This window comes from Actinomadura rugatobispora, from assembly GCF_042656285.1.
In the GTDB taxonomy this organism is placed as follows: domain Bacteria; phylum Actinomycetota; class Actinomycetes; order Streptosporangiales; family Streptosporangiaceae; genus Spirillospora; species Spirillospora rugatobispora.
In genome coordinates this window covers 54,391-111,212 of sequence record NZ_JBHSON010000043.1, presented here as the reverse complement: position 1 = coordinate 111,212, position 56,822 = coordinate 54,391, and the positions used below count along the sequence as shown (strand labels likewise).

Genomic DNA, 56,822 nt, shown 5'->3' with positions numbered 1-56,822 from the left:
GGGTCAGTTCCCGCGACCGCCTGCCACGGCTTTTGCGACATCGCCCAACGCCCGCGCTTGAGCCGGTAACGGCCCGCCAACTCGTCCCCTGCCCTCATGCTGATCAACGTAGTCGGGCGCCCCGGTGTGCGGTATCGCTGTGGGGTGCTCACAGGGGTACGACGGCGTCCGCGGCTAGGCGGGGCGCACCGAGAGGGTGTGGCGGAAGACGTCGCGCGGGTCCCACCTGGCCTTGACCTGCTGGAGCCGGGGGTAGTTGTCCCGGTAGTAGAGGGTGTGCCAGGGCGCGCCCCTGTTCCAGGCGGGGTCGGCCAGGTCGGCGTCGGGGTAGTTGATGAACGCGCCGTCGCCGGGCGCCGGGACGCCGCCGGTGTCGGCGTACAGGTCGCGGTAGAGCTCCCGCAGCCAGGCGATGTGCCGGTGGTCGTCGGCGGGGTCCTCCCAGCCGTTGACCAGGAAGACCTTCATGATCGTGTCGCGGTGCGGCGTCGCCGTCGCGTCCGGGGCGACGGTGTTGACCCGGCCGCCGAAGGTGTAGAGGTTGAGCATGCCGCCCAGGTAGTCGTAGTCGGTCCGGGTGAGATGGTGGTGCAGGACGTCGATCTGCCGGTCGCTCAGGCGGCGGCGCAGGTACGACGACTTGGCCTTCAGCCGGTAGTGGGGGCCGGGTTCGCCCGGCGATCCGGCCAGGGCGGCGGCCAGCCAGGGCTGGTTCCTCACCTGGCGGACCGGGGTGACCGGGACGCCGCGGTTGATCGCGGCCAGATGGTCGTCCAGCAGCCGTTCGGCGCCGGACGCGGCGGCCACCTGGCCGATCATGCCGAGCGTCCCGGCCGGCCGGCGGTTGAGCTGGAGCTCGCTGTAGAGCCGGGTGGACGGGGAGTCCGGCGCGCTGTTGCGCTCGGCCCATGCGCCGTAGTTGCGGACCATCCGGGCGAAGGACGCCTTGTCGAACCCGTTCCAGTCCCAGGTGATGGTGAAGGTCAGCACGGTCGGCGGCGGCGCGGGGAGCAGCCGGGCGGGGTCGTCGCCGCGCGCGCCGGGCGTGCGGAACCAGTAGCGGGTGACGATGCCGAAGTTGCCGCCCCCGCCGCCGGTGTGCGCCCACCACAGGTCCCGGTTCGGGTCCGTGGCCTCGCGGGTGGCGACGACGCTGCGGGCCCTGCCCGCTCGGTCCACCACGACGACCTCGACCGCGTGGAGGTGGTCGACGGCCAGGCCCATCGACCGTGACAGCGGGCCGAAGCCGCCGCCCAGGACGTGCCCGCCGGCGCCCACGGTGGGGCACCATCCGGCGGGGATCGTCACGCCCCAGCCCAGGTAGAGCCTGCGGTACACCTCGCCCAGCAGGGCGCCCGCCTCCACGGCGAACGCGCGGCGGCCCGGGTCGTAGTAGACGGCGGTCATGGCGGAGGTGTCGATGACGACCTGCACGGCGGGGTCGGCGGCGAAGTCCTCGAAGCCGTGGCCGCCGCTGCGGACCGTGACCCTCTTGCCGCCGTCGACCGCCTCCTGCACGGCCCGGACGACGTGTTCGGTCGTGCCGACCACCCACACGTGCTCGGGCCGGCCCACGAACCGCCGGTTGTAGCCGCGGGTGGCCAGGGATCGGTGGCGCGGGTCGTCGCGTCCGACCTTGGCGGGGCCGGGCGGGAGCGGGCAGCCGGGTTCCGCTCCGGCGGGGCCGGCTCCAAGGGTGGGGACGGCGATGCCCGCCGCCGTCGCAGCCAGGCCGCCGCGCAGGACGTTCCTTCTGGTTCGCTCGGTCATCAGGGCTCCTCGGTCAGGTTGCCCTCAACCTAGGAACGCGGCCGCGAAGAATCAGTGGGCCTGGCTCCACCGGAGCGGTAGGCGCAACTCCCCAGTCGCGTGACAGATGACAGGTCCCCCGCCGCCTGCTTAGCGTCGGCCTTATCACCGACATACGTAGGGTTCGGACCTGTTGGCGGGAGAGTGTTCAGGAGTGTCCATGAATACCCATGCGTGCCTATGGCGATGTGCCGCCACGGCGTCCGAGCAGCAGAAGTCGATTGCATGTTCGAGTTATGTCACTTAAAGTGTTCGTCATGTCGCGCACCGCTTCCGGTGGTGCTGCCGCTCCCGGCCGCGCAGCCCGCCCCCCAGGCGGCGGGGTGCGTCCGATCGCGCCGCCGTTCGTGGCGGCGGGCCCGCCGGGGGTGGCGGTGCGTGACCGTCTCAAGGGCCTGACCGCTGCCGACGAGCGGGTGTTGCGGCTGGTGGGGGCGCATCTGGGGTCGCTGGCCGCCCGGGATCTGAAGGCCCGGTGTGGCGATGGCCTGGCGCATGATGCGGATCGGTGGGCGGCGCGCAAGCGGGAGTTGACCGGGGTGTCGTCGGCGCGGTGGGCCGGTTCGATCACCAAGGCCACCCATGACCAGTGGGCCCTGGCCCGCCGCGCCCAGCACGCGCACATCCAGGGCCTGGAGGCGGGAGTGCGGACGCTGGAGCACCGGCTGTCCCTGCCCATGGGAGCCAGGGGTGCCGGGCGGGCGCCGGGCGGGTACGGGTCCCGGCGCGAGTGGTTCGCCAAGTCCCGCCGCCTGGCCGTTCTGAAAGACCGGCTCACCGGTGAGCGGGCCGACCGGGACGCCGGGATCGTGCACGTGGTACGCGGCGGCAAGAGACTCGCCCGCACCCGCCACCATCTCGGCGATGCCGGGCTCACCGAGCGGCGGTGGCGGGAGCGCTGGGAGGCCCGGCGATCGTTCCTGGCCGCCGATGGCGAGAGCGGGAAGCGGTGCGGTAACGAGACCATCCGCCTCACCCCCGGCGGCCAGGTGTCGATCCGCCTCCCCGCCCCCTTGGCGTCCCTGGCGAACGCTCCGCACGGCCGCTACGTCCTGGCCGCCCGCGTCGCGTTCCGGCACCGGGGCGCCGAGTGGGCCGACCGCGTCCAGGCGGACCGGGCGGTGGCCTACCGCATCCACCACGACCCCGAACGCGACCGCTGGTATCTGACCGCGTCCTGGCAGCGCAGCCCCGTCCAGGCGATCCCCCTCCGGACGGCGTGCGCGCGGGGTGTGGTCGGGGTGGACGCCAACGCCGACCACCTGGCCGCATGGCGGCTCGACCCCTGCGGCAACCCCATCGGCGACCCGCACCGCTTCGGCTACACCCTGACCGGCACCTCCACCCACCGTGACGCGCAGATCCGGCACGCCCTCACCCGCCTGCTGCACTGGGCCGTATCCTGCGGCGTGGTCGCCATCGCCATCGAAGACCTCGACTTCACCGACGGCAAGACCCGGGAGAAGCACGGGCGGCGCAGGCGGTTCCGGCAGCTGATCTCCGGCTTCCCCACCGAGAAACTGAAGGCACGGCTGGTGTCGATGGCGGCCGAAGCGGGCTTGGCGGTCGTGGCCGTCGACCCGGCCTACACATCCCAGTGGGGTGCCCAGCATTGGCAGAAGCCGCTGCGTACCCCACGCCGTGAAGTGTCCCGGCACGATGCCGCGAGCATCGCGATCGGGCGACGCGCCCTCGGGCACCCGATCCGGCGACGGACGGCACCGCCCCCTGCTCACCGGAGCGATGAGCAGGGGCATCGGACCGCCCAGGCCCGACCGGGTAGCCGAAGGCGTGAGGGAACCCGCCCACCCGTCACGGAACCTGCACACGATGCACCCAGCCGGACGGGCAGACGAACGCGGGTGACCAGCGCATCCAACACCGTTCGGGATACGCGCAGTTCCGGGAGTCGGCATCAGATGCCAATCCTGCACACTGAAACTGAATAGGAACGGTTGTGGACATGCGGTTGCACGGGAGGGCCGGGGAAGCGGCCGCGATCGACCGGCTGCTGGACGGGGCCGCCGGTGGCCGGAGCGGGGCGTTGGTGCTGCGGGGCGAGGCCGGGATCGGGAAGACGGCGTTGCTGGAGCTCGCCGCGGCCCGTGCCGCCGGGAAGGGCATGCGGGTGCTGCGCGGGACCGGCATCGAGAACGAGACCGGGATGCCGTACGCGGGCCTGCACCTGCTGCTCGGCGGGGAGCTGGACAGGATCGACGCGCTGCCGGGTCCGCAGGCGGGTGCCCTGCGTGAGGTGCTCGGCATGGGCGGCGGCGGTGATGGGGATCGGTTCCTGGCCGGGCTGGCTTTGCTCACTCTGCTGGCCGATCTCGCCGAGGAACGCCCGCTGCTGTGCCTGGTCGACGACGTGCAGTGGCTCGATTCCGCGTCGGCTGAGGTGCTGTTGTTCGCGGTCCGGCGCTTGGAGGCCGAGCCGATCGCGGTGCTGCTGGCCGCGCGCGACCCCGACGAGACGGAGTTCGTCGCGCCCGGCCTGCCCGAACTGCGGCTGCGCGGCCTTGACCCGGCGGCCGCCGCCGACCTGCTGGCCGAGCGTGCCGCCGAGCTGCCCCGGCACGAGCGGCACGAGATCCTGGCCGAGGCGATGGGCAACCCGCTGGCGCTGCTGGAACTGCCCGCCGTGTCCGCGAGGACTGACTCCCCGTCGTCCAGGTTCCAGCGGATCCAGGGGGCGTTCGCCGCTCGTGTCGCGGCGCTGCCGGAGCCCTCGCGGACCGCGCTGCTGGTCGCGGCGGCCGACGGCACCGGCGATCTCGCGCTGATCGTCCCGGCGGCCGGACGGCTCGGCGCGTCGGTCGCCGATCTCGACCCGGCCGAGCGCCGGGGCCTGGTGACCTCCGCCGACGGGCTCCTGAAGTTCCGGCACCCGCTGATCCGGACCGCGGCGTACACGGCCGCGCCGCTGAGCCGCAGGCTGGCCGCGCACCGCGCGCTCGCCGAGGCGCACCGGGAGCTGGGCGACGGGTGCCGGTACGCCTGGCACCTGGCCCGGTCCGCCACCGGGCCGGACGAGACCGTGGCCGCCGTCCTGGAGCGCGCCGCCGGGCTCGACCTCGGCGTGGGCGGGAACGCGGTGGTGTCGGCGATGTACGAGCGCGCCGCCGTGCTCAGCCCCGACCCCGCCGACCGGGGGCGGCGGCTGGCGGTCGCGGCCCGCGCCGCCGCCGACGGCGGCCTGTCCGAGCACGCCATCGCGCTCGCCGAACGGGCCGAGGCCGACACGCCCGACCCGGTGCGGCGGGCCGACCTGGTGCTGATCCGGGCCCTGCTCGCCGAGGAGGGCGACCGCGGCAGGGAGGCGTACCGGCTGCTGAGCGGGATCGCCGGCGAGGTCGCGGACCAGGAGCCGCACCTGGCCGGTCACCTGCTCTTCAAGGCCGCCTCCGCCGCGTCCAAGGCCGGGGACGTGGACGCGTTGCGCCGGGCGGCCGAGCGGGCCGAGGAGCTGAAGCTGCCGAACGGGCACCTGCCGCGCGCCCTGGCCACGATGTTCCTCGGCCAGGACCCGCCGGCCGCGGGCGGGGACACGGCCGCGCTGAACGAGCTGATCACCGACATGGCCGGCTGCCTGGGCACTCGTGAGGTCGTGGAGACCGGGTGGTGGCGGCTGCTCGCCGGGGACCTCGAGGGCGCCGAGCGGGTGGCCGCCGACGTGGCGCAGCGCTGCCGCGACCAGGGCTCGGCCGGGCTGCTGTCCCTGGCGCTGCCGCTGCTCGCCCGGGCCCGGCTCATGCTGGGACGGCACGCCGAGGCCCTCACCGCGGCGACCGAGGGCATGCGGATCGCCGGGGACATCGGGCAGCACCGCCTCCGCGTCTACAACGCGACCGTGCTGGCGCTGCTGGCGGCGATCGCGGGTGAGGAGGAGCGCTGCGCGGAGTTGGCGGGGGAGGCGCTGCGGCGCGGCGTCCCGCCGGGCACGGCGCACGCCGCCGGGGCGCTGGGCCTGCTCGATCTGGGCCTCGGCCGGTACGAGGCCGCGCTGTCCCGGCTGTCGGACGTGGTGGCGGGGTCCCGGCGGCAGGGTTCCCTCGGCAGCCTGCCCGACCTGGTCGAGGCCGCCGTGCGGGCGGGGACTCCCGAGCGCGGGCGGGAGGCCGCCGCCTGGTACCGGGACTGGGCCGCGCGGATCCGCCGCCCGTGGGCCGAGGCGATCGCGCTGCGCTGCGCCGCCCTGCTCGCCACCGGCGCAGGGGAGGCGGACCAGGCGTTCGCGCGGGCGGTCGAGCTGCACCGCCGGGACGCGGCGTCCTCGCCGTTCGAGCGGGCCCGCACCGAGCTGCTGTACGGGGAGTGGCTGCGCCGGTCCCGCCGCCGCAACGACGCCCGCCCTCTCCTCCACTCGGCCCTGGACGCCTTCGAGCGGCTCGGCGCCGAGCCCTGGGCCGAGCGCGCCCGGACCGAGCTGCGCGCCGCCGGGGAGAGCGTCGCCGAGCCGGACGGGACGGCCGGGGCGCTGGCCTCGCTCACCCCGCAGGAGCTGCAGGTCGTGCGGCTGGCCGCGTCCGGGTTGAGCAACCGGGAGATCGGCGCCCAGCTGTTCCTCAGCCCCCGGACCGTCGGCTACCACCTCTACAAGGTCTATCCCAAGCTGGGCGTCGCGTCGCGCGGTGAGCTGGCCCGGCTCGACCTGGCCTCAGCCTGAGGGACGAAGCGCGCGGGCGTCACCTCGCGGGTGTGGACGACGGCGTCGACCCAGCGGCGGATCGTGCCCCCGGCCATGTGGTGGTCGGCGTCGTCCTCGGCCCGGTACCCGGGGCCGATCACGCGGAGCTTGGCCGGGGCGTCCAGCCACGCGCGGGCGGCGTCGTTCTCGGGAGCGCGGAGGTCGGCCAGGTAGAGCCCGGACGGGGCGGCCTCGTCGAACACCGCGTCGGCGAAGTCGCCGGGCGGGTGCGGGACGGGGACGCCGCCGTGCACCGCCCCGCGCCCGAAGGTCAGGGCCATGGAGAGGTAGCCGGTGCCGAGCCGCTCGCGCAGCAGCCCGCCCGTGTTGCCGGCGGAGTGCCCGATGCCGCCCCAGTAGACGATCTTCGAGCCGGTGTGCCCGCGCCACCCGAGGATGTTCTCGGCCATGCGGCGCTCCACGTACGGGAGGGCCTCCATGACCGGGCGGGAGTGGAAGCGGTGGAAGTCCACGATCGCGCGGGCGTGGTGGAGCGCCAGGTCCCGTCCTTCGGCGGCGGGCAGCCCGGCGACCAGGTCGTGCGCCTGCTCGGCGCGGCGGATGTGCGGTCGCTTGTCGGGGAGGCGCCGGTAGCGTCCGACGTGCTCGTCGATCGCGGCGGCGGGGTCGGGGCGGAGCGGCCCGTAGTGCTCCTCCAGTTCGGGCAGCCGGCCGGGGGCGGCGCGGCGCGCGTACGCGGCGACGGCGTCGTAGGCGACCGCGCGCGTCGTGGACATGTCCACCCCGACGAACCGCACGGGATCGCCGGGGTTCCGCTGGTTGTACGCCCGCATCCAGGCGAGGACGTCGAGCATCTCGCGGGTCTGCCAGGGCAGCCACATCCGCCTCAGTAGCGCGCGCGGCTCGCCCTCGCCGGTCAGCACGTGGGCGTCCAGGAGCAGGCCGGTCGTCCAGTCCTCCTCCAGGGCGAGGGCGCGGAACCCCTCCTCCTCCACCAGGAACCGCAGGATGCGGTGCTGGAGCGCGGACACCTCGTGCGCGCCGCGGGTCGAGGCGCCCAGCCCCACGACCGCGGCGCCGTCCGCGAGCGCCCGCAGCGGCTCCAGATCGTCCGGTGCCGCGGTGCCCAGCGGGCGGGCGCGTCCGGCGATCCACCGGACGGCCGCCGGCCGCTCGTCGTCTGCCCTGGCCATCGGCTCTCCTTCCGTCCACTCCGACGCTAGGACGAGCCGATGACCGGGGCATCTGTCACGTGACCGGTCAGGCGGCGGCGCGGCGCAGGGCGCCGGCGGGCCGGCGGATGGTGACGTTGATCCGGTTCCAGGCGTTGATCGCCGCGATGGCCATGACCAGGGCGGCCAGCTCCTCCTCGCCGTAGTGGTCGGCGGCCTCGTCCCAGACGTCGTCCGGGACGCCGTCCGGGTTGTCGGCCAGGCGGGTGGCGGCCTCGGTCAGGGCCAGCGCGGCCCGCTCCTCGGCGGTGTAGTACGGCGCCTCGCGCCAGGTCGCCACCGACCAGAGGCGCTCGTCGCTCTCGCCGTCCTTCTTGGCGTCGTGGGCGTGCATGTCGACGCAGAAGCCGCAGCCGTTGATCTGGCTGGCCCGCAGTTTGATCAGGTGGCGGGTGGCGGCGGGGAGGCCGCTCTGCCCCAGGAACGCCTCCAGGGCGAACAGGGCCTTGTACGCGCCGGGCGCCAGCTCGGTGACGTCGGGCATCCGTTCCTGCATGATCGATACTCCCTCACTTAATTGGATACTTGATGTCCAGATTCACGGCCTGCGGCGGTGCGCAGGGTGGACGTTGCGGTTCTCAGGTGCGCTCGTGCCAGGCGCGGAGCTGCTCGCCCAGGCGCGGGGCGTGCGCCTCGGCCTCCGCCTGGACGTCGGCGAGCGTCTGCTCGGCCAGCGCCTGCCGCCAGGCCAGCTCGGCCCGGCGCATCGCGGCGTTCACCGCGCAGGGGGAGTCGTAGACGCGTTCCGGGGCGTCCCGGCCGGGCCCGTGCCGCCGGATCTCGGTGCAGCGGAACGCCTCGTCCGGCCCCTCGATCGCGGTGACCACGTCCATCAGGGTGATCTTGTCGAGCGGGCGGGCCAGCCGGAACCCGCCCCGCGCCCCCGGCGTCGAGGTCAGGAGGCCCGCCCTGACCAGCGCCTGGAGCTGCTTGTTGAGGTACGGCGGCGGCAGCTCGTAGCCCGCCGCCAGCCGGGTGGTGGACATCGGGCGGTCCGAGTCCACCCAGTCGAGCAGCAGCAGGACGTGCGCCGCCCACTCGACCCCCTCGTTCATCCGCACGGTGCTACCCCCGCGCCCGCGACAGCTCGCCGACCAGCCGGGACGCGTCGGCGGCGGCCAGCTCGACGCCGAAGGTCTCGGCGAGGACCTTGGGGACCTCGCCCGGCTCCAGCTCCCGGACCTCGACCGCGTCGGCGCGCCCGTCGGCGTGCGTGGCCGTCAGCCGCGTGCCGTCCAGCTGGTACTGGACGTCCGGCGCGTACCGCTGGCTGTAGGCGCGGCCGGTGAACGGCGAGTTCGGGTGGGTGGAGACGAAGTGGTTCCCGACCTCGTAGTCGATCCGGTACGAGGGCGCGAGCATGAACGTGTGGCGGCGCAGCCAGCCCTCCGGGCCCCGCTGGTGCAGCGCCCACTCCTGCGCGCCGGGCAGCCCGCCCGCGTCGCCGGTGAGCCGTTCGAGCCGGTATGCCCAGCCGCCCTGCTCCGCCTCGGCGCCGTCCTCGAACGGGAGGGGCGCGAGCGGGCCGGCGCCGAAGCCGACGTCGCAGATCCACAGCCCGCCGTCGACCTCGACGCGGACGAGCGCGTGCGTGGCGGGCAGCAGCTTGTCGAAGCCCAGCGAGACGCGGGCGCTGAGGGCGGTGAAGGTGAAGCCGAGCCGTTCCAGCGCGGCCGCGAACAGCTCGGTGTGCTCGAAGCAGTAGCCGCCGCGCCGGTGCCGGACGAGCTTGTCCTGGACGGCCTCCACGCCCAGCAGCACGGGCCGGCCGAGGAAGATCTCCAGGTTCTCGAACGGGATGGAGGTGACGTGCCCGCCCTGCAGGCGGCGCAGCGTCTCCAGGGTCGGGGAGCGGTCGCCCTCGTAGCCGATGCGGGCCAGATAGGCGTCGAGGTCCAGCAGCTCGCCCTGCCAGGCGAGATCACCGGGTGGGTGCGTCATCGGCCCGCCTCTCAATCTGGATAGCTGACATCTAGATTAAACCACGCCTCCGCGCCCCGCCCCAAGGCCCCCTCGAACGTCTCGTCGAAGACCCGGTCGCCCAGCGCGGCACGGGCCGCCGCCTCGATCCGCTCCACGTCGGCGCGCTCGCCCGGCGGGAGCGGGGCGCCGATCGAGGCGCGCAGGCCGCCGGCCGTCCCGAGCAGCCGCGCCGCCTCGGCGGGGTGCCCGGCCGCCGCCCGCGCCCCGGCGATCCCCTCCAGCGCCAGCGCCACCGCACGCGGGTCGCCCGTCGCCCGCGCCGCGTCCAGCGCCTCGCGGTGCAGCTCCAGCGCGCGTCCCGCCGCACCGCGCTGCTCCGCCACGAACCCCAGCTGGGCCAGCACGAACGCGACCCCGGACCGGCCGCCGATGTCGCGCAGCCAGCCCAGCCGGGCCCGCAGGTGCCGCTCCGCCGCGTCCAGGTCGCCGCGACGCCGCGCCACCAGCGCCAGCCCGATCTCCGAGAACTCCAGCGCGGACCGGCTCGGCAGCGCGGCCGCCAGCCGGAACGCCCGCTCGTGCAGCTCCCCTGCCCGTTCCAGGTCGCCGGTCAGCAGCGCCAGCCGGCCCAGCTCCGCCAGCTTGAACGCGGCCTCCGCCCCCAGACCCAGCTCCTCCGCCAGGGCCAGGGCCTCCCGCCGCAGCGCGGCCGACCGCCCGTAGTCGCCGGTGATCTCCGCATGGCGGCCGAGCGCGTCGGTCGCCTCCAGCCGCCCCCACGGATCCCCGAGCTCGCGGAACAGCCGCAGGCTGCGCTCGCCGTCGCGGGCCAGCCCGTCCAGGTCGCCGCGCACCATCGCCTGCTTGGCCCGCAGGCTCAGCGCCGCCGCCGTCCCCCAGCGGTCGCCGCGGGCCCGGAACGTCGCCAGCGCGCCCGCGACCCGCTCGGCGTTGGCGTCCAGGTCGCCGTACGGCCAGTGGACGTGCCCGAGGAACCACACCACCCGCGCACGGGCCAGCGAATCCGGAGCGTCGAGGCCGTCGTACGCGCGCAGCGCCTCCAGCCTCAGCCGCTCCGAGTCGTCCCCGTCGCCGGAGGCCATGACCATGCCCGCGCGCCAGGCCACCGCCTCCGCCCGCGCCACCGGATCGGCCGGACCCGGCACGGCGAGCGCGGCGTCCAGCGAACGGGTCGCCTCACCGAAACGGCCCCGCAGGTACCAGTACCAGGCGAGCCCGTTGACCAGCGCCAGCGCGAGGTCCGCGTCCCCGGCGCCGGCGGCCCGGTCCAGCGCGGCGCGCAGGTTGGCGCCCTCCCGGTCGAGGCGCCCGAGCCACTGCCGCTGATCCGGCCCGCGCAGCCCGGCCGTCCCGCGCCCGGCCAGCCCGGCGTAGTGGCGCGCGTGGCGGCGCCGGACGGCGTCACCCTCGCCCGCCTCCTCCAACCGCTCCAGGCCGTAGGCGGCGACCGACTCCAGCAGCCGGTACCGCGTGCCGCCCGATCCGTCCCGCACGACCGTGACCAGCGACCGGTCCACAAGGCGGGCCAGCACGTCCAGCACGTCGACGCCCGGCTCGGCGCAGATCCGCTCGGCGGCCTCCAGCGCGCAGCCGTCGGCGTGCACGGCCAGGCGTCGCAGGACGAGGCGCTCCGGGCCGTCCAGCAGCTCCCAGCTCCAGTCGATCACCGCCCGCAGGGTGCGCTGCCGGGCGGGGGCGTCCCGCCGTCCCGAGGACAGCACCCGGAAGCGATCGTCCAGCCGCCCGGCCAGCTCCCGCACACCCAGCGCCCGCACGCGGGTGGCGGCCAGCTCCAGCGCCAGCGGAATCCCGTCCAGCCGCCGGCAGATCATCGCGACCGCCGCGGGATCGTCCACGGTGAAGCCCGGCGCGGCCGCCGCGGCCCGCGCCGTGAACAGCTCCACCGCGCCCGCGTGCTCCAGCGGCGGGACGGCCAGCAGCCGCTCGCCCTCGATCCCCAGCGGCTCCCGGCCGGTCGCCAGGACCCGCAGGCCGGGCGCCGACGCCAGCAGCCGCACGGCCAGCTCCGCCGCCGGGCCGATCACGTGTTCGCAGTTGTCGAGGACGAGCAGCATCCGGCGCCCGCGCAGCGCCTCCGCGAGCCGTTCCACCGGATCCCCGGGGAGCGAGTCGTCCCGCAGGCCGAGCACGCCCGCCACGGCGTCGCCGAGCACCCCGGCGCTCCCGGCGGCCGGAACCGCGGCCAGCTCCGCCAGCCACACGCCGTCAGGGAAGGGCGGCCCGCCCGGATCGGCGGCGACCGCCAGCGCCAGCCGGGTCTTGCCCACCCCGCCCGGCCCGGTGAGCGTGACCAGCCGGGAGGTCGCCAGCGCGTCCCGGGCCTCCTTGATCGCCTCGTCGCGGCCGACGAGGTCGCTGAGCGGCTCGGGCAGGTTCGTCCGCGAAGGCGCCGCAGCCTCCGGGACGGTGGCCGGACGCGGCGCCAGCGCGGGGTCCCGGAGCAGGATCGCCTGGTGCAACGCGGCGGCCTCCGGCCCCGGATCGACGCCCAGCTCCTCCGCCAGGCGTTCGCGCAGGTCCTGGTAGGCGGCCAGGGCCTCACCCTGGCGGCCGGCGAGGTAGAGCGCCTTCATGTACGCGGCGCGCAGCCGCTCGCGCAGCGGATGGTGCGCCACCGGCCCCGCCAGTTCGCTCGCGGCCAGGGCATGCTCGCCCAGTTCCAGGCGCGTCCAGGCGAGGTCCTCCAGGGCGGCCAGGCGCCGCTCCTCCAGGTCGGTGATCGCGGCGCGGGCGAAAGCGGCGTCGGCGACGTCGGCGAACGCCTCGCCCCGCCACAGGTCCAGCGCCTCCACCAGCAGAGACGCCCTGAGCCCGGGGTCGGCCGCCTTCCCCGCCCGGACGGTCAACTCCTCGAAACGCGCCGCGTCCACATCCGACGCCTCCAGGGCGTACCCGGGCGGACGGAACGCGACCAGCGCGCGGGCGCCGGGCTCCGCACCGTCCAGGACGGCGCGCAGCTGCGAGATCCGCGCCTGGAGCGTGCCGGTGGGGTTGCGCGGGGGCCGCTCGCCCCACAGATCGTCCACCAGCCGGTCGGACGGCACCGGCCGCCCCCTGGCCACCAGCAGATCGGCCAGCAGCGCCCTGACCTTGGGCTCGGGCACGTGGACGGGACGGCCGTCGTCCGTCCACACCGCCAGCGGACCGAGCACCCCGAAGCGCACACCGCCAGGCTAACCGCCCTCGGACGGGCGTTCGCGCGCACGTCCGTAGCGGATCCGAAGGGGATCCGTAGCCGCGCCCAGCACTGTGGATCCCGTTGAAAGGAGCGCATATGTCTACGCACGAACTCGCACCCGTCACCGTCATCGGCCTCGGCCCCATGGGGGCGGGCATGGCCGAGACCTTCCTCGCCAAGGGGCACCCGACCACGGTGTGGAACCGCACGGCGAGCAAGGCCGACCCCCTGGTCTCCAAGGGCGCGACCAAGGCGGTCACGCCCGCCGACGCCCTCGCCGCGTCCGAGGTGATCGTCATCAGCCAGATCGACTACGGGGCCATGTACGACTCGCTCGGCCCGGCCACCGGGGCACTGGACGAAAAGGTCCTGGTCAACCTCAGCTCGGGCACCCCGGAGGAGCTGCGGAAGGCGTCCGCGTGGGCGGCCGGGCACGGCGCCGTCCTGCTCACCGGCGGGATCATGACGCCGCCGCCCGGGATCGGCCGGCCGGGCGCGTACGTCTTCTACAGCGGCCCCGAGCAGGCCATCGACCGCCACAGCGACACCCTGAAGGCGATCGCCGACGTGTCCTACGTGGGCGAGGACCCCGGCCTGGCCATGCTCTACTACCAGGCGCAGCTGTTCCTGTTCTGGTCCACGCTCAGCAGCTACATGCACTCGGTGGCGCTGCTGGAGACGGCCGGGGTGAGCGCGCGCGAGTTCCTCCCGTACGCCGCCCGGACGGTGCGCGAGCTGGCCGAGGACGGCCCGATGGCCTTCCTGAAAATCATCACCGACGAAATCGAGGCCGGTCACTCTCCGGGAGACCTCAACAGCCTCACCATGCAGGCCGTGGGCGCCGGGCACGTCGTCGAGGCCAGCCGCGACGCCGGCATCGACACCGCCTACCCGGCCGCGCTCCGCGACCTGTTCGAGCGGGCCGTCAAGGCAGGTCACGCTGCCGACGGGCTGGGCAGCGTCATCGAGGCCCTCAGGAAGCCGAACGGGGCGCCGATCAGGAACGACTGACCTATCCCGTCCGCGACGCTGACCGATCTCACGGGAGACCGGCGGCGCGGTGAACATATGCTCCGTGACGGTGAGCGAGTGAAAAGTGTCGTCCCAGAAGGAGCGCACATGCCCTTGTCCCCCCACCGATCGGCGTCCGGCGCCGCGGTGTCCGCGCTGGAGGAGACCTACGAGCGGATCCTCCGCCGGAACCCGGGCGAGCCCGAGTTCCACCAGGCGGTACGCGAGGTGCTGGACGCCCTCGTCCCCGTCCTGGACGCCCGTCCCGAGCTGGCCGACGCCAAGGTCGTCGAGCGGATCACCGAGCCCGAACGGCAGATCATCTTCCGCGTCCCCTGGACGGACGACTCCGGCGAGATCCACGTGAACCGCGGGTTCCGCGTGGAGTTCAACGGGGTGCTGGGGCCCTACAAGGGCGGGCTGCGCTTCCACCCCTCGGTCAACCTGGGGATCATGAAGTTCCTCAGCTTCGAGCAGGTGTTCAAGAACGCGCTGACCGGGCTGTCGCTCGGCGGCGGCAAGGGCGGCAGCGACTTCGACCCGCACGGCCGCTCGGACGCCGAGGTGATGCGGTTCTGCCAGTCGTTCATGACCGAGCTGCACCGCCACCTCGGCGAGCACACCGACGTCCCGGCCGGCGACATCGGGGTCGGCACGCGGGAGATCGGCTACCTGTTCGGGCAGTACCGGCGGCTCACCAACCGCTGGGAGGCCGGGGTCCTCACCGGGAAGGGCCCCGGCTGGGGCGGCTCGGCGGGCCGGCCGGAGGCCACCGGGTACGGGAACGTGCTGTTCACCGCCGAGATGCTGCGGCTGATCGGGGAGGACTACGAGGGGCGGCAGGTCCTCGTCTCCGGATCCGGGAACGTCGCGATCCACACGGTCGAGAAGGCGCAGTCGCTGGGCGCCAACGTCATCACCGTGTCCGACTCGGGCGGCTACGTGGTCGACGAGAAGGGCATCGACGTCGCCCTCCTCCGCCAGGTGAAGGAGGTGGAGCGGGGCCGGGTGTCCGACTACGCGGAGGCGCGCGGCTCCTCCGCCCGGTACGTGCCCGGCGGCAGCGTCTGGGACGTGCCCGCCGACATCGCCTTCCCGTCCGCGACGCAGAACGAGCTGGACGCCGACGCCGCCGCGACGCTGGTCCGCAACGGGGTCAAGGCCGTCTCCGAGGGCGCGAACATGCCGGCCACCCCGGAGGCCGTCCGGCTGTTCCGGGAGGCGGGCGTCGCGTTCGGGCCGGGCAAGGCCGCCAACGCGGGCGGCGTCGCGACCAGCGGCCTGGAGATGCGGCAGAACGCCGGCCGCGAGTCGTGGACGTTCGAGCAGGTGGAGAACGAGCTGGCGCGGATCATGCGGTCCGTCCACGAGGAGGTGTACGCGACCGCCGAGCGCTACGGGGCTCCGGGAGACTACGTGCTGGGCGCCAACATCGCCGGGTTCGAGCGGGTGACCGAGGCCGTCCTGGCGCAGGGCCTCATCTGAGCCCTTCTCATGGCCGCGGCGGGCGCAGGCCGTCGAGCAGGAGGCCCAGGAGCCGCTCGGTGCGGCCGCCGCGGGCCTGCTCGTCGGCCCACGCGATGCCGTAGACCATGGTGAGGAACTCCGGCGCGTCCACGTCGGGCCTGATCTCGCCCGCCCGCTGCGCGCGGGCCAGCAGGTCCGAGCCGGCCGCGTTCAGCGCCTTGCACGAGGCGTACAGCTCGGTCGACTCGTCCCGCAGGGTGGTGATGAACGCCGTGGTCAGCCCGCGGTAGGCGGTGCTGGACTCCATCAGCGCGAGCGCCCAGGCGGCGAGGGCGTCGCGCGTGCCGGGGGCGTCGCGCGCCCGCGCGGCCAGCGCGTCGAACCCGTCCCGCAGCAGCGCCTCCAGCAGCGCGTCCCGGGTGGGGAAGTGCCGGTAGAGGGTGCCGATGCCCACGCCCGCACGCCGCGCGATGTCCTCCAGGGACGCCTCGACGCCGCTTTCGGCGAAGGCGGCGCGCGCCTCGCGCAGGAGCCGTTCGTAGTTGCGCCGTGCGTCGGCCCGCATGCCCGCCCTCCCTTGCTCCGCTTGCCAAAGCGGAGGCTGCCTCCTTATTGTAGTGGAGATTAACCGGAGGCTGGCTCCGATTATTTGGGAGGGATCATGGACGTGTTCCGCGGCCGGTTCGGGGTCTGGGTGGCGCCGGCCACCCTGCTGGAGGCGTCCGCCGCCGTCCAGCGCGAGCAGTTCGCCCGCGTCGAGCGCCTCGGCTACACCTCGCTGTGGAGCGGCGAACCGCCCGCCGCCTCGGGGGCCGGCGGGCGCGAGGTCTTCGCCCAGCACGCGCTGATGCTGGCCGCCACCGAACGCCTCACCGTCGGCACCGGCATCGCCAACGTGTCCATGCGCGACCCGGTCGCCATGCACGGCGGCGCGGCCACCCTCGCCGAGGCGTACCCGGACCGGTTCGTCCTGGGCCTGGGCGGGGCTTCCGGCGACCGCCCCCTGACCGCGCTCCGGGACTACCTCGACGCGATGGACGCCGCGTCCCGGCGCATCCTCCCCGGCGTCCCCTACCCCCGCGTCCTGGCGGCGCTCGGCCCGAAGGCCCACCGGCTCGCCCGCGAACGCGCCCACGGCGTCCACCCGTTCCTCCAGCCCGTCGAGCACACGGCGACCGCCCGCGCCGCCCTCGGCCCGGACGCCCTGCTGATCCCGCACCAGGCCGTCGTCCTGGAGACCGAGCCCGACGCCGCACGCGCCCGCCTCCGCGCCCTCTTCGGCGCCGGCTGGGCCCACGACAACCCCTACACCCGCAACTTCCGGCGCCTCGGCTACACCGACGACGACCTGAAGGGCGGCCCCAGCGACCGCCTCGTCGATGACGTCCTGGCCTGGGGCGACGAAACCGCCGTCGCCGGACGGCTCCGCGCCCACCTGGACGCGGGCGCCGACCACGTGCTCGTCCACCCCTTCGCCCCCGACCTGGTCTCCGCGGTCGACCAACTGGAACGCCTCGCCCCGGCCATACTGGAAGCCGTGACAGCGACCGGTTAGGGGACTCATGGTCGGGGCTTCGGTGGTCGAACGGCTGTACTTCGGACGCGACGACGCCGAACGCGACCTTGCCGACGGGCTCCTGCGCAGCGGCTTCCAGGAGACGGCCGCCTACGGCGTCGCGATGTCGGGACGCAAGATGCTCGTCATCGGCCGCAAGGGCGTCGGCAAGAGCGCCATCTGCGTCCTGCTCGCCGCGGACGGGGCGCACCCCGGCGGCACCGTGCTGATCACGCCGGACGACACCGCGGGCGAGGAGATCCGCCGGTTCGAGCTCCAGGGCCTGCCCGGCGACACCGCCAAGTCGCTGATCTGGCGGTACGTGTTCGCCGTCCACGCCGCCCGCCACGTCGTCAGGCACGCGGGCACGCACGGCCGCCGGACCCCCAAGTCCGTCAGGACGCTGCGGCGGTTCCTCAAGGCCAACCAGGAATGGCTTGACGAGAGCCTCTCCGACCGCATCGTCAAGGGCGTCCGCGGGCTGCAGGGCGCACTGTCGCTGGAGGCGTTCGGCTTCGGCGCCGGGGTGGAGCTGACCCGCGTGAAGTCCGAGGGGGCCCGCGCCTCGCACCAGCTCGCCGTCATCGAGAAGGGCGTGGCCGCCGCCTTCGACGACCTCGGCTGCGCGGAGGCGCATCCGCCGCTGCTGCTGCTCGTCGACCAGCTGGAGCAGGTGTGGTCGGCCGAACGGGAGAGCAACTCCATGGTGATCGGCCTGCTGCTGGCGGCCCGGCACGTCTCGGGCCTCTACGGCAGGGCGCTGAACTGCCTGCTGTTCCTGCGCTCCGACATCTACGACTCGCTCTCGTTCGGCGAAGGCGACAAGTTCCGCAGCGACGAGCTGCGGATCACCTGGACGGAGACGGAGCTGGAGGCGCTGGCACTGCGGCGGGCAGGGGTCTCCCTCGGCGAGGACCTGACCGCGCAACGGCTGTGGGGCGAGATCTTCCCCCGGACGGTGAACGGCGAGCCCACCGTCTCCTACCTGTTCACCCGGGCGCTGCCCCGGCCGCGCGACATCATCCAGTACCTCAACGGGTGCCAGTCGACCGCGATGGCCAACGGGCACCGCGACCGCATCCTGGAGAGCGACGTCCTGGAGGCGACCCGCCAGTTCTCCGAATGGAAGATGATCGACCTCGTCCAGGAGTACCTCGTCGCCCATCCGTTCCTGGAACGCCTCTTCCCGCTCTTCCAGAACAGCGGCTACGTGGTGACGCGGACGGCGCTGGAGACGCGGTTCCTCCCGGTGGCCCGCGCGCTGCACCGGGAGTTCCCCGCGTACGCGCACGGGCTGACGCTGCCGGGGATCCTGACCGTGCTGTACGAGGTCGGTTTCCTGGGCGTGCGCCGCGGCAACGACGTCGTCTACTCCGGAGGCCCGTGGCCGTCCGTCCAGCCGCACGAGGAGGAGTTCCACATCCACCCGTGCTTCCGCGCGGCGCTGGGCGCCACGACGGCGGCGGGGCTGGGCGTCTACAACCGCAGGCTGGCCGAGAGCATCCAGGGGCAGATCGTCACGGGGGACGTGACGATCCTGCGGTCGACGCGCACCAGCCGGCCCAGCCGCGAGTTCGGACTGCTCCAGCGGGTCAGGCGGGCGTGCCGTACGATCCTCGACCTGACCGGGCGCGCCGACGGCCTGCCCGCGGAGGTCCGTTCCGAGATCTCCCACCAGTTGGCCCGCATCCTGCACGACGCGGAGTGCGCCGAGGAGTGGGAGGAGTACACGGTGCTGCAGTCCGCGGCGGAGTTCTTCCGGGAACTCTCCGCCCGGCTCCATGAGCAGGCGTTGAGCGACGGCACCCTGATCCTCGCCAGGCGCCTGGACGAGGAGGCCCGGCGGCTCACCCGGGCGGAGGGCGGCTACATGGGCGGCGGCAGCGGCGACAGCTACTGACGCCCGGCCCCGACCCGTTCGCTCGGCGGTTCGGCTCGCAACGGGTCGGGGCGGGCGGTCAGTTCGGCTCAGCTCGGGTCAGGCCGGGATGCCGGGGTCAGCGGCCCCGCTGGAGCTGCCGATTGGGCATCTGGCGGGCGTTGCGGCGCTGCGCGCCGCGCGCGAAGCCCGCCGTCCGGGCGTCGGTGTTCCGGCCCTTGCCCTTCTTCTTCATCGCCTTCTGGAAGGGCTTTTCCTCGTTCGCGTTCAGGTTGATGGCACGCATGAACTGACACCTCCGGGCACGTTGGAATCGGGCCGTGAAAAGGCCGCGATAAATGGTTCCTGGGAAAGGCGCCGGACGGGGGCGTGCCACATCGCGACCGGTCGTGCCGCTGTCAGGGCATGCGTGAGCACGGTCCGGACAGCGGACGATCGGTGGATGACGCGATGGGTGAGCGCCCTGGGCGCCGAGTGCGGGAGCGGGCCGCGAAAGTGTCGCGGCGGCTCAACCGGTGGGGATCACAGCTCCATGCCGTTGATATTAGCGGCCTGATCGGGTGGTGTGTCAACCGTGATTTCCGGGTTTTCCGGTTTTCCTATAATCGCGGGATGGAGCCGCTCGACCGATTCCGGGATCCGCGGACGTCGGCGTACGACCTGGCGCAGGAGCAGATCCTGGTCCGCTGCCCGCGCTGCGACGGGCTCGCGCACGTCACCGGAGGCCGCCGGTTCGGCTGCCCCGGCTGCGGCCTGGCCCGGACGGCGGAGGGACGCGGCGGCGCCTACGCCCGGAGCACCGCCGAGCCCGCCGCCGACCCCTTCTTCCGGCTCCCCCTCTGGCTCCAGACCCGCACCAGGCACGGCTGGCTGTGGGCCTACAACGCCGAGCACCTCGACCTGATCGCCGGCCTCGTCCGGGCGCGGCTGCGCGAACGCGAACGGGACGCGGCGGACGGCGGCCGGAGGAACAGCACCCTGGTCTCCCGCCTCCCCCTGTGGATCAAGAAGGCCGAGCACCGGGACGAGGTCCTCCGCGCCGTCGACCGCATCCGCGCGACCCTGCCCTCCTAGGGGGTCACGGCGTAGACCATTCGGCGCCCCTCGCCGGTGCCGTTCGCGTCCGATCCCGGGTGCTCGGAGACCGACCAGACGGCGCCCAGGGTCGGGGAGGTCTCGCTGCCGCCCGGCCAGTGCGACAGGTCCTCCGGGCCGATGGGCAGCGCCTTCTTGCCGGTGGTCTGCAACGGGCCGGTGACGGCCGGCGGCTGGACGTTCGGGACCGCGGTGTGCAGCCATCCGGCCCTGGTCGCGCCGTCGCTCTGGCTGAGGTACCAGCGGTTGTTGAAGCGCGTCGCGCCCTGGACGTTGCTGACCGGCAGGGTGTAGGCGGCGTCGGCGTTCCACCGGTAGTCGGGGTCCATCACCAGCTCGCCGCCGCTGAACGCCCCGGCCATCGGCCACGTCGCCACCCGGCCGTTGGTGTCCTCGTCGCCGGCGCAGTACTCGCCCGCGATGAGGTGGTCGGTGCCGCTGCGGTCCAGGGAGGTGTAGGAGAAGTTCGGCGAACCGTCCTCGGCGCCCACGTTGTCGGAGCACTTCGTGCCGGTGGCGGCCGTGTGCGTCCAGGAGCCGATCTGCGGCATGACGTAGCGGTAGCCGTACCCGTAGTAGGTGCCCTGCTGGTAGCCGATCAGGTGGTCGCCGCTGGTGGTCCCGTTCTCCGAGGCGCCCAGGTCGAAGACGCGGCGCATGTCGAACACCCGGAAGCCGCGCGCGGTGTCGGCGACGAACAGGTAGTTCCCGTACCAGACGATCCCGCCGGCGTGCAGCGAGGTGGTGTAGCCGTCGGCGGTGCTGTCCTGCGAGACGCGGACGGCGTCGTAGCTGGTGATGCCGGCGCTCTGCTTGGGGTACACCAGCAGGACGTGCCGGTACGAGCCGGTGGTGCGGTTCATGAAGCTGACCCGGACGCCCTTGACCATGCCGTCGGCGTTGTCGTTGGCGTCGTACCAGCTCACCAGGACCGGCTGGTGGCCGTCGCCCCACTCCTGGTCGGCCTGCATGTCGGCGACCGTGGTCACGCCCTGCGGGTACCACTGCGTCGTCTCGTTGTCGTCGTCGGTGAAGCAGAGGCTGCGCTGGATGGCCGGCGACGACCCGGACGCCACCGCCTCGGGCTTGCACGCGCCGCCGACCGTCACCGGGGGACCGTCGTCACGGGTCCGGTTGAGGTCGCCCATGATGGTCGTGACGGTGGCCTTGACCAGCGGGAGCGCGTCCGCGCGGTCCTGCAGGTCGGTGCCGTAGGCGTTGGGGCGCAGCTGGAAGTTGGACAGGGACAGCACGTTCGCCGACGCGGGGCTCTGCAGGGCGACCAGCGTGCCGGCGGTGAGGACGACGGTGATCGCGGGGGACAGCGCTCTGCGGCGCCACTTCATAGTGCTCCTCGGGCTCGGCCCTCGGCCGGACGGAGGCACGGTGGCGGGGGGCCGACCGGGCGGGGACGCCTGGGAGCGCCCGACCAAGATCATGAGTGGAACGCGGTCAATATCCCATATGTGGGATACCCCGACCAGACTTCAATTTCGGGGTGATTCGCACTACCCTCCGGCCGCGATCGCCGCCTCGATGCGGTCCACATCGCCGCGCTCGGCGGGCGGGAGCGGCGCCCCGGCCCCCTCCCGCGCGGCCGCGGCGTCCGCCAGCAGCCGCGCCGCGCGCTCACGGTCACCGGCCAGCGCGTGCGCGCCCGCCATCCCCTCCCAGGCCAGCGCCACCGCGCGCGGATCGCCCGTCGCGTTCGCCGCGTCCAGGCCGTCCCGGTGCAGCGCCAGCGCCCGCTCCGCGTCGCCGCGCAACTCCGCGATGAACCCGAGCTCCGCCAGGATCAGCGCCGTGCCGTGATGCGGCGCGGCCTCCCGGTTCCAGTCCAGCCAGCGCCGCAGGTACGACTCCGCCTCGTCCAGCCGCCCGCGGCGCCGCGCCACCAGCCCCAGCCCCGTGTCGGCGAACTCCTCCGCCAGGTGGTTGCGCTGCTCGGTCGCCAGCCGCGCCGCCCGCCGGTGCAGGTCCTCGGCCGCCGCGTGGTCACCCTCCAGCAGCGCGATCCGGCCCAGCGCCGCCCACTGGAACGACGCGTCCGTCCACAGCCCCAGTTCCTCGGCCATGCGCAACGCGTCGCGGAGCAGCCGCCGCGCCCCCGCGTAGTCGCCCACGATCTCCGCCTGCCCGGCCAGGACGCTCGACGCCTGCATCAGGCCCCAGCGGTCGCCCAGCTCGGCGAACGCGTCCGACGCCTCCCGGCCCAGGCGCCGCACCCCCGCCAGATCGCTCCGCGCCAGCGCCTGCTTCGCCAGCGTCAGCCGCGCCGCCGCCACACCCCACCGGTCGCCCGCGGCGACGAACCGGTCCAGCACCCGGCGCGTCCTGGCCTCGCTGACCGCCAGCACCCCGAAATCGATCTCCGTGAACGCCAGGAACCACTCGGCACGCGGATCCGGCGCCTCCTCCGGCGGCAGCTCCCGCACCGGATCGCCCGCACAGCCCGACAGGTTCTCCAGCGCCGCCCGCCAGGCCCGCGCCGTACGCAGCGCGCCCGCGTCCCCGGGCCCGTCCAGGACGGAGTCCAGCGCGCACATCGCCTCGCTCAACCGGCCGCGCAGCACCCAGTACCAGGCCAGCGACCCCGCCAGCCCCAGCGCCTCCGCCCCGAAGTCGAACGCGGCGTTGAGGTTGGCCGCCTCCGCGTCCAGCCGGGCCAGCCAGCCGAGCTGGTCACGGCCGTCCAACCGGGCCCGCCCCGCCAGCTCCGCGTAGTGGCGGGCATGCCGGCGCCGGACCGCGTCGTACTCCCCGGCCACCTCCCGCATCCGCTCCGCGCAGTACGCCGCCACCGACTCCAGCAGCCGGTACCGCGGACCGTCCGGGCCCTCCGCCACCACCACCAGCGACCGGTCGACCAGCCGGCCGAGCAGATCGAGGACCTCGTCCCCGCGCACCCCGTCACCCGCGCAGACCGCCTCCGCCGCCTCCAGCGCGCAGCCGCCCACCTGGACCGCCAGCCGCCGCAGCACGATCCGCTCCGCCTCGGTGAGCGGCTCCCAGCTCCAGTCGATCACCGCGCGCAGCGTCCGCTGCCGGTCCGGCGCGTCCCGGCGGCCCGAGGCCAGCACCCGGAAACGGTCGTCCAGCCGCGCCGCCAGCTCCCGCGCGCCCAGCACCCGGACCCGCGTCGCCGCCAGCTCCAGCGCCAGCGGGATCCCGTCCAGCCGCCGGCAGATCGCCGCGACCGCCGCCGCGTTCCCCGCGTCCAGCGCGAAACCCGGCGCCGCCGCTGCCGCCCGCGCCACGAACAACCGCACCGCGCCGAAGGCCGGCAGCGCCTCGGGATCCGGCTCCACCGACGGGCCCGGCGCCTCCAGCGGCGGGACGTTCACCAGCACCTCGCCCGCCACGCCCAGCGGCTCCTGGCTCGTCGCCAGCACCCGCAGCCCCGGCGCGTCCCGCAGCAGCCGCGCCACCACCCCCGCCAGCGGAACCACCAGGTGCTCGCAGTTGTCCAGCACCAGCAGCAGCCGCTTGGGGCGCAGCGCCGCCGCCAGCCGCTCCAGCGGATCGCGCGCCGTCCGCGTCCCCGCCTCCTCGCGCAGCTCCAGCGCGACCGCCACCAGATCGCAGATCCGCGTCTCCGCCGACGGCGCGTCCCGCGCCAGCGCCGCCAGATCGACGATCCGCACCCCGTCCGGCAGGTCCCCGACCGGGCCGCCCGCCGCCTCCACCGCCAGCCGCGTCTTCCCGACCCCGCCCGGCCCCGTCAGCGTCACCAGCCGCGACCCGCCCAGCAGCGCCCGCACCCGCGCCACCGCTCCGTCCCGCCCGATCAGCTCGTTCACCGGCGCGGGCAGGTTCCCGGACGGCGCCGGCGCCAGCCCCGGATCCTGCTTCAGGATCGCCTCCTGCAACGCCGAGAGCTCCGGCCCGGGGTCCAGCCCCAGCTCCTCGGCCAGATGGACGCGCAGCGCCTCGTAGCTCTCCAGCGCCTCGCCCTGCCGCCCCGACCGGTACAGGGCCCGCATGTGCGCGGCGCGCAGCCGCTCCCGCAGCGGATGCCGTCCCACCAGCTCACCGAGCTCAGGCACCAGCGCCGCGTGCTCGCCCAGCTCCAGCCGCGCCTCCGCCAGCGCCTCCAGAGCCTCCAGCCGCCGCTCCTCCAGCCGCATGATCGCCGGACGGGCGAACTCCTCGTCCCCGAACTCCGCGAACGCCGCGCCCCGCCACAGCCCCAGCGCCTCCGCCAGCAGCCCGGCCCGCTCCCGCGCGCTCCCGCCGCCCCGCGCCCGCTCGACCAGCGCCGAGAACTCCTCCGCGTCGACCGCCGCGCCGTCCAGCCGGTAGCCGTGCCCCGGTGGATCCGACACCACCAGCGCCCGGCCCCCCGGCTCCGCGTCCTCCAGGACCCGCCTCAGCTGCGAGACCTTCGTCTGCAGCACCGCCGAGGGATTGGCCGGGAGCCGCTCGTCCCACAGGTCCGCGATCAGCCGGTCGGCCGGCACCGGCCGCCCCGCGTGCGCCAGCAGATGCGCCAGCAACGCACGCACCTTGGCCTCGGGAACCCGGACCGGTTCCTCCCCGTCGCCCGCCCAGACGACAACCGTCCCGAGCACCCCGAACCGCACGTGTTTACTTTATGGGAGGGAAGCCCCCCATACCCCCCGCGGGCCGCGCAGCCCTGCGCTCGCCTGGGGGCTCGCTCCGGGCACCCGGCCCTTGGCGGGGGCCAGCCCCCGCACCCCCGGCAGGGGCTCCGCCCCCACACCCCCGACCAACCTCGTAACCAGGCTCTTCGACCGGAAGCCGTTCGGAAGTCGGCCGGAAGTCGTTCGCCGCAGGGTGGGGGCATGGGTTCTTTCGAGGGGAAGAAGGCCGTCGTCACGGGCGGGACGCACGGGATGGGGCTGGCAGTGGCGCGGGCGCTCGTGGCCGGGGGCGGGGAGGTGGTCCTCACCGGGCGGAACGAGCGGACGATCGAGGAGGCCCGTTCCGTGCTCACGCCGCTGGGGACGGCGCACGTGGTCCGGTCGGACGCGGCGAGCATGGCCGACGTCCGGGCGCTCGGCGATCTGGCCGGGGAACGGCTCGGGACCATCGACGCCGTGTTCGTCAATCACGGCATCGCCGAGCCGGAGCCGCTGGAGGAGGTCACCGAGGAGTCCTACGACCGGCACTTCGCGATCAACGCCAAGGGGGCGTTCTTCACCGTCCAGCGGCTGGCGCCCCTCGTGCGGGACGGCGGGGCGTTCGTGTTCACGACCGTGGCGAACGACCGGATCTTCCCGGGGATGAGCGCCTACTCGGGGTCGAAGGAGGCGGTGCGGGCGTTCGCGCAGGTGTTCGCGGCGGAGTTCCTGCCGCGGCGGATCCGGGTGAACGCGGTCGCGCCGGGCTTCATCGAGACGCCGACGATGGGCGTGGCGACGATGAGCGACGAGGAACGGGCCGCGTTCCAGAAGCAGGGGGACGAGATGACCCCGCTCGGCCGCAACGGAACAGTAGAGGAAGTGGCCGCGGCGGCGCTGTTCCTGGCGTTCGACGCCACGTTCACCACGGGGGTGGAGCCGCGCGAGCGCGTTACCTGGGCGGTGGTGCGATGCCGGAGGCGAGCGTCACCGGCCAGATCGCGAAGCGATGCCGCGCTCGCCAAGGCCCGGTCAGGGGCGAGCCGCCAGGCGAGCGCCGTAGGCCGGGACTTTGAGACACAGCCTGATGACCGATCGGGTGCCGCAGTACCTCACCTATCAGGCGAGGGCGACGCGGGAGTTTCCGATCGTGGTTCTGGAGCGGGTGAGGCCGTAACCGCCTCGACCTCGGCGCGGAACGCCTCGGACTCCTTGAGGACCTTCTTGCGGGTACGGGTCGGCAGCCGGTCGATGTAGAGGCGGCCCTCCAGGTGGTCGGTCTCGTGTTGAAGGCACCGTGCCAGCAGGCCGGTGCCTTCGACCGTGACCGGGTCGCCCTTGACGTCGAACCCGTGGCAGGTCGCGTGGTCGGGGCGGGCCAGTTTCGCCTGGGCGCCCGGGACCGACAGGCAGCCCTCGTCGCCGTCGTCGAGCCGCCGCTCGTCGACCCCGGGGAGCTCCAGGGTCGGGTTGACGACCACGCCCCTGCGCATCACGTCGTCCTCGTCCGGGCAGTCGTAGACGAAGACGCGCAGGTCGACGCCGATCTGGTTGGCGGCCAGGCCCACGCCCTCGGCGGCGTACATGCTGGCGAACATGTCGTCGACCAGCGCGGAAAGCTCGTCGTCGAACCGTTCGACCGGACGGCACGGGCTGTGCAGGACGGGCGTCCCCACCAGCGTGATCGGTCGTACCTCTCCGGCCATGCACCCCTCCTCGGCGTCACCCAGCATGCTATGCCGGATCAGAGCAGGAGCTTCTCCGGAATGATCGGCAGGTCGCGGATCCGGCGGCCGGTGGCGTTGTACACGGCGTTGGCGATCGCGGCGGCGGAGCCGACGGTGCCGAGCTCGCCGAGGCCGCGGACGCCGGAGGGGCTGAGTTCGGTGTCGGGGTGCTCGAGGAAGTGCACGTCCAGGCGGGGGACGTCGGCGTTCACGGGGATGAGGTAGTCGGCGAGGTTGGCGCCGGCGACGCGGCCGGTGCGGGTCTCGACGTGGGCGCGTTCGAGGAGGGCCTGGCCGATACCGAAGGTGACGCCGCCGGTGATCTGGTTGCGGGCGGCCTTCTCGTTGACGATCGTGCCCGCGTCCACGACGGTGAGCATGCGGGCGACGCGGGCCTCGCCGGTGAGGCGGTGGACGTGGACCTCGCAGAAGTGGGCGGCGAACGAGGCGACCGCGAAGCGTTCGGAGCCGTCCCAGCGCGCGGTGGACGTGGCGCCCACGCCGGGCGAGCCGGTGAGTGCGAGGAGGCTGGTGAAGGTGAGGCTCCGGGTGCCGTCGGTGAGCCGGCCCTTGTCGTAGCGGACGCCGGGCGTGCCATGGAAGGGGGACTTCTCGTGGCCGGTGGCGTGGGCGACCAGCTCTTGGACGGCGTCCTCGGCGGCCTGCCGGACGGCGGGCGCGACCGTCACGGTGGAGCCGGACCCGACCGCGCCGTAGACGGAGGTGGAGGCGTCGTCGACCGGGAGGGTGGAGTCGCCGAGCTCGGGCCGGATCCGTGACCGGGGCAGGTCCAGGCTCTCGGCGCCGACGATGGCGAGCACGGTGAGCATGCCGGTGCCGAGGTCGGCGGCGGCGGTGGCGACCCGGACCGTGCCGTCGGGACGGAACCGGACTTCGGCGGCGGTGGAGTCGCGGCCGGTGTGCATGACGGCGGTGGCCACGCCCGCTCCGACGAGCCGGTCGCCTCGGGTGACGGAGCGGGGCGGGCGGTGCCGCCAGCCGAAGCGTTCCGCGCCGAGGCGGTAGCACTCGGCCAGGTGCTTGCCGGTGAACGGGCGGCCGTGCTCGGGGCTGTGCGTCAGGTCGTTGCGCAGGCGCAGTTCGACGGGGTCGACGCGGAGTTCGGCGGCGAGTTCGTCCATGGCCGATTCCAGGGCGAACGAGCCGGCTTCGGCCCCGGGCGCCCGCATGATCGTGCTGGGGGGACGGTCGAGCGCGGCGACCCTGAGGCCGATGTGCAGGTTGGCGGTCTTGTAGAAGTCCATCGTCCCGAAGCGGGCGGGGTCCTCGAACGGGTGCGTGGTGACCGCGTCGTTGCTGACGGCGTTGAGGCTCCCGTCGCGGTGGGCGCCGAGGGCGATGACCTGGCGGCTGGGCGGGCGGTGGCCGGTGACCGTATAGAGCTGCTCGCGGGTGCTGACGACCTTGACCGGCCTGCCGAGGCGGTGCGCGGCCGCGGCGGCGAGGAGGGCCGGCGCCCAGGTGGTGGCCTTCCCGCCGAAGCCGCCGCCGACATGCGGGCTGATCACGTGAACCTGCCGGGCCTCCAGGCCGAGCGCTTCGGCGATCTCGGCGGCGTGGGCGCGCGGGCCCTGCGTGCCGCTGTGGACGGTCAGCGTGCCGTCCTTCCACTCGGCGACGGCGGCGTGCGGTTCCATCGCGTTGTGGTGCTTGGGCGGCTGCGTGTAGGTGGCGGAGACGGTGACCTGGCTGGCGCGCAGGGCGTGGCCGATGTCGCGCACGCCGTCGGCGAGGCGGTCGAGCGGCCGGCCGAACGGCGGGGCGGGCACCTCGCCCTCGGCGCCCTCGAACGACACGTCGGGGCGGCGGGCGCGGTAGGAGACCTTGACGAGGGTGGCGGCGTCGCGGGCCTCCTCGAAGGTGCGGGCGACGACCATGCCGATGATCTGCCCGTGGTAGCGCACTTCCCGGTCCTGGAGCGGCGGTCGCGAGTCGCCGAGAAAGGTGGGGAGCATCGCCGTCTGGGGGCGCAGCCGGAGCGGGTTGTCTGGGGTGAAGACGCCGATGACGCCGGGGGAGCGGCCGGCGGCGCGCACGTCCATCGATCGGATCGTGCCGCGACCGATCGTGGCGAGGACGAGGTGGCCGTGCAGCATCCCGGCGGGGCGGTGGTCGGCGGCGTACGCGGCCGCGCCGGTGACCTTGAGGCGTCCTTCGACGCGGTCGGCGGAACGGGTCATGACGACGCCTCCAGCAGGGCGCGGACGATGGTGCGGCGGAGTAGCGCGGGCTTGAACGCGTTGTGCCGCAGGGGCCGGGCGCCGTCGGCGGCGCGGGTCGCGGCGGCTTCGAAGGACGTCTCGTCGGGCCGGGCGCCGCGCAGGGCGCGTTCGACGACGGGGAGCCGCCAGGGGCGGGTGCCGACGCCGCCGGCGGCGACCCGCGCGTCCCTGATCCGCCCGCCGCGGACGTCCAGGGCGACGGCGGCGGAGGTGAGCGCGAACTCGTAGGACGCGCGGTCGCGGACCTTCACGTACGCCGATCGCCGGGCGGCCCGGTCCAGGTCGGGCACCGTCACCGCGACGATCAGTTCGCCGGGGCGCAGGCGGTTCTCGCGGTGCGGGGCGTTCTCGGGGAGGAGGTAGAAGTCGGTGAGCCTCATCCGGCGCTCGCCGGTGCGGTCGCGCAGGACGAGCGAGGCGTCCAGGGCGGCCAGGGCGACGGCGAGGTCGCTGGGGTGGGCGGCGACGCAGGAGTCGCTGGTGCCGAGGACGGCGTGCGAGCGGTTCTCGCCGTTCAGGGCGGGGCAGCCGGTGCCGGGCTCGCGCTTGTTGCACGGTACGGCGGTGTCGCGGAAGTAGCCGCAGCGGGTGCGCTGCAGCAGGTTGCCGCCGATGCTGGCCATCTGCCTGATCTGCGGGGACGCGCTCTGGAGCAGCGTCGCGGAGATCATCGGCTGGTGGCGGGCGACCAGGTCGTGGGCGGCGACGTCGGCCATCCGTTCCAGGGCGCCGATGCGCAGGCCGTCGCCGTCCCGCTCGATCCCGGTCAGCGGCAGGCCGCCGATGTCGACGACCCGGCCGGGTGCCGTGACGTCCAGCTTCATGAGGTCGACGAGGGTGGTGCCGCCGGCGAGGTAGGCGCCGCCGCCGGCCGCCTGGTCCAGCGCCTCCGGGACGCTGCGGGGCGCGGTGAGGGTGAACGGCCGCATCAGCGCCGCCCCCCGGTCCCTGCGGCGGCCGTCCTGACCGCGTCGACGATGCCGTTGTAGGCGGCGCAGCGGCACAGGTTGCCGGACATGAACTCGCGGATCTCCTCGTCGGAGCCCGCGTGCCCTTCCCGGATCAGCGCGGCGGCCGACATGACCTGTCCCGGCGTGCAGAAGCCGCACTGGAGTCCGTCGCGTTCGACGAACGCCTGCTGGACGGGGTGCAGCGTGCCGTCGCGGTCCGCCAGCCCTTCGATCGTGGTGACGGGTCCGCCGCGCGAAGCCGCCGTGGCGGCGAGGGTCAGGCACGACAGGACGCGCCGGCCGTCGATGTGGACGGTGCAGGCGCCGCACTGCCCGCGGTCGCAGCCCTTCTTCGTGCCGGTGAGCCCGAGGCGTTCGCGGAGGGCGTCCAGGAGGGTGACGCGGGTGTCGAGGCGGAGCCGTTCGGTGCGGCCGTTCACCCGCAGCACGACCTCGGCCGTCTGGGGGCCGGGCGGGGGCGCCGGGGCGGGGGGTGGTGGCGCGGTGCCCGCGACGGCGTCGGCGGAGGAGTGGGCGGCCTGCGCGGCGGTCGCGGCGGCGGCGGTCGCGGCGGTGGTCCGGGCGAGGAACCCGCGGCGGGAGAGGCCGCGCCGGGTGGGATCCATGGATGAACCCTTTCGTGAGACAGTAAGACTCTTAGATGAGACAGAATGTCTCACTATGAAGACATGATTGTCAACGGGCTGGGAGCCGTGGGAGGGGCAGGGGGCGGTGGTTGTGGCGCTCACAGAGATGCTTGCGCCGCCGCGCGGCTTATATGGACATTGATAATCCGCGGGGCCGAACAGCTTCCGCCGTTGACTATTTCTGTGAGGATCTTCGCGTGACTGTGTAAGAAGTGGTGTTCAGGACGCGTTCGGGGGACCTGGCCAGGGAGGTCCAACGTGAGCGAAGAACCCGGATCGGTGACGGCGACGCCGCGGCTCGCGGAGGTGCCGGCCGGGCTGGCGCAGCCGCTGCGGCCCCACCTCGACGAGGCCGCGGCCGAGATGATCCGCGAGATCCAGGGCCTGGTGCCCGAGTACGCGCGCCCGCCCGACAGCAAGTACGGGCGCCGGATGAGGTGGACGGTCGAGCAGACCGTCGGCCACTTCGTCGACGCCATGGGCCGGGACGACACCGACTGGGACGCGCTGACCGAGATCTACGTCGGCATCGGCGCCTACGAGGCGCGCGGCGGCCGCAGCCTGGACGGCCTGCAGACCGCGATCAGGGTGTGCGGCCAGGTCGCCTGCCGCCGCTTCATCAAGGACGCCCGGCGGCTCGGCTGGTCGCTGACCACGCTCGGGCAGATCATCGAGTCGCTGTTCGTCTTCCTGGAGAAGCTGGCCGGCGCCGCCGCCCGGGGCTACGCCGACGCCCAGCGGCGGCTGGCCACCGAGCGGGAGCGGCACCGCTGGCGGCTGCGCGACCTGCTCGTCGTCGAGCCGCCCGCCAGCGTGGAGGCGGTGCGCGAGCTGGCCCGCCCGGCCGGCTGGGAGCCGCCCCGCACCATCGCGCTGGTCGCCCTCGGCCCCGCCATGGAGGACAGGGCGCCGGTCGCGCCGCCGTCCGTGCTGGCCGACTGGCACGGCCCGGCGCCGTACCTGATCGTCCCGGACCCGGACGGACCGGGGCGGGAGCGGATGATCGCCGGGCTGGTGCGGGGACGGCCCGCCGCCGTCGGCCCGACCGTGCCGCTGAACAAGGGCGCGGTGTCGCTGCGCTGGGCCAGGCGCACGCTGGACCTGGTCGTCCGGGGCGTCATCCCGGAGAAGGCGCCGGTCCGGTGGCTGGACCATGTGGCCACGCTGGTCGCGTCAATGAGCGAGGAACTGATCGACCTCGCGCTGAACGTGCGGCTCGGCCCGCTCAAGGAGCTGCCGCGGCACCGCAGGGAACCGCTGGTGCGGACCCTGCTGGCCTACATGGAGAGCCGCGACAACGCGGTCGCGGCGTCCGAGCGGCTGGTCGTCCACGAGCAGACGGTGCGCTACCGGATCCGCCGGCTGGAGCAGCTGCTCGGCGACGCCCTCTACGATCCCGACCGCAGGATCGAGATGCTGCTCCTGCTGCACGCCTGGGTCCGCTTCCCGGACGTGCCGAGGGACTTCCGGCCGGTGCCCGGGGACGAGGCCGCGGTGGACGCGGCGGGCCCCGGGTAGTTCAGCGGGTCCGCGCGTGCTCGCTGAAGAACCGCCAGATCAGCGGGCTGGCCCGGACGTCGGGGTCCACCTGGCCGCTGGGCCACTCGTGCCCGCCGCCGGTGATCGTGCAGGACTCGACCTCGCTGCCGGTGCGGCCCCGGCCGGTGGTCCGGCACGTGGTCCTGGCCGTGCCGAGGGTGATCCGGTCGAACGGCAGCAGCCGCCCGGCCGTCCGCCAGAAGTCCATGACGGCGGTGAACGCCGGGAACGGCGTCTCGTTGTTCCAGTCCTGGTTGCCGCCGCCGAGGAAGGGGACGGAGAAGTCCGCGGTGCCGTGGAAGGCGATCACCGACACCGGGCGGCGGGGCGCGCACTCCACGGCCAGCGACCCCGACACCACCCCGACCGCCGCAACCCGCGAGGACCGTTCGCAGGCGTACCGGTAGGCCATGCCGCCGCCGTTGGAGAACCCGGTCAGGTAGATCCGGCGCGGGTCGGCCAGGCCCTCCCGCACCAGTGTCGAGATCAGCCTGTCGAGGAAGCCGACGTCGTCGATGCCGGCCATGCGCGCGAACCAGCAGCAGCCGCCGGCGTTCCACGTCCTGACGAACCCGTTGGGGTAGGCGACGAGGAAGCCGTTGCCGTCGGCGACCGTGTCCAGCCCGGACTGCCGGCGGATGTAGTGCATGTCGTCGAGGCCGCCGTGCAGCGCGATGACCAGGGGCTTCGGAGTTCTCGTCCGGCCCGGCGGCACGTGCAGGAGGTATTCGCGCTCCCAGCCGCCGTCCATGGTCAGGGTGCGCTCGTGCGTGCCGGGACCCGGCGGCGGGGTATCGGCCGCGGCCGGGTGGACGGGCGCCAGCCAGTACGCGGCCAGGGCGAGTGTGAGGATGACGCGGGTCACAGTCCTCATGACCAGTGATCATCCGCCGGGGGCGCCGGGCGTACTACTCGCCAGACCAACGAACGGCCGGCGGAATTCGCGCGTACGGCACAGGACAGCGTCAGGCGGGGCCGCCGGGTGCCCGGACGGAGTGCCAGATGCGCTCGGGGAGGATGCGGGCCGCGACCGCCAGATCGACGCCCGGATCCCCGGCGAGCCAGCGGCGGGAGGTCTCCGCGACGGGGGCGATGACCAGCATCTCGGTGAGCGGGTCGGGAAGGGGCAGGACCGTCCCGGCCTCGACGTGCGGGCGCAGCCAGCCGACGATCCGCTGCATCCGGGGGTTCTTCGCCTCGGCGATCCGGTCCGCGTTGGGCGGGAGGAAGTCGGCGTAGGACGAGGCGTGGATGAAGTGGGCCGCGGGGCGGTCCTCCTGGGTGAAGCGCAGGTACGCCTCGACGAGCGCGCGCACCCCGGACCGGGCCGTGCGGGAGCGTTCGAGCGCGGCGGCGACCGAGTCGAGCAGTTCGCCCATGGAGCGCGCGTACAGCGCGGCGCGCAGGCCGTCGAAACTGCCGAAGTGGTGGTAGAGGCTGCCGCTGCTGGTCCCGGTCTCGGCGATCAGCGCGCTCATCGTCAGGCCGCCCGGCCCCTTCGCCGCGTACAGGGCGAGCGCCGCGTCCAGGACCTTCCCTACGGTCGCCTCGCCCCGCTGCTGCTTAGGCGACATGGCCGTTCAGGAGACGTCGCAGGTGCGGGCGGTGCGGTCCCAGAGGCGCTGGGCGAGGTCGCGGTCGGCGGCGACGGGGGCCAGGGGCTGCTCCTTCTCCAGGTGGAAGTAGCGTCCGGTCCCGCCGTCCGTGGCCAGCGCGAGCGCGACCACGGGACGGGCCCCCTTGGCGGGCTTCTTCCACAGCACCTTCGACGCCTTGAGGACCGCGCCCAGGGGACCGGTGCGATCGCCCAGGCCGGTCCGGATCACCCCGGGGTGGACGGCGTCGATGGTCACCCCGGTGCCCTTCCAACGCTCGGCGAACAGCGGAACCATCATCAGGTTGCACAGCTTGGTGTCGGCGTAGGTCCGCAGAGGGTGGAAGTGCAGGCCCTCAGGGGTCCGGTCGGGATGGGCCACCCCCTTGACGTAGAGCCCTGCGCTGACCTGGACGACCCGCGCGTTGGACGCGAGCAGCAGCGGCTCCAGTTCGAGGTTGAGCAGGAACGGCGCGAGGTGGTTGGTGACGTACGACTGCTCTAGGCCGTCCTCGTTGAGGACGCGCTCGTACGGCCACATTCCGGCGTTGTGCACGAGGACGTCGATGCGCGGGCACGCGGCGGTGAGCGCGACGGCGGTCTCCCGGATCGCCCGTATCGAGGACAGGTCGCCCACGACCAGCCGTACCCGGCCCTCGCCCTGTCCGGACGCGTCCAGAGAAGCACGCGCGGTCTCACCGCGGTCCCGGTCGCGCGAGACCAGCACGACCTCGTGCCCTTCCCGGACCAGCCGCTCCGCGACCGCGTAGCCGATCCCCCGGTTGGCTCCCGTCACCACGGCCACCGGCCGCTCTCCCGTGCCCATGCCGGCGAGTGTAGGGACGAAACCCCCGGAAAACCAGAGAGGCTCTCTAGTTTTTCCTTTCGTACGTCTTTATGCGGGTCCCGGTACGAATAGGCTCTCCCAAGCTGAGAGGCAGGACAGGCATGCGACTCGGGCCGCTCATGCTCCACGGCATGCTCGCCCACCACGGGGGCGGCGGCAGCTACGACGCCAGTAGGCCGCTCTACCTGCGGGGCCGGGTCATCCAGGCGCGGTACGGGTTCCCCCACGCGCAGCTGCGGATCGAGGTCCCCGCCGACCTCACCGTCCCGCGGAGCCTTCCCGGGGTCGACGGTCTTCGCGGCCACGACGACTGGACGGGGCCGCCCGTGGCGGAAGGCGCCGGGCAGGCCCGCGACCTGCTCCTCCCGCCCGACCTGACCGGCACGCTCGGCGGCATGCGCGGCCGTCCACAGGTCGGGGACGAAGTGGCAGCCGTCGTCTACCGCCGCTGCGACGCCGAGGGCGACGACTACTCCGGCGAACTGCGCGTGCAGATGCTCTACGCGGCGGGCGGCGTCCACCCCTACCGCGGCACCCTCACCCGTTTCGTCGACCGCTGCCTCCAGGCCGCGCGACCCCGCTCGGCCGCGCCGACCGCCACGGGTTCTGCGGCACCGGTCGCCACGGGCTCGGACGACCCGCCCTACCTTCTCCTCGGCGGGGGCGCCGCGCTCGCCGCCGGGTTCGTCGCGGCCCTCATCCGCCTGCGCACCCGCCGCCAGCGTTGAACGGCGTCCTGTCCTGGCTGGAGGCGACCGGCCCCGCCACCTTCATCCGGGACGGGCGATGGGCCTACCCCCTCACGGAATCGGCCCACCTCATCGGCCTCGCCCTCATGTTCGGCGCCATCGCCGTCTTCGACCTGCGCCTGCTGGGCTTCTCCCGCCGCGTCCCGGTCAGCGGTCTGGCCGCCCAGGCCCTCCCCTGGGCGCGCCGGGGGTTCGTGCTGGTCGCGCTGAGCGGCGCGCTGCTCTTCTCGGCGAACGCCACGCAGGTCTTCGACAACACCGCCTTCCAGGTGAAGCTCCTGCTGATCGGGGCCGCGGGCCTGAACATCTTCGTCTTCCACACGGGGGTGTTCCGCGACGTCAAGGACTGGGACACCGCCGACCGCGCGCCCGCCGCGGCCCGCGCCGCCGCCGCCCTGTCCCTCGCCATCTGGCCCGCCGTCATCGTCTGCGGCCGCCTCATCGCCTACGCCTGACCGGCGCCCCGGGAAAGCGACCGATTTCGTTCGCCGAGGGAAATGGTCCGATGACTCCCCTTATGATCGGCCACTTGATCAACACCAAAGGGGGAGTGCGTTGAGAAGATCACGGATGCGCGGGTCCGCCGCTCTCGTCACGGTCCTCGCGCTGGCGGGCTGCGGCGCGCAGGCGGGCCCGGTCGACACCTCCCGGGTGGCCGGCACCGAGAACGCCGAGGCGAGCGCGGTCGCGCACCGGCTCCAGAAGACCCTGGACGCGCTGCGCTTCCAGGAGGTCCTGGACACCGCGCCGCCCGGCTCCGCCCAGGCCCGGACGCTGATGAACGCCGTTGACAAGGAGGCCCGCAACACGCCCCGGCAGCGGCAGAGCCTCCTCGCGGCCGCGCCCGACGCGAAGCCGATCGTCCAGCAGCCGCAGATCGACGCCACCGTCATCGAACTCGACCGGCGCGGGCGGCCCGTCTCGTCCGGCACCGTCCTGATGAGCCCGCAGTACAAGAACGGCGTCGTCGTCCCCGTCGACCGCAACCTGTCCACCACCGACGTGCGGTGGCGGCAGTGGGACGACGCGGGCTGGTACGCCAACAAGGGCCAGGGCAGCATCGACGTCGTCCCCGGGCGCGAGGGCGCGAGCCTCGACTTCATGAGCCCCTACCCCGCCTCCGTCCTCAAGCTCATGGTCAACTTCGGCGTGCTGCGGCTGGTCGACCAGGGCACGATCACGCTGGACGGCACCTACGACTACCGGCCCACCGAGACCAGCTCCCTGTGCGGCGGGCCCACGAGCAAGACCGTCGCCCAGTACGTCGACGAGTCCATCACCTGGTCGTCCAACGCCGCGTCCTGCGCCCTGGTCAAGCTCCTGCACGACAACGGCGCCGTCGACGGGCTCAACCGGACCTTCCAGGACCTCGGGCTCCAGACCCTCCAGCTCAAGAACACCAACCCGGCCTCCGGCGGCCGCTGGGGCAACCCCGTCACGATGAGCTCCCTGGACACCGCCAAGCTCCTCACCCTCGTCAACGGCGCCCCCGGCACGGTCTGGACCGCGCCCGGCGGCAAGCCCGTGACCAGCGCCGTCCTGAGCGCCTCGTCCCGGAAGTTCTTCCAGGACAAGCTGAGGTCGCAGGGCTGGAACGACATGCTGTCCACCCCCAACTGGTGCGGCGGCGCCTACCCGGCCGCCGGCATCCCGCACGGCGTCCCGTCCCGCTGGGTCGGCGCCGACGGCACGGTGAACGTCAACGGCTCGAAGTTCGGCCGGGACGTGCGGCCGTGCACCAAGAAGGCGGAGGTGTCGTTCGCCCACAAGACCGGCTGGGTGAACAACAGCGGCGCCGACGCGGGCATCGTGAAGGCCCTGCCGGGCAAGGGCGGGCGCAGCTACGTCGTCGTGGTGTTCTCCAACCTCGGCACGCAGTACGTCGACGCCGGCCGGCCGGACACCCCGGAGGGCATCTACCCCTACGCCTTCACCGAGAAGTTCGCCAAGCTCGGCCGGATCATCGACACCTACGAGAAGAACCGCGCCGCCCGCGGCTGACCCGTCATCGTCGCCGGCCTGTTGCCGGCCGCCCACCGCTCCACACGGTTACCGCTGCTGGAAGACCGCGCCTCCCGAGTCCTCCGAACCTGGCCCCGGGAAGGGAAAGCGGCGCTTCGGGTGAGTACAGGTAAACGGTGATCTGGAGGAGGCTCCGGGTGGGACGAACGTACAGGGTGGCGCTCTGCGCGGCGCTGGCGGCCGGCGGGATGGCGATGCTGCCCGCGACGGCCGCCGGCGCCGCGCCCGGCTCGCCGCCGGGTTCGCTGCCGGGTTCGCTGCCGGCGGGCGGGTCGTGGACGGTCACGCTGCTGACGGGCGACGTGGTGAAGGTCCGGACGGTGAAGGGACGGCCGCCGCTGGTGTCCGTCCGGCCGGGCGAGGGGCGGGACAACACGCTCTTCCACCGGTCGATCCGGCCGGACGGGAGCGTGACCGTGACCCCGGCGGACGTGGCGTCGCAGGTCGGACGGGCGCTCGATCCGAAGCTGTTCGACGTGACGACGCTGATCCGGCAGCGGTACGACGACGCGCGGAGCCGCGAGCTGCCGCTGATCGTCGCCGGGAACCCGGACGTGCGGGCCCTGGGCGCCCGCCAGGACCGGCGCCTGTCCAGCATCGGCGCGGTCGCGGTGCGGCAGCCCAAGGGGCAGGGGGCGCGGATGGTGTCGGCCCTGTCCGCGCGTTCCGGCGGCCTCCGGTACGTATGGCTGGACCAGAGGGTGAAGGCCGCGGCGGCGCCCGGCACCCGCAAGCTCGACCGGAACCTGAGCCAGGTCGGGGCGCCGAAGGCGTGGAAGGCGGGCTTCACCGGGAGCGGCGTCAAGGTGGCCGTGCTGGACACCGGCGTCGACGCCGCCCACCCCGACCTGGCCGGACGCGTCGCGGAGACGATGAACTTCAGCGCGGCCCCGGACGCCGTGGACCGCCACGGGCACGGCACGCACGTGGCCGCCACCGTCGCGGGCACCGGCGCGGCCTCCCGCGGCGAACGCAAGGGCGTGGCGCCCGGGGCCTCGCTGCTGGTCGGCAAGGTGCTGGACGACGAGGGCTACGGCGAGATGTCCGACCTCATCGCCGGGGCGGAATGGGCCGCGCGGCGCGCCAGGGTCGTCAACATGAGCCTCGGCGGATGGGAGCCGTCGGACGGCACCGACCCGGTCTCGCAGGCGGTGGACAGGCTGACGGCGGCGCACGGCTCGCTGTTCGTCGCGGCCGCGGGCAACAGCGGCGGGCTGGGCGACATCAGCTCGCCCGCCGCGGCCGGCTCCGCGCTCACCGTGGGCGCCGTCGACGGGAAGGACGCGCTGGCCGGCTTCTCCTCACGAGGCCCGCGCCCCGGCCGGACCGCGATGAAGCCGGAGATCGTCGCGCCCGGCGTGGACGTCGTCGCCGCCCGCGCCGCGGGGACCACGATGGGCGAGCCGGTGGACGCCCGCTACACCGCCGCCTCCGGAACCTCCATGGCCGCGCCGCACGTCGCGGGCGCGGCGGCGCTGCTGGCCCAGCGGCATCCGGGATGGCAGGCCGCGCAGCTCAAGGCGGCCCTGACGGGCTCGGCCGACCCGGCCACCGGCGGCGACGCGTTCGAGCGCGGGACGGGCCGCCTGGACGCCGGCGCCGCCGTCACCGCCCCGGCCGTCTCCTCGACCGGAGTGGTCCACCTGGGCGCCGCCAAGGGGGACCTCGCGACGGAGCTGAACTGGACCGGCCGCGAGGGCGCCAGGCTCGCCCTGTCGGTGAAGCTGACCCGGCGCCGGGGCGGTGACGTCGACGGCGCGGCCGAGTTGTCCGCCACGAACGTGACCGTGCCCGCGAACGGCACGGCCTCCGCGACCCTGCGGATCGACGCCGCCGCGCTCAAGGACGAGCCCGGCCTGTACGTGGCGGAGGTGACCGCCGAGGGCGGGCCCAAGACGTTCGTCACGTTCGAGGTGGAGCCGCCGAGCCACACCCTCACCGTCAAGGCGACCCGGCTGCCCGGCACGCCCGACGCCGCGTTCGCCGCGTTCGCCTTCGTCACCGACCTGACGGATGTGACGCGCACCGCCGCGACCGTGGAGGCCGGCGCCGACGGCACCGCGACGGTGCGGCTCCCGCGCGGGCGGTACAGCGTGATGGGCCAGGTCGTCGACGGCACCGAGGGCGGCAGGCGCTCCGCGCTCGCCGGTGACCCCGACGTCCTGCTGGACCGCGACCTGACGGTCACGCTGGACGGCGCCGCGGCCAAGGAGGTCAAGGCGGGCGTCCAGGGGAGGACCACCCAGACCACCTGGGCGGCGGCCGCGTACACGCAGGGCAACGGGCAGGCGGTCTGGGGCGACGCCGTCTTCTCGTTCGAGCCGGGCAAGGACTCGATCTACGCGCAGCCGACCAGCCCCGTGTCCTCGGGCACTTTCGCGACCTACGCCTCGTTCCGGCTGACGGCACCGGGCCACGTGTGGGATCTGCTGGAGCCGCTGGGCGACCGCCTGCCCGCCGACCCGTCGTTCGTGGTGACCCCCGCCGTCCAGGCGCGGCTCGCGCGGCTCGACCAGCGGTTCGCCGCGATCGACGGGGACACCGCGAAGCCGGTGCGCGAGAAGCGGTACGGCATCAGCCCCGAGGGCTTCATTCTCGGCGAATCGGCTAGCGAGGTGCCCGCCGGGACGACCCGGACCGACTACCTGTCGGCCGGGCGCGGCATCCTGTGGAACGACGAGGCGTTCCCTGCCGCGGTCGAGGGCTGGGTGGACCAGGAGCCGTTCACCGAGCGCACGCCCGGCAGCCGGACGGTCAAGACCTGGGGCCGTCAGCCGATGCGCCCCGGCCCGTACCCGGCGACCGCCGCGTCGCTCAGCTTCTGCGCGCCGCCCGCGTCGATCCGGTCGCGCGAGGTCATGAGCGTCTACCTCGTCGACCTCCAGACCCGCCCTGACGGCTTCGACTGCGGCCTGGACGACCCGAGCGTGATCAAGCGGAAGATGACCCTGTACGCGGGGGACCGCGTGATCGGGCAGTCCGCCGATCCGGGCGCCCGCTTCACGGTGCCGAGGGAGGCCGCGACCTACCGCCTCCACTACGACACCGACGCCTCGGCCGTGCTGCCGGTCTCCACGCGCACGGCCACGACCTGGACGTTCGAGTCCACCGGCCCCGCGGGCACGGGAACCGCCCGGCTCCCCCTCCTCACCGTCGACTACGACCTCGGCCTCGACCTGCGCAACCAGCCGGCGGGCAGGCCGGCCGTCTTCACGGTCGGGCGCGTCGGGGGCGGCGGCGCCGAAGTCACCGGGCTGAGGGCGTGGACGTCGGTCGACGACGGCACGACCTGGACGCCGGTCGCGGTCAGGACGCTCGGCGGCGGCCGGTTCTCGGCGCCGCTGCCCGCCCCGGCGCAGGGCCAGGCGGTCTCGCTGCGCGTCGACGCGCGCGACGCGGGTGGCAGCGCCGTCGACCAGCGGATCATCAGGGCCTACCGGGTCCGCTGACCCAAGGCCCCGGCTTGCCACGGCCTCAACGGGCCGGTGGATACACCGTCCAGGCGCCCCCGTCGAGCACGTCGAGCCCGCCGTACCCGCTCACCGCGAGCGGTGCGGCACCCGGCTCGACCTCGCGGTCCTTGCCTGAGCGGGCGTCCAGCACCACCGGCCCGTTGGAGGTCTCGCCGTACACGGCGCCGTGCCAGAACGCGGTGACCTTCGGCGCGATCCGCCCCTCGGACGGCAACCGCCACAGCGTCTCCAGGCTCGTCGCGTCCAGGCCGACGACACCGCCGTCGTACTCGCCCCGGTAGCACAGGACGGTCTGCGCCTCGTCGAAGCGGCAGTGCCAGCTGTTCTCCATCTTCACGTGCTTCCGGGGCTTCCCGGTCCTGACCTCGTGAAGGTCCGTGGTGCCCCAGTCGCCGGCGGAACCCGTCTTGACGTTCAGCGAGAACAGGCCCGGGCCCGCCGCGGCGATGTCGACGAACACCCCTCCGATCTCGTCGGAGGCCCAGACCTGTCGCTGGTCGGCGGCGCGCAGCCCGACCATCCGGTACTCGGGGCCGTCCCCCGTCCTCTCCGCGACCACGCCGCCGTCCAGCCCGACCGGGTCGAACCCGTACCGCGTCCAGCGCACCTTGTGGGTGGCCAGGTCGGCCACCATGGTGGTGTTCTGCGCCCAGGTCATCACCGCGGTCGTGGCGTCGACCCCGACGATGCCGACCGGCCCGCCCCCGCCGTACTCGTAGCCGCTGTCACGGGGCACCGGCAGCACGTCGTCGAGGACGCGGCCGCCGCTCGACACGTCCACCCCGATCAGTTCGATCGCCACGCCCGCGGGCGTGGTGCCCTGGCCCGGGACCTCGGTCAGGAACGCGGCGAGGACGGTCCGGCGGCCCTGGAGCGTGGTGACCACGGGCTGGGTGGAGCCGGTCCCGCCGAGCAGCTTCCTGCTCGGAGCCACCTTCCACGCCTGCCTGCCGGTGGTGATGTCCGTTCCGGCCAGCTCGCCGCGCCGGGTGGTCGTCACGGCGACGCGATCGCTGATCGCCACGGGGACCGAACCGTACAGGGTTTGGTACTGGTACGGCCTGAGCTCGGCCGGGATCGTGACCGGCCTCCCGGTGTCGAACCGCGTCGGCGGGTCGGCGAAGGCGGCGGACGGGGCCGCGCTCGCCTGCCCGGAGGGGGACTTCCCGGAGGGCGGTCCGCCCTCCGGGTCACCGCCGCCGCCGCATCCCGCGAGGACGACGGCCGCCGTGAATGTCGCGATCATCCGTATTCTGTTGTCCACATTCCGGACTATAAACCGGCGCGTCCTACCGCCCCATCACCCCGTGACGGGGCCGAACGCCTGGCGGGTGTCGATCACTTCGCCGAACAACTCCCAGCGCTCGCCCCTGAAGCGCATCATCTGCATCGACTCGATCGGGAAACCGTCGTCCTTGCCGGTCTGCATCCGGATCCCCGGCAGCAGCATCGGGACCTCGACGTTGTTCAGGTTGCGCATCGAGTCCCGCAGGCCCTCGCGGGTCGGGCACTTGGCGGCCTCCAACGTCTTGTGGAAACTGCTCGCCGCCGCCCAGCCGAACGCGTGGTACGGCACCGACGTGTCCGCGCCCGGCGCGTACTGCTTCATCTTCGCCGTGTACAGCGTCATCTCCGCGTCGTCCTTCCACTGCGGATCGCTCGGATCCTTGTAGTAGTTGGCGGACACGACGTTCTGCACGTTCGGGAAACCGACCGGTCGCAGCACGGTGATCGACGCGGCGACGTTGTTGACGATGTGCAGCGGGTTCCAGTTCGTCAGCTTGGCGTCGGCGGCCAGCGCCTGCGACCCGAACTTCGGCGTGGTGACGTTCAGGAACACGTCGGCCTTGGAACCGGCCAGGTTGCGCATCTGCGGCTCGACGCTCGGGTCGGACACCTCGTAGCTCTGCTCCCCCACGATCGTGATCTTGGTGCCGGCGAGCGCCTTCTTGAACCCGCCCAGCAGGTCCTTGCCGAAGTCGTCGTTCTGGTAGAGCACCGCCACCTTCGCCTCGGGGCGCTCGGACTTGAGGAACTGCGCGTACACCCGCGCCTCGGACACGTAGTTCGGCTGCCACCCGATCGTCCACGGATGCCCGGTGTCGCTGCCCCACTTCGACGCGCCCGTCGCCACGAACACCTGCGGCACCTTGCGCTGCCCGGCGTAGTCCCACGTCGCCGTCGTCGACGGCGTGCCCAGCGTCTGGAACAGCGCGAACACCTGCTCCTGCTCGACCAGCCGGCGCGCCTCCTCCACCGCCTTCGGCGGCTGGTAGCCGTCGTCGCGGACGACGAACTCCACCTTCCGCCCGCCGATGCCGTTCTTCTCGGCGTTCACGTAGTCGAAGTACGCCTTGATGCCCTTGGGGATGTCGCCGTACGCCGACGCCGGGCCCGACAGCGGGTAGATCCCGCCGAGCTTGAGCGTCTTGTCGGTGATGCCGGTCGTCTGCTGGCCCTTGCACGCACCGGAGGCGGTGGTGGAACCGTCGTCCTCCCCGCGCCCGCCGCACGAGGCCGCCGCCGTCGCCGCGAGCAGCACGGCCGCCGTCGCCGCCGTCCCGCGTGCCGCCGTTCCGCCGCCGAACCCTGAAGAACGCATGCGCCTACCCCTTCCGAAGGGTCTTGTCGAACGAGTGCACCGCGCGTCCCGCCAGCCCGGCCAGCCCGGTCGGGGCCACGTACATCACCGCGATGATCAGCAGGCCGAAGATCACCCCCGGCGCCGCCTTGTTCACGTCCTGCGACAGGCTCGGCACGAACATCACGAACAGCCCGCCGAGCAGCGGGCCCCACATCGAGCCCAGACCGCCCACCACCAGCCCCGCCAGCAGCGTGATCGAAAGGTTCACCGTGAACGAGTCCGGCGACACGAACCCGATCACCCACGTGTAGAGGCAGCCGGCCGCCCCGGCGAACAGCGCGCTCCACGCGAACGCCATCCGCTTGTAGAACGCCGGCCGCACGCCCATGACCTCGGCCGCCGTCTCGTTGTCCCGCACCGAGTGCAGCGCCCGCCCCACCCGCGACCGCAGCAGGCTGTAGGTCACGGCGAACGCGGCCAGCGCCACCGCCAGCGTCAGGAAGTACAGCCACTGGTCCTCGGCCAGCCCCGTCCACGCGGGCGGCTGCGGCTTCCCCAGGGTCAGGCCCATCGACCCGCCCGTCACCGACTCGAACCGCTTGAGCAGCGGCACCAGGAAGATCGCGATCGCCAGCGTCACCAGCGCCAGGTACAACCCGCGCAACCGCGTCGCCGGCACCCCCAGCGCCAGCCCGATCACGAACGCGGCCGCCGCCGCCAGCGGAAGCGTCAGGAGGTACGGCAGCTCCCAGTGGAACATCATGATCGCCGTGCCGTACGCGCCGACCGCGAAGAACGCCCCGTGCCCCAGCGAGATCTGCCCGCCATGCCCGACCAGCAGGTTCAGCCCGAGCAGCGCCACCGCGTACACCAGCACCATCGTGAACTGGAACACCCGGAACGGCACCAGCTGGAACGGCGCGTAACACGCCCCCAGCAGCAGAGCCCCGACCGCGATCCACTGCCACCGCGCCCGCGCCGCCCGCACGAGCCCGCCCCGCCCGGGGGCCGCGTCCGCCGCCTCGTCCGGCACCGCGGGCTCGTCCTTCTGCACCGTGTCCATCTCGGTCCGCTCGCTCATGCGCGCTCCACCGCCGCCCGTCCGAACAGGCCCTGGGGACGCAGCAGCAGGACGCCGAGGATGACGGCCAGCGGAACACCGATCTTGAGGTCGGAGCCGATGAAGCCGACATAGGCGCCCGCGAGCGTCTCCGCCACACCGACGATCAGACCGCCGGCGACCGCGCCCATCGGGCTGTCGAACCCGCCGAGGGTCGCCGCCGCGAACGCGTAGATCAGGACGCCGCCCATCATGTTGGGCTCCAGGAACAGCAGCGGCGCCACCAGCACGCCCGACACCGCGCCGACCGTCGCCGCCAGGCCCCAGCCCAGCGCCAGCGTCCAGCCCACCCGGATGCCCACCAGCCGCGCCGACTCGGGGTTCGTCGCCACCGCCCGCATCCCCAGCCCGATCTTGGTGTGCCGGAACAGCAGGTAGAGCAGCCCCATCACCGCGGAGACCACGGCCATCACGCCGAGCGTCGAATAGGCCACGCTGACCCCGCCCGCCTCGAACGCGCCGCGCGGGAACGGGTTCGGGAAGTCCTTGATGAGGAACGACCAGATCCACCCGGCCGCCGCGTTCACGAAGATGAACAGCCCCACGGTGACGATCACCACGGTCAGCTCCGGCCCGCCCTCCACCGGACGGATGATCACCCGTTCGATCAGCATCCCGCCCGCGAACGACACCGCCAGCGTCAGCACCAGCGCCAGCCAGAACGGCACCCCGGCGTGCACGAACTGCCAGGCGACGTAGGTCGCGAACATGGCCAGCTCGCCCTGCGCGAAATTGACGATGCCGGTGAACCGGTAGATCAGCACCAGGGCCAGGGCCAGGCTGGCGTAGATGGAGCCCGCGCCCAGCCCCTCGATGATCTGCTGCAGGAACTCGACCATGCCTAGATCCGGTAACCGAGGTAGGACTGGGCGACCTGCTCGTCCGCCCGGATGTCGGCCGCCGACCCCGACAGCACGATCCGGCCGGTCTCCAGCACGTGCGCCTGCCCGGCGATGTCCAGCGCCAGATGGGCGTTCTGCTCCACGACGACCACGGTGGTCCGCTCCTCCCGGTTGATCGAATGGACGATGCCGAACAGCTCCCGGGTGACCAGCGGGGCCAGTCCCAGGGACGGCTCGTCCAGCAGCAGCAGCCGCGGCCGCAGCATCAGCGCCCGCCCGATCGCGAGCATCTGCTGCTCGCCGCCCGACAGGCTGCCCGCCGCCTGCCCGAGCCGCTCCTTCAGCACGGGGAAGTAGCCGTACACGCGCTCCAGGTCGGCCTGCACGGCCGCCCGGTCCCGCCGCGCGTAGGCGCCGAGCCGCAGGTTCTCCTCGACGGTCAGCGGCATGAACGTGCCGCGGCCCTCGGGCACGTGCGCCACGCCGAGCCGCGCCACGGCGTCGGGTGAGCGCCCGGACAGGGACGCGCCGTCCAGCCGCACGCCGCCGCGCCCGCGGACCATCCCGCACAGCGCCCGCAGCAGCGTGGTCTTGCCCGCCCCGTTGGGACCGAGGATCGCGCAGATCTCGCCGCGCCCGACCGACAACCCGACCCCGTGCAGCACCCGCACGTCCCCGTAACCGGCGTGCAGATCCTCGACCTCCAGAAACCCGAGCTCGGTCATGCCGCCTCCTCGTGGGGGGACGACCCCCCACACCCCCCGGCAAAAGCCGCGCTCATGCCCTCGCTTCGCTCGGTCATGCGTTCTGCTTGTGGGGGGCGACCCCCCACACCCCCCGGCAAAGCCCGCAGCACTCCCTCGCTTCGCTCGGTCATGCGTTCTGCTTGTGGGGGGCGACCCCCCACACCCCCCGGCAAAGCCCGCAGCACTCCCTCGCTTCGCTCGGTCATGCCGCGGTCCCCAGATACGCCTCTATGACGGCGGGGTCGCGTTGGACGTGGTCGGGCGGGCCTTCGGCGATCTTGCGGCCGAAGTCGAGGCAGACGACGCGGTCGCAGACGCCCATCACGAAGCCCATGTGGTGCTCCACGACGATCACGGTGACCTCCAGGTCGTCGCGGATGGCGCGGAGGGTGGCGGAGAACTCCTCGACCTCGCCGTGGCTGAGGCCGTTCACGGGTTCGTCCAGCAGCAGGAGCTCGGGACGGGCGGCCAGCGCGCGGGCCAGCTCGACGCGTTTGAGGGTGCCGAACGGGAGCCCCGCCGCCGGGTGGTCGGCGAGGGCGGCGAGGTCCAGGCGTTCCAGGACCTCGTCCGCCTCGGCGCGCAGCCGGGCCTCCTCGCGGCGGACGCCCGGCAGTCGCAGCCCGGCGGTGAAGAATCCGGTGCGGCCGTGGTGGTGCGCGCCGACCATGATGTTCTCGCGCACCGACATGCGCGGGAACAGGCCCAGGTTCTGGAACGTGCGGGCGATGCCCAGGGCGGCGATCGCGTGCGGCGGTACGGCCAGCAGGTCGCGGCCCTGGTAGAGGACGCGGCCGGCGTTCGCCGCGTACCGGCGGGTCAGGCAGTTGAACAGGGTGGTCTTCCCGGCGCCGTTGGGGCCGATCAGTCCCACCATCTCGCCGCGTTCCACGGTGAAACCGACGCCGTCCAGTGCGGTGATGCCTCCGAAACGGACGGTGAGCTCGTGAACCTCCAGCATCCGGCCTCCTGGTGCGCGGGGTGGGGCGGTGGTCGGTCGTCGCTGTGGAACGGTGTTCTGGAGTAGGGCGTCAGCGTAGGATCCGCCGATCAGGCCGCACATTGGGCACGGTCACCCAAGATGCGACCTGGGAGTTGTCCGCCGAGCACAGGGCTTGTCTCGGACGTGTCACGGGGCGTTGACGCTGCCGTCACCGGCATGGATTATCCGGGCATGTCCGGTGGATTCAGCACGGGAAGTGTCACCAGCGCGGACATGGTCCGTACCGAACGCTCACGTATCCTTGCCGAGATCCTCGACCGGGTGGACGAACTGGCGGACCGGGCGGTCGCCGCGATGCTGGCGGAGATCCCCGCCTACGACGCCCAGGACGCGGCCTTCCACGCCGACGTGCGGGAACAGGTGGTCCGCCACTACCGCACCAAGCTGGCCGTGCTGCTGGAGGAGCGCACGGTCACCCTGGACGACATCGTGTTCACCAGGCGCGCGTCGATGCGCCGGGCGCAGGCGGGGTTCGCCCTGGCCGACTACATCAACGCCTTCCGGGTGGGCCAGCAGGTCTTCTGGGAGGCGATCATCCAGCACGCGGGCGGCACGTACGCGGGGCACGAGGCGGCGCTGTCGCTGGCGTCGGCGGTGATGCGGTACATCGACTTCGCGTCCACGCACGCCGCGAACACGTACGTGGAGTTCCAGCAGTACGCCGCGGCGGAGGCCGTCCGGGAGAGCCGCGACCTGGTGGAGATCCTGCTGGCGGGGGAGCTGCCGACGCGGGGCCCGCAGCTGGCCGCGGCGCACGCGTACGGCCTGGGGCCGGACGCCCGCACGCCGCTGGTGGTGGTGTCGGCGGTCATGGTCGGGCAGGACACCGCGGCGGCGCCGCGTCCGGGTGCCGAGGCGGAGTGGAAGAGCGCGGGCCCGGCGGCGGCGCCCGCCGGGACGGGTCTGGGCGGCGGGACGGACGCGCGGCACGCGGCGTGCGCCGCGATGGCCCGGACCGGCGTGAACGGGAGGCGGACCCTGTCGGTGGTCCGGCAGTCGGAGATCGTCGCGGTGGCGGCGCTGGGTCCCGGCGGCGATCCGGAGCGGCTGTGCGACCGGCTGCAGGAGGTGCAGGAGGCGCTGCTGGCGGAGGGGATCGTGCTGGCGATGGGGATCAGCACGGTCGTGGCGGGGATGGCGCAGGTGCCGCGCGCCTACCAGGAGGCGCGGGCGGTGCTGGAGTTCCTGCCGGAGGACGGCGGGGTGGCGGCGCTGCCGCGGATCAGCCCGTTCGAGTACATGGCGCTGCGGGCCGACGACACCGCCCGCCATCTGGTCGATCCGCGGATCACGGGGCTGCTGGCCGAGGACCGGGAGCGCGGCGGGGTGCTGACCGCGACGATCCGCGCGTTCGCGTCCGCCGACCTCAATCTGCGGGCGGCGGCGGAGCGGCTGCAGATCCACCACAACACGGCGCAGTACCGGTTGCGGCGGATCCAGGAGCGGACCGGGAAGAACCTGCGGCACATCACCGATCTCGTGGATCTGCTGGTCGCGATCGCGCTCCAGGACGCGCTTCCGCCAGGTACCAATCCGGGGCGGCAAAGACTGGTCTCCGCGACCAATGAGGGTGATGGGACGGCGGACGTAACGTCGCCTCATGACCGAGCGAAGCGAGGGCATGAGGGCGGTTGCCGGCCGGGGGCGTGAGGGGTCGGCTCCTCACGACGTCGGGGCATGAACCTGGCTGACCGGCTGCGGGCCGCGGCCGAGCGGCTCGGCGGGCGAACGGTCCTCACCCTGGACCGGGAGGGGCTCAGCTACCGCGCGCTGGAGGTCATGAGCGCCCGGGTCGGCGCGATGCTGCGTCGGCGCGGGATCGGGCCTGGTGACCGGGTCGCGGTCATGCTGCCGAACGTGCCCGAGTTCGCGGTGGTCTATTACGGGGTGCTGCGGATCGGGGCGGTGGTGGTGCCGCTGGATCCGCTGCTGAAGCGCCGGGAGATCGCGGCGTATCTGGGCGACTGCGCGGCCCGGCTGGTGGTCGCCTGGCACGCGTGCGCGGAGGCGGTGGAGGCGGGCTCGGCCGCGACCGGCACCGACTACCTGTTCGTGGTGCCCGAGGAGTTCCGCAGGCTGCTGCGCTCGGTGGCGCCCGAGCACGGCGTCGTCCCGAGGGAGGGCGGGGAGACGGCGGTCATCCTCTACAGCGCCGGGACGACCGCGCGGGCCAAGGGGATCGAGCTGACCCACGCCAACCTTGGCGGGAACGCGGCGACGGTGGCGCGGATGCACGCGCTGGGCGTGGACGATGTCGTCCTGGGGGCGCTGCCGCTCTACCACGCGTTCGGGCAGACGTGCGCGCTGAACGCGACCGTGCACGCGGGCGGGCGGCTGACGCTGATGCCGCGGTTCGACGCGGCCCGCGCGCTGGAGGTCATCCGGCGGGACGGGGTGACGGTGTTCCAGGGCGTCCCGGCGATGTACATCGCGCTGCTGGAGCAGCCGGGGGTGTCCGACCTGTCGCTGCTGCGGATCTGCGCGAGCGGCGGTTCGGCGATGCCGCCGGCCGTGCTGCGCGCGTACGAGGAGCGGTTCGGCTGCGCGATCGTCGAGGGGTACGGGCTGAGCGAGACCTCGCCGGTGTCGGCGTCGAACCGGGGCGGCGCGGGCCGCCGGCCGGGGTCGATCGGCAGGCCCGTCCGGGACGTGGAGATGCGGGTGGTGGACGACGCGGGCCGTCCGGTGCCGTGCGGGGAGATCGGGGAGATCGTGGTGCGCGGCCCGAACGTGATGAAGGGCTACTGGAACGACCCGGCCGCGACGGCGGAGGCGGTCCGCGGCGGCTGGTTTCACACGGGCGACCTGGGGCGGGTCGACGAGGACGGGTTCTTCTTCCTGGTCGACCGGCGCCGCGACGTGATCATCCGGGGCGGGTACACGGTGTATCCGCGGGAGGTCGAGGAGGTCCTGTACGAGCATCCGGCGGTGCGTCAGGCGGCGGTCGTCGGGGTCCCGCATCCGGAGCTGGGGGAGGAGGTGGCCGCGGTGGTGGCGGTGCGCTCCGAGGTGCCTCCGGAGGAGCTGCGCGCTTGGGTGCGGGAGCGCGTGGCGGCGTACAAGTACCCGCGGCGGGTCTGGTTCGTGGACGAGATTCCCACCAGCCCCACCGGGAAGATCATCAAGCGCGCCCTGGGGCCGCCGGGTCACGGTGCGGTAAGCCCCTGAGCGGATCAGCGGGGGAAGAGGCCCAGGCGGTGGGCCGCGGCGGCGGCCTCGCCCCGGGTGGCGACGCCGAGCTTGCCGAGGATGCGGGAGACGTGGACGCTCGCGGTCTTCGGGCTGATGAACAGCTCTTCGGCGATCTGGCGGTTGGAGCGTCCGGCCGTGATGAGGCGGAGGACCTCGGTCTCGCGTCCGGTGAGGCCGAGGTCCTGGTCGCCCTTGTCCTGGGGGCGGCTTGGGGCGAGGCGGGCTGCCCTGGCCAGGACGGCCATCTCCTCGGCGAGGGGCCGTGCGTCTAGCTGCGCGGTCTGTTCGGTGGCGGCACGCAGGAGTTCCGCCGCCGATTCACGGTCGCCTTGGCTCATGGCCGTTTCGGCTGCGCGCAGGCGCGCCTGGGACGCCGCGTAAGGGTCGCCCACCTCGCCCCAAGCGGTGACGGCGTCCAGCCAGGGCGCGTCGCCTGTGTCGGCCTTGAACTGGGCGGCGTAGGCGGCGGTGAGGGGAGTGTTGGCGGCGAGGGTTTCTGCCTGCTCGCGCAGCGCGGAGACCCCCTTCGGGGTGTTCGTCTTGGAACGGAGGCCGGCCCGTGCCTCGATCCTCGCGCCCAGCACCAGCAGCTCCCAGGTCTGGGCGGGGACGGCCCCGGGGATGGCCAGGGCTTCGGCGAGAGCGGCGCGGGCCTCCTCGACGCGGTTGCCGTACAGCGCGAGCGCGGCTTCGAGGCGGCCGACCGGAATCGCCTCCTGGCAGGGGGACGGACCCGCGAGCGTCCGGGCGAGGGCGAGCTGCTCCCGCGCCATGTCCTCGTCCCCGCGCCTGAGGGCCAGGTCTCCGCGCAGTGCGTACAGCATGGCCCCGAATCCGGCGGGCGGGTCGGCGCGGAGCGCGTCGGCCACGGCCTGCTCCGACTCGTCCCAGCGGCCGGTTGCGGCGAGAGAGTTGGCCAGCCGGAGCCGGATCAGGGCACCCAGCGTGCGTGCCAGGCCGGAGGTCAGGGCGGCGTCCAGTCCGGTGCGGGCCGCCGCGATGGCCGCCTCGTGCCGTCCCGCGTCGCCCAGCACGTAGGCCCGGTTGAGGTGGACGCGGGCCAGGCGGACGGCGTCCCGGCGGCGTTCCGCGATGGCACCGGCCTCGTCCAGGGCCCGCAGCGCCTCCTCCTCGCGGCCGAGCTGGCCCAGGGCCATCCCCGCCGTCGTGATCGCGTTCGAGGCCAGGCCCGCCTCCCCCAGCCCGGAGGCGATCCGGGCCGCCTCCCCGGCCGCGTCACGGGCTTGCTCCGGGCGGCCGCGAAGCATGTAGACGGCCCCGGCGAGGTCGAGGACGCGGGCACGTGCCAGGGGTTCCGCCTCGGAGACGGCGTCGAGTGCTTCGTCCAGGGCGGTCAGCGCGCCGTCCCTGCCGAGGGTGTGCAGGGCCATTCCCCTGTGGGCGAGCAGCATCCCCGTGCGTTCGGGGGTGGTCTCGTGGACGAGGGCACGGTCGAGCAGGTCGAGTACCTGGAGGTTCTCGCCCGCCCATCCGGCGGCGCCCAGGGCTTTTTCCAATACGGCGCCGCGCTCTTCCTGCGGGCGGTCCGTCCGCTCCCAGAGGTCGAGGGCGCGTTCGAGCATCCGGGCCTGTTCGGCATGGGCGTAGACGGCTTCGGCCGTTTCGGCGGCTCGCAGGAGGGCGGGCAGCGCGCGCGCCGCGTCACCCGCCTCATACCAGTGGAAGGCCACTTCCGCTGCGAAGCGGTCAGGCGGGCTCAGCTCAGGACGGGCTTCGAGCGCCTCCGCGTACCGCTTGTGCAGCCGCACCCGTTCCGCTGGGAGGAGGTCACCGGCGACCGCCTCGCGCAACAGCGCGTGCCGGAACGCGTAGCCCGAGTGGCCCTCCGCCACCAGAACGTGCGCGTCCCGCGCCGCGCGTATGGCGGCCAAGAGGTCGTCTTCGTCGTCCATGCCGGCGACCTCGGCGAGCAGGTCGTGCGGGACGACCGGCCCGCCCGCGGACGCGACCCGCACCACGCCGCGGGACGCCTCGGGCAGGTCCCCGAACCGCATCAGCAGCAGGTCGCGCAGGGAGCCGGGCAGCTCGCCGCCGTCCGCCCGCACCAGTTCCTCGGCGAAGAGCGCGTTCCCGCCGGAGCCGCGGAAGACCCGCTCCGCCAGGGCCTGCGGCGCGCGCCCGTCGTCCGTCACGGCGGCGATCAGCTCGGCCGTCTCCGCCCGGTCGAACGGGGGCAGATCGGCGCGGTCGACGTTGCGCAGCCGTCCCAGCTCCGCCAGGAACGGGCGCAGCGGATGCCGTCCCACCAACGCGTCCGACCGGAACGCCAGCAGCGCCAGCACCCGCGTGGCGTCGAGCGTCCGCGCCAGGAACCCCACGAGGTCGCGGGTCGAGCGGTCGGCCCACTGCAGGTCGTCGATGACGAGCAGCGTGGCGCGGTCGGTGCCGAGCCGTTCGAGCAGCGCCGCGACCGCCTCGAACAGCCGCCCCTGCCCGCCGTCGCCACCGTCGTCCAGTCCGAGGAGGCGGCGCAGCGGGCCCGGGTTCGGGAGGAGGCCGTCCGGCCCGAGGTCCCGGACGACCTCGCGCAGGATCCCCGTGAACGGCGCGAACGGCAGCCCGTCCCCGCCCAGCTCCACGCACGCGCCGCGCAGCACCCGCACGCCCGACTCGCTCAGGCGCCCGGCGACCTGCTCCATCAGCCGGGTCTTGCCGACGCCGCCGTCCCCGCCGAGGACGACGAAGCGCGGCTCGCCCCCTTCGGCGGCCCGCAGCGCCCCCTCGATCAGGGCCAGCTGCTCCCGCCGCCCCACGAACCGCCCCCGACGCCGCATAAGCCTCATCATGCCCGACCCCGGATTTATAAGGACCCGCGTAAGGCGTTCGCCGGACGCGGCCGAGCGGCCTCGTGACGGAAGCTCGGATCATCCCACGACAAGGAGCGAAGAGATGTCCGAGATCCAGGCGCAGACCGGCCCCAACGCGGGGCGCGAGGACGAGCGGGCGGAGGTCACGGCCGAGGGCGTCCGGGCGGCCCGGGTCCGCGTGCCCGGCCCCGGGCGGCCGGACGCGACGGCCCGGCTGAGCTTCGACAACGGGCTCGACCGGCTCGCCCTGTCGGCCCGCGCGGGCCTCGGCGGCCTGCTGGAGGCCGACTTCGGCGACCCGGTCCCGACCGTGTGGTCCGTGGACGGCAGGACGCACGTCGAGTACCCGCTCGGCTCGCGGCTGTTCCGCCGCCCCGCGCCCGGCACCGTCCGGATCGACCCGGGTTCGCCCTGGTCGGTGGACGTGCACGGGGGAGCGGCCCGGCTGGAGGCCGACTTCACCGGGGTCGACCTGCGGTCGCTGGCCTTCCACTCCGGGGTCGCGCACGTCACGATCACGCTGGGCCGCCCGCGCGGCACCCGCGTCGTCCGGCTGGCCTCGGCCGACGATCTGACGATCCTGCGGCCGCCGGGCGTCCCGGTACGGATCGAGGCGGCGAAGGGCCTCACGAAGGTGACGCTCGACGGCCGCTCGTTCGGCGCCGTCGGCAATGGCCTCACCGACGAGACCCCCGGCTACGGCACCACCGAGGACCGGTACCTGATCCTCATCTCCGGCGGCGTGTCCGGCCTGACCCTCACCGAGACCGACTCCTGACGACCCGGAATTCCCTCCCGGGCATGTCCGAATCCGGCGACCTGGCGCGATGCCGCGCGGGTCGCCGGATGACCTTGTGGGCCACTGTAAGTGAGGTTAGCCTTACCTAATTCTTTGTCCGTGAGGGCTGACATGGGAGGTTCGCCGATGCCCCGGCAGCAGGAGGCCGTCCACACCCAGGGGACGCCCGGAACCGCGCACACCCGCGACGGCCGCGAGCTGTTCTACATGGAACTCCCCGGCCCGGCCACGGAGACCGGGCCCGCTCCCAGGCCGACCGTGGTGTTCGAGGCCGGAATGGCGGCCAGCCGGTCGTTCTGGGCGCTGATCCAACCCCAGGTGGCGGAGTGGGCGCGGGCCGTGGCCTACGACCGTTCGGGCCTGGGACGCAGCCCCGCCGACATCGAGCCGCGCACCCTGGAGCGCATGGCCGACGACCTGAACGACCTGCTCGACCACCTGGAACCGGGCCCGTTCATCCTGGTCGCCCACAGCGGAGGCGGCCCGATCGTCCGCGCCGCCACCGCCGCCAAGCCCGACCGGATCGCCGGGCTGGTCCTGGCCGACGCCACCGACGAGGGCTGCGAACCGCTGTTCGACCCCAAATTCCGGCGGATGGAGCGGATCGCGCACCGCGCCAGCGTCCTGCTGGCCCGCCTGGGCCTCCTGAAGCTCCTCTACCGCGGCCAGCTCGCCGCCCTGCCCCCCGACGCCAAGGCCGACATGCGCGCCGAAGGCTTCACCAACACGGTCATGCGCACCCGGGGCGCGGAGCTCCACGGCCTCGTCGCCGCCACGAACCGGCTCCGCCACGACCCCCTGGACCTGCCCCGCGACATCCCCGTCACCACCATCTCCGGCGCGCTCGCCGACACCGGCATGCCCGAGAAGTTCCGCGCCGCCGTCAACGCCTCCCACCGCGACCGCGCCGAACGCTCGGCGCACGGCCGCCACGTCCTGGCCCGCGAATCCGGCCACGCGCTGATCCTCACCGAGCCGGACCTGGTCGCCGCCGAGATCCGCCGCCTCCTCGACCACCGCCCCGGCGGCTGAAACCGCCCCGGCGGCATGGGGCGGCCCAGGCCGGGCACAGGGTGAGCATGTTCGTACTCACCGTGATCATCTCGGTCCTGACGGCGGCCGCGTTCGCCTTCGCGGGCTACTCCAAGGTCAGCGGTGCCGAGCAGCAGGTGGCCGAGGCCGACCACCTGGGCGTGGAGTGGTCCGCCTACCGGCTCATCGGGGTCGCCGAACTGCTCGGCGCGCTCGGCCTGCTGATCGGGCTCTGGCTGTCCTGGCTGGGCGTGGTCGCCGCGTTCTGCCTGATCGGGCGGATCGGCGGCGCGCTGATCGTCCACGCGAAGGCGGGCGACCAGGTGGACGCGATGCGACCGGCGATCGCCTACGGGGTGCTGGCCATCGTCGCCTTCGTCTTCCGCCTGATCACCGCCTGACGCGTCAGGACGGGCCGTCCGCGGGCCGCTCGTCCAGCGGCAGCAGCACCTGGAACCGGGTGTCGCCCGGCTCGGACTCCACCCGCAGGTCGCCGTGGTGGCGGTTCACCACGATCCGCCAGGAGATGTCCAGGCCCAGCCCGGTGCCGTCCCCCACCGGCTTGGTGGTGAAGAACGGCTCGAAGATCCGCTGCAGGTTCTCCTCCGGGATGCCCGGCCCGCTGTCGCGGATCTCCACCATCAGCCGGTCGCCGGCCGGGCGGGTGCTCACCGTCAGCGTCCCGGAGCCCTCCATCGCCGCCACCGCGTTGTCGATCAGGTTGGTCCACACCTGGTTGAGCTCGCCCGCGTACGCCGGGACGGCGGGCAGCGAACGGTCGTACTCCTTCACCACCCGCACCCCCGAACCGATCTTGCCGGACAGCATGACCAGCGTGGAGTCCAGGCCCTCGTGGACGTCGATCCACTGGAACGGGGCGCGGTCCATCTGGGAGTACTGCTTGGCCGCCCCCAGCAGCTTGGAGATCCGGGCGGTGGCGTCCTCGATCTCCCCCATCAGCGTCTCGGTCTCCAGCGCGTAGCCCAGCCAGCGCAGCGCCGCGTTCAGGAACTCCTCCCCGACCGCGTCGTTGACCTCGTCCAGGTCGGACACGGCGATCCCGGCCGGGACGAAGGTGGGCGCCAGGTCCCAGCCGTCGGACACGTCGTGGTCGTCGAGCCAGTCGATCAGCTCGTCCTCCCGGTCGGCGACCTCCATGGCGGTCAGCTTCGGCGCCGCCGCGACCCGCTTGACCAGCCGCTCCTGGACGTCGATCAGCTTCTCCAGCAGGCCGGGCTCGATGTCGTGCTGGGCCAGCAGCGCCAGCTTGTGCCGCATCCCCGCGACCCGCTCGCGCAGCGACGCGGTCGCCCGCACCGCCGCCGCGGCCGGGTTGTTCAGCTCGTGGGTGAGGCCCGCCGACAGCGCCCCCAGCGCCAGCAGCCGCTCCCGCTGCCCCACCACCAGCTGGATGTTGCGGCTGCCGATGAGCATGCCCTCCAGCAGGTGCGTCGCCATCGGGAACCAGGTGCGGAACCGCTCGGCCAGCTCCTCGGCCGGCAGCAGGAAGAACGTGGTGTCGGTGACCGAGTACACCGACATCCCGTACCGCGGGTCCTCCTGATCCGCCAGGAAGAACTGGGTGGCGCCGGAGTAGACGCCGCGCTGGTCGGAGCGGACGGTCTCCACCTCCTCGCCCCGCACCGCCCGCGTCATCCGCATCGTGCCGCTCAGCAGCACGAAGAAGCACGTCGCCGGCTCGCCCTCGCGGAACACCGCGGCGCCCCGCGAGAACGCCTCGACCTGCCCGTGGGCCGACACCCAGTCGAGCTGCGCGGGGTCGAGCCCCGCGAACAGGAACAGTGTCTTCAGGTCGGCCGGGGCCAGCCTCTCCTCGTCGCTCACCGTTCCTCCAGATAGCGGTGCACCAGGGTCACGGCCATCGCGCCTTCGCCGACCGCCGAGGCCACCCGTTTCACTGACTGGGCCCGCACGTCCCCGGCCACGAACACGCCCGGGACGGACGACTCCAGGTAGTAGGGGTCGCGGTCCAGCGGCCACCCCACCGGCCGGTTCCCCTCGTCCAGCAGATCGGGCCCGGTGCACACGAAACCGTGGTCGTCACGCGCCAGCGTGTCGCCCAGCCAGTCGGTGTGGGGCGCGGCGCCGATGAAGACGAAGACGTGCCCGGTCCGGACCTCCTCCGTCCTGCCGGTGTCGGCGTCGCACAGCGTCAGCTCCTCCAGGTGCCCGTCGCCCTTGGCCGCGGCGACCGTCGTGCGCAGCCGCACCTCGATGTTGTCGATGGCCCGGATCTGCTCGATCAGGTAGTGCGACATCGACTGGCCCAGGTCCTTGCCGCGGACCAGCAGCGTCACCTTGCGGGCGTACCGGGAGAAGAACACCGCCGCCTGGCCCGCCGAGTTGGCCCCGCCGACGATGTAGACGTCCTCGCCCTCGCACGACTGCGCCTCCGTCGACGCCGACCCGTAGTAGATCCCGCGCCCGGTCAGCTCCCCGCAG

Annotated in this window: 43 protein-coding genes and 1 pseudogene (1 of these 44 running past the window's edge); 18 read left to right on the top strand and 26 right to left on the bottom strand. The window is 73.6% G+C overall.

Translation table 11 applies throughout. The features are described 5' to 3' along the window. Positions 1 to 174 precede the first annotated feature (174 nt). Positions 175 to 1,770, bottom strand: a complete 1,596-nt coding sequence (locus ACFPZN_RS28710) for an FAD-binding oxidoreductase (RefSeq protein WP_378285349.1) — start codon at positions 1,768 to 1,770, stop codon at positions 175 to 177. Positions 1,771 to 2,066: 296 nt separating this feature from the next. Here ACFPZN_RS28710 and ACFPZN_RS28705 point away from each other — a divergent pair, with 296 nt between their 5' ends. Further along, a complete protein-coding gene (locus ACFPZN_RS28705; RefSeq protein WP_378285348.1) occupies positions 2,067 to 3,758 on the top strand; it encodes an IS200/IS605 family accessory protein TnpB-related protein in 1,692 nt (563 codons plus the stop codon). Positions 3,759 to 3,772: 14 nt separating this feature from the next. After that, complete coding sequence (locus tag ACFPZN_RS28700; RefSeq protein WP_378285347.1) at positions 3,773 to 6,475, top strand: helix-turn-helix transcriptional regulator; 2,703 nt, start codon at positions 3,773 to 3,775, stop codon at positions 6,473 to 6,475. Here the strand turns inward: ACFPZN_RS28700 and ACFPZN_RS28695 are convergent. The 5 genes from ACFPZN_RS28695 to ACFPZN_RS28675 all read right to left on the bottom strand — a co-directional run bounded on the left by ACFPZN_RS28695 (position 6,412) and on the right by ACFPZN_RS28675 (position 12,818). Continuing rightward, positions 6,412 to 7,650, bottom strand: a complete 1,239-nt coding sequence (locus ACFPZN_RS28695; RefSeq protein ID WP_378285346.1) for an erythromycin esterase family protein — start codon at positions 7,648 to 7,650, stop codon at positions 6,412 to 6,414. The genes ACFPZN_RS28700 and ACFPZN_RS28695 overlap by 64 nt on opposite strands. A 67-nt stretch (positions 7,651 to 7,717) precedes the next feature. Next, positions 7,718 to 8,185: a carboxymuconolactone decarboxylase family protein gene (locus tag ACFPZN_RS28690; RefSeq protein WP_378285345.1), complete on the bottom strand. Its 468-nt coding sequence runs from the start codon at positions 8,183 to 8,185 to the stop codon at positions 7,718 to 7,720. An 82-nt stretch (positions 8,186 to 8,267) separates the two neighbouring features. Then, positions 8,268 to 8,744, bottom strand: a complete 477-nt coding sequence (locus ACFPZN_RS28685) for an RrF2 family transcriptional regulator (RefSeq protein WP_378285344.1) — start codon at positions 8,742 to 8,744, stop codon at positions 8,268 to 8,270. A gap of 10 nt (positions 8,745 to 8,754) precedes the next feature. Continuing rightward, entirely contained in the window at positions 8,755 to 9,630 is an 876-nt protein-coding gene (locus ACFPZN_RS28680; RefSeq protein ID WP_378285343.1) for an arylamine N-acetyltransferase family protein, read from the bottom strand. A gap of 11 nt (positions 9,631 to 9,641) precedes the next feature. Further along, positions 9,642 to 12,818 (bottom strand): AfsR/SARP family transcriptional regulator, encoded by a 3,177-nt coding sequence (locus ACFPZN_RS28675; RefSeq protein WP_378285342.1) that lies wholly within the window; start codon positions 12,816 to 12,818, stop codon positions 9,642 to 9,644. Between the two features lie 110 nt (positions 12,819 to 12,928). On the opposite strand from ACFPZN_RS28675, the gene ACFPZN_RS28670 reads away from it, so the two are divergent. Both ACFPZN_RS28670 and gdhA read left to right on the top strand, forming a co-directional pair. Continuing rightward, entirely contained in the window at positions 12,929 to 13,843 is a 915-nt protein-coding gene (locus ACFPZN_RS28670; RefSeq protein ID WP_378285341.1) for an NAD(P)-dependent oxidoreductase, read from the top strand. 108 nt (positions 13,844 to 13,951) lie between these two features. Further along, complete coding sequence (gene gdhA, locus ACFPZN_RS28665) at positions 13,952 to 15,328, top strand: NADP-specific glutamate dehydrogenase (RefSeq protein WP_378285340.1); 1,377 nt, start codon at positions 13,952 to 13,954, stop codon at positions 15,326 to 15,328. A gap of 7 nt (positions 15,329 to 15,335) precedes the next feature. Here the strand turns inward: gdhA and ACFPZN_RS28660 are convergent, their stop codons facing one another. After that, positions 15,336 to 15,875, bottom strand: coding sequence for a TetR/AcrR family transcriptional regulator (locus ACFPZN_RS28660; protein ID WP_378285339.1), 540 nt, complete (start codon positions 15,873 to 15,875; stop codon positions 15,336 to 15,338). Between the two features lie 96 nt (positions 15,876 to 15,971). Here ACFPZN_RS28660 and ACFPZN_RS28655 point away from each other — a divergent pair, with 96 nt between their 5' ends. Both ACFPZN_RS28655 and ACFPZN_RS28650 read left to right on the top strand, forming a co-directional pair. Beyond that, positions 15,972 to 16,865: a TIGR03620 family F420-dependent LLM class oxidoreductase gene (locus tag ACFPZN_RS28655; RefSeq protein ID WP_378285338.1), complete on the top strand. Its 894-nt coding sequence runs from the start codon at positions 15,972 to 15,974 to the stop codon at positions 16,863 to 16,865. Positions 16,866 to 16,872: 7 nt separating this feature from the next. After that, positions 16,873 to 18,765, top strand: a complete 1,893-nt coding sequence (locus ACFPZN_RS28650; protein ID WP_378285337.1) for a P-loop ATPase, Sll1717 family — start codon at positions 16,873 to 16,875, stop codon at positions 18,763 to 18,765. Positions 18,766 to 18,862: 97 nt separating this feature from the next. On the opposite strand, the gene ACFPZN_RS28645 is transcribed toward ACFPZN_RS28650, so the two are convergent. Then, positions 18,863 to 19,030, bottom strand: a complete 168-nt coding sequence (locus ACFPZN_RS28645; protein WP_378285336.1) for a hypothetical protein — start codon at positions 19,028 to 19,030, stop codon at positions 18,863 to 18,865. 326 nt (positions 19,031 to 19,356) lie between these two features. Here ACFPZN_RS28645 and ACFPZN_RS28640 point away from each other — a divergent pair, with 326 nt between their 5' ends. After that, positions 19,357 to 19,818, top strand: coding sequence for a hypothetical protein (locus ACFPZN_RS28640; RefSeq protein ID WP_378285335.1), 462 nt, complete (start codon positions 19,357 to 19,359; stop codon positions 19,816 to 19,818). Here ACFPZN_RS28640 and ACFPZN_RS28635 read toward each other — a convergent pair. Next, positions 19,815 to 21,185, bottom strand: a complete 1,371-nt coding sequence (locus ACFPZN_RS28635; protein WP_378285334.1) for a hypothetical protein — start codon at positions 21,183 to 21,185, stop codon at positions 19,815 to 19,817. The genes ACFPZN_RS28640 and ACFPZN_RS28635 overlap by 4 nt on opposite strands. Before the next feature lie 162 nt (positions 21,186 to 21,347). Beyond that, positions 21,348 to 24,422, bottom strand: coding sequence for a BTAD domain-containing putative transcriptional regulator (locus ACFPZN_RS28630; RefSeq protein ID WP_378285333.1), 3,075 nt, complete (start codon positions 24,420 to 24,422; stop codon positions 21,348 to 21,350). Between ACFPZN_RS28630 and ACFPZN_RS28625 the strand changes: the two are divergent. Beyond that, positions 24,324 to 25,343: pseudogene (locus ACFPZN_RS28625) on the top strand (SDR family oxidoreductase); the annotation flags it as partial. The gene ACFPZN_RS28630 and the pseudogene ACFPZN_RS28625 sit on opposite strands and share 99 nt — an antisense overlap. A gap of 191 nt (positions 25,344 to 25,534) precedes the next feature. Here ACFPZN_RS28625 and def read toward each other — a convergent pair. From def to ACFPZN_RS28605, 4 genes are read right to left on the bottom strand one after another with little or no spacing between them, the layout of a single operon-like run. Continuing rightward, positions 25,535 to 26,128 carry a peptide deformylase gene (gene def / locus ACFPZN_RS28620; RefSeq protein WP_378285332.1) on the bottom strand — a complete coding sequence of 198 codons (594 nt, stop codon included), beginning with the start codon at positions 26,126 to 26,128 and terminating at the stop codon, positions 25,535 to 25,537. 38 nt (positions 26,129 to 26,166) lie between these two features. Continuing rightward, on the bottom strand, positions 26,167 to 28,350 hold the full coding sequence (locus ACFPZN_RS28615) for a xanthine dehydrogenase family protein molybdopterin-binding subunit (RefSeq protein ID WP_378285331.1): 2,184 nt from the start codon (positions 28,348 to 28,350) through the stop codon (positions 26,167 to 26,169). Beyond that, a complete protein-coding gene (locus tag ACFPZN_RS28610; protein WP_378285330.1) occupies positions 28,347 to 29,321 on the bottom strand; it encodes an FAD binding domain-containing protein in 975 nt (324 codons plus the stop codon). Before ACFPZN_RS28610 ends, ACFPZN_RS28615 begins: the two co-directional genes overlap by 4 nt. Then, a complete protein-coding gene (locus tag ACFPZN_RS28605) occupies positions 29,321 to 29,968 on the bottom strand; it encodes a (2Fe-2S)-binding protein (protein WP_378285329.1) in 648 nt (215 codons plus the stop codon). The genes ACFPZN_RS28610 and ACFPZN_RS28605 overlap by 1 nt, the downstream gene beginning before the upstream one ends. A gap of 279 nt (positions 29,969 to 30,247) precedes the next feature. On the opposite strand from ACFPZN_RS28605, the gene ACFPZN_RS28600 reads away from it, so the two are divergent. After that, on the top strand, positions 30,248 to 31,507 hold the full coding sequence (locus ACFPZN_RS28600) for a PucR family transcriptional regulator (protein WP_378285328.1): 1,260 nt from the start codon (positions 30,248 to 30,250) through the stop codon (positions 31,505 to 31,507). A gap of 1 nt (position 31,508) precedes the next feature. Here ACFPZN_RS28600 and ACFPZN_RS28595 read toward each other — a convergent pair whose 3' ends face one another. From ACFPZN_RS28595 to ACFPZN_RS28585, 3 genes are all read right to left on the bottom strand, one after another. Next, positions 31,509 to 32,402, bottom strand: a complete 894-nt coding sequence (locus tag ACFPZN_RS28595) for a CE1 family esterase (protein WP_378285327.1) — start codon at positions 32,400 to 32,402, stop codon at positions 31,509 to 31,511. 91 nt (positions 32,403 to 32,493) lie between these two features. Continuing rightward, positions 32,494 to 33,102, bottom strand: a complete 609-nt coding sequence (locus ACFPZN_RS28590; RefSeq protein ID WP_378285326.1) for a TetR/AcrR family transcriptional regulator — start codon at positions 33,100 to 33,102, stop codon at positions 32,494 to 32,496. Between the two features lie 6 nt (positions 33,103 to 33,108). Beyond that, the gene (locus tag ACFPZN_RS28585; RefSeq protein ID WP_378285325.1) at positions 33,109 to 33,948 is read right to left on the bottom strand and encodes an SDR family NAD(P)-dependent oxidoreductase; all 840 of its coding nucleotides are present in this window, start codon (positions 33,946 to 33,948) and stop codon (positions 33,109 to 33,111) included. Between the two features lie 122 nt (positions 33,949 to 34,070). On the opposite strand from ACFPZN_RS28585, the gene ACFPZN_RS28580 reads away from it, so the two are divergent. The 4 genes from ACFPZN_RS28580 (at position 34,071) to ACFPZN_RS28565 (ending at position 40,189) form a co-directional block, all read left to right on the top strand. Continuing rightward, complete coding sequence (locus ACFPZN_RS28580; protein ID WP_378285324.1) at positions 34,071 to 34,697, top strand: hypothetical protein; 627 nt, start codon at positions 34,071 to 34,073, stop codon at positions 34,695 to 34,697. Then, on the top strand, positions 34,694 to 35,173 hold the full coding sequence (locus tag ACFPZN_RS28575) for a DUF6644 family protein (protein WP_378285323.1): 480 nt from the start codon (positions 34,694 to 34,696) through the stop codon (positions 35,171 to 35,173). The genes ACFPZN_RS28580 and ACFPZN_RS28575 overlap by 4 nt, the downstream gene beginning before the upstream one ends. 115 nt (positions 35,174 to 35,288) lie before the next feature. Next, complete coding sequence (locus tag ACFPZN_RS28570) at positions 35,289 to 36,719, top strand: serine hydrolase (RefSeq protein ID WP_378285322.1); 1,431 nt, start codon at positions 35,289 to 35,291, stop codon at positions 36,717 to 36,719. Positions 36,720 to 36,877: 158 nt separating this feature from the next. Next, the gene (locus tag ACFPZN_RS28565; protein ID WP_378285321.1) at positions 36,878 to 40,189 is read left to right on the top strand and encodes a S8 family serine peptidase; all 3,312 of its coding nucleotides are present in this window, start codon (positions 36,878 to 36,880) and stop codon (positions 40,187 to 40,189) included. Between the two features lie 25 nt (positions 40,190 to 40,214). Here the strand turns inward: ACFPZN_RS28565 and ACFPZN_RS28560 are convergent, their stop codons facing one another. The 6 genes from ACFPZN_RS28560 to ACFPZN_RS28535 form a co-directional block, all read right to left on the bottom strand. Continuing rightward, a complete protein-coding gene (locus ACFPZN_RS28560; RefSeq protein ID WP_378285320.1) occupies positions 40,215 to 41,477 on the bottom strand; it encodes a hypothetical protein in 1,263 nt (420 codons plus the stop codon). A 36-nt stretch (positions 41,478 to 41,513) separates the two neighbouring features. After that, positions 41,514 to 42,815 carry an ABC transporter substrate-binding protein gene (locus tag ACFPZN_RS28555; protein ID WP_378285319.1) on the bottom strand — a complete coding sequence of 434 codons (1,302 nt, stop codon included), beginning with the start codon at positions 42,813 to 42,815 and terminating at the stop codon, positions 41,514 to 41,516. A gap of 4 nt (positions 42,816 to 42,819) precedes the next feature. Next, a complete protein-coding gene (locus ACFPZN_RS28550; RefSeq protein WP_378285318.1) occupies positions 42,820 to 43,878 on the bottom strand; it encodes a branched-chain amino acid ABC transporter permease in 1,059 nt (352 codons plus the stop codon). Continuing rightward, positions 43,875 to 44,756, bottom strand: a complete 882-nt coding sequence (locus ACFPZN_RS28545; protein WP_378285317.1) for a branched-chain amino acid ABC transporter permease — start codon at positions 44,754 to 44,756, stop codon at positions 43,875 to 43,877. Before ACFPZN_RS28545 ends, ACFPZN_RS28550 begins: the two co-directional genes overlap by 4 nt. Before the next feature lie 2 nt (positions 44,757 to 44,758). Next, positions 44,759 to 45,484: an ABC transporter ATP-binding protein gene (locus ACFPZN_RS28540; protein ID WP_378285316.1), complete on the bottom strand. Its 726-nt coding sequence runs from the start codon at positions 45,482 to 45,484 to the stop codon at positions 44,759 to 44,761. 223 nt (positions 45,485 to 45,707) lie between these two features. Continuing rightward, the gene (locus tag ACFPZN_RS28535; protein ID WP_378285315.1) at positions 45,708 to 46,466 is read right to left on the bottom strand and encodes an ABC transporter ATP-binding protein; all 759 of its coding nucleotides are present in this window, start codon (positions 46,464 to 46,466) and stop codon (positions 45,708 to 45,710) included. A 213-nt stretch (positions 46,467 to 46,679) separates the two neighbouring features. Between ACFPZN_RS28535 and ACFPZN_RS28530 the strand changes: the two genes are divergently transcribed. Together ACFPZN_RS28530 and ACFPZN_RS28525 are read left to right on the top strand one after the other, a co-directional pair. Beyond that, positions 46,680 to 48,158, top strand: coding sequence for an RsbRD N-terminal domain-containing protein (locus tag ACFPZN_RS28530; RefSeq protein WP_378285314.1), 1,479 nt, complete (start codon positions 46,680 to 46,682; stop codon positions 48,156 to 48,158). A 27-nt stretch (positions 48,159 to 48,185) separates the two neighbouring features. After that, entirely contained in the window at positions 48,186 to 49,676 is a 1,491-nt protein-coding gene (locus ACFPZN_RS28525; RefSeq protein WP_378285313.1) for a long-chain-fatty-acid--CoA ligase, read from the top strand. Positions 49,677 to 49,681: 5 nt separating this feature from the next. On the opposite strand, the gene ACFPZN_RS28520 is transcribed toward ACFPZN_RS28525, so the two are convergent. Beyond that, positions 49,682 to 52,495: a helix-turn-helix transcriptional regulator gene (locus ACFPZN_RS28520; protein WP_378285312.1), complete on the bottom strand. Its 2,814-nt coding sequence runs from the start codon at positions 52,493 to 52,495 to the stop codon at positions 49,682 to 49,684. Between the two features lie 115 nt (positions 52,496 to 52,610). Between ACFPZN_RS28520 and ACFPZN_RS28515 the strand changes: the two genes are divergently transcribed. From ACFPZN_RS28515 to ACFPZN_RS28505, 3 genes are all read left to right on the top strand, one after another. Further along, on the top strand, positions 52,611 to 53,306 hold the full coding sequence (locus tag ACFPZN_RS28515) for a hypothetical protein (protein WP_378285311.1): 696 nt from the start codon (positions 52,611 to 52,613) through the stop codon (positions 53,304 to 53,306). 147 nt (positions 53,307 to 53,453) lie between these two features. Further along, on the top strand, positions 53,454 to 54,359 hold the full coding sequence (locus tag ACFPZN_RS28510; RefSeq protein WP_378285310.1) for an alpha/beta fold hydrolase: 906 nt from the start codon (positions 53,454 to 53,456) through the stop codon (positions 54,357 to 54,359). Between the two features lie 47 nt (positions 54,360 to 54,406). Continuing rightward, a complete protein-coding gene (locus ACFPZN_RS28505) occupies positions 54,407 to 54,760 on the top strand; it encodes a DoxX family protein (RefSeq protein WP_378285309.1) in 354 nt (117 codons plus the stop codon). 4 nt (positions 54,761 to 54,764) lie between these two features. Here the strand turns inward: ACFPZN_RS28505 and ACFPZN_RS28500 are convergent, their stop codons facing one another. Both ACFPZN_RS28500 and ACFPZN_RS28495 read right to left on the bottom strand, forming a co-directional pair. Then, complete coding sequence (locus ACFPZN_RS28500; protein ID WP_378285308.1) at positions 54,765 to 56,204, bottom strand: ATP-binding protein; 1,440 nt, start codon at positions 56,202 to 56,204, stop codon at positions 54,765 to 54,767. After that, a protein-coding gene (locus ACFPZN_RS28495; RefSeq protein WP_378285307.1) for an NAD(P)/FAD-dependent oxidoreductase crosses the window boundary here: on the bottom strand, positions 56,201 to 56,822 show its 3' end. It continues 1,037 nt past the right edge of the window; 622 of the gene's 1,659 nt are visible here — the last part of the coding sequence; its start codon lies beyond the right edge, outside the window; it ends in the stop codon at positions 56,201 to 56,203. The genes ACFPZN_RS28500 and ACFPZN_RS28495 overlap by 4 nt, the downstream gene beginning before the upstream one ends.

Bases quoted from the DNA above. Each gene is read 5' to 3' on its own strand.
- ACFPZN_RS28710 (WP_378285349.1), bottom strand. From the start codon at position 1,770: ATGACCGAGCGAACCAGAAGGAACGTCCTGCGCGGCGGCCTGGCTGCG.
- ACFPZN_RS28705 (WP_378285348.1), top strand. From the start codon at position 2,067: ATGTCGCGCACCGCTTCCGGTGGTGCTGCCGCTCCCGGCCGCGCAGCC.
- ACFPZN_RS28700 (WP_378285347.1), top strand. From the start codon at position 3,773: ATGCGGTTGCACGGGAGGGCCGGGGAAGCGGCCGCGATCGACCGGCTG.
- ACFPZN_RS28695 (WP_378285346.1), bottom strand. From the start codon at position 7,650: ATGGCCAGGGCAGACGACGAGCGGCCGGCGGCCGTCCGGTGGATCGCC.
- ACFPZN_RS28690 (WP_378285345.1), bottom strand. From the start codon at position 8,185: ATGCAGGAACGGATGCCCGACGTCACCGAGCTGGCGCCCGGCGCGTAC.
- ACFPZN_RS28685 (WP_378285344.1), bottom strand. From the start codon at position 8,744: ATGAACGAGGGGGTCGAGTGGGCGGCGCACGTCCTGCTGCTGCTCGAC.
- ACFPZN_RS28680 (WP_378285343.1), bottom strand. From the start codon at position 9,630: ATGACGCACCCACCCGGTGATCTCGCCTGGCAGGGCGAGCTGCTGGAC.
- ACFPZN_RS28670 (WP_378285341.1), top strand. From the start codon at position 12,929: ATGTCTACGCACGAACTCGCACCCGTCACCGTCATCGGCCTCGGCCCC.
- gdhA (WP_378285340.1), top strand. From the start codon at position 13,952: ATGCCCTTGTCCCCCCACCGATCGGCGTCCGGCGCCGCGGTGTCCGCG.
- ACFPZN_RS28660 (WP_378285339.1), bottom strand. From the start codon at position 15,875: ATGCGGGCCGACGCACGGCGCAACTACGAACGGCTCCTGCGCGAGGCG.
- ACFPZN_RS28655 (WP_378285338.1), top strand. From the start codon at position 15,972: ATGGACGTGTTCCGCGGCCGGTTCGGGGTCTGGGTGGCGCCGGCCACC.
- ACFPZN_RS28650 (WP_378285337.1), top strand. From the start codon at position 16,873: ATGGTCGGGGCTTCGGTGGTCGAACGGCTGTACTTCGGACGCGACGAC.
- ACFPZN_RS28645 (WP_378285336.1), bottom strand. From the start codon at position 19,030: ATGCGTGCCATCAACCTGAACGCGAACGAGGAAAAGCCCTTCCAGAAG.
- ACFPZN_RS28640 (WP_378285335.1), top strand. From the start codon at position 19,357: ATGGAGCCGCTCGACCGATTCCGGGATCCGCGGACGTCGGCGTACGAC.
- ACFPZN_RS28635 (WP_378285334.1), bottom strand. From the start codon at position 21,185: ATGAAGTGGCGCCGCAGAGCGCTGTCCCCCGCGATCACCGTCGTCCTC.
- def (WP_378285332.1), bottom strand. From the start codon at position 26,128: ATGGCCGGAGAGGTACGACCGATCACGCTGGTGGGGACGCCCGTCCTG.
- ACFPZN_RS28615 (WP_378285331.1), bottom strand. From the start codon at position 28,350: ATGACCCGTTCCGCCGACCGCGTCGAAGGACGCCTCAAGGTCACCGGC.
- ACFPZN_RS28610 (WP_378285330.1), bottom strand. From the start codon at position 29,321: ATGCGGCCGTTCACCCTCACCGCGCCCCGCAGCGTCCCGGAGGCGCTG.
- ACFPZN_RS28605 (WP_378285329.1), bottom strand. From the start codon at position 29,968: ATGGATCCCACCCGGCGCGGCCTCTCCCGCCGCGGGTTCCTCGCCCGG.
- ACFPZN_RS28595 (WP_378285327.1), bottom strand. From the start codon at position 32,402: ATGAGGACTGTGACCCGCGTCATCCTCACACTCGCCCTGGCCGCGTAC.
- ACFPZN_RS28590 (WP_378285326.1), bottom strand. From the start codon at position 33,102: ATGTCGCCTAAGCAGCAGCGGGGCGAGGCGACCGTAGGGAAGGTCCTG.
- ACFPZN_RS28585 (WP_378285325.1), bottom strand. From the start codon at position 33,948: ATGGGCACGGGAGAGCGGCCGGTGGCCGTGGTGACGGGAGCCAACCGG.
- ACFPZN_RS28580 (WP_378285324.1), top strand. From the start codon at position 34,071: ATGCGACTCGGGCCGCTCATGCTCCACGGCATGCTCGCCCACCACGGG.
- ACFPZN_RS28570 (WP_378285322.1), top strand. From the start codon at position 35,289: ATGCGCGGGTCCGCCGCTCTCGTCACGGTCCTCGCGCTGGCGGGCTGC.
- ACFPZN_RS28555 (WP_378285319.1), bottom strand. From the start codon at position 42,815: ATGCGTTCTTCAGGGTTCGGCGGCGGAACGGCGGCACGCGGGACGGCG.
- ACFPZN_RS28550 (WP_378285318.1), bottom strand. From the start codon at position 43,878: ATGAGCGAGCGGACCGAGATGGACACGGTGCAGAAGGACGAGCCCGCG.
- ACFPZN_RS28545 (WP_378285317.1), bottom strand. From the start codon at position 44,756: ATGGTCGAGTTCCTGCAGCAGATCATCGAGGGGCTGGGCGCGGGCTCC.
- ACFPZN_RS28540 (WP_378285316.1), bottom strand. From the start codon at position 45,484: ATGACCGAGCTCGGGTTTCTGGAGGTCGAGGATCTGCACGCCGGTTAC.
- ACFPZN_RS28535 (WP_378285315.1), bottom strand. From the start codon at position 46,466: ATGCTGGAGGTTCACGAGCTCACCGTCCGTTTCGGAGGCATCACCGCA.
- ACFPZN_RS28530 (WP_378285314.1), top strand. From the start codon at position 46,680: ATGTCCGGTGGATTCAGCACGGGAAGTGTCACCAGCGCGGACATGGTC.
- ACFPZN_RS28525 (WP_378285313.1), top strand. From the start codon at position 48,186: ATGAACCTGGCTGACCGGCTGCGGGCCGCGGCCGAGCGGCTCGGCGGG.
- ACFPZN_RS28520 (WP_378285312.1), bottom strand. From the start codon at position 52,495: ATGCGGCGTCGGGGGCGGTTCGTGGGGCGGCGGGAGCAGCTGGCCCTG.
- ACFPZN_RS28515 (WP_378285311.1), top strand. From the start codon at position 52,611: ATGTCCGAGATCCAGGCGCAGACCGGCCCCAACGCGGGGCGCGAGGAC.
- ACFPZN_RS28510 (WP_378285310.1), top strand. From the start codon at position 53,454: ATGCCCCGGCAGCAGGAGGCCGTCCACACCCAGGGGACGCCCGGAACC.
- ACFPZN_RS28505 (WP_378285309.1), top strand. From the start codon at position 54,407: ATGTTCGTACTCACCGTGATCATCTCGGTCCTGACGGCGGCCGCGTTC.